The sequence below is a fragment of the Flaviramulus sp. genome (assembly GCF_982512915.1).
Genome location: NZ_CEWOCJ010000006.1, coordinates 115,128 through 164,265 on the forward strand (window position 1 = coordinate 115,128; position 49,138 = coordinate 164,265).

Annotated in this window: 47 protein-coding genes, 1 tRNA gene and 1 pseudogene (1 of these 49 running past the window's edge); 31 read left to right on the forward strand and 18 right to left on the reverse strand. The window is 31.2% G+C overall.

What is annotated here, in order from left to right; all coding sequences use genetic code 11:
• From hemE to hemA, 3 genes are all read right to left on the reverse strand, one after another.
• Positions 1 to 861, reverse strand: partial view of a uroporphyrinogen decarboxylase gene (gene hemE, locus AC1XJX_RS06190; protein WP_482003100.1) — the 5' portion only. 165 nt of this gene lie to the left of the window's left edge; the window shows 861 of its 1,026 coding nt (coding positions 1–861); the start codon lies at positions 859 to 861; its stop codon lies beyond the left edge, outside the window.
• A 69-nt stretch (positions 862 to 930) separates the two neighbouring features.
• Complete coding sequence (gene hemC, locus AC1XJX_RS06195; RefSeq protein ID WP_482003101.1) at positions 931 to 2,508, reverse strand: hydroxymethylbilane synthase; 1,578 nt, start codon at positions 2,506 to 2,508, stop codon at positions 931 to 933.
• Positions 2,501 to 3,763 carry a glutamyl-tRNA reductase gene (gene hemA, locus AC1XJX_RS06200; RefSeq protein WP_482003102.1) on the reverse strand — a complete coding sequence of 421 codons (1,263 nt, stop codon included), beginning with the start codon at positions 3,761 to 3,763 and terminating at the stop codon, positions 2,501 to 2,503. Before hemA ends, hemC begins: the two co-directional genes overlap by 8 nt.
• Before the next feature lie 189 nt (positions 3,764 to 3,952).
• On the opposite strand from hemA, the gene AC1XJX_RS06205 reads away from it, so the two are divergent.
• The 9 genes from AC1XJX_RS06205 (at position 3,953) to AC1XJX_RS06245 (ending at position 14,014) form a co-directional block, all read left to right on the forward strand.
• Positions 3,953 to 4,852, forward strand: a complete 900-nt coding sequence (locus AC1XJX_RS06205) for a helix-turn-helix domain-containing protein (RefSeq protein ID WP_482003103.1) — start codon at positions 3,953 to 3,955, stop codon at positions 4,850 to 4,852.
• A 15-nt stretch (positions 4,853 to 4,867) separates the two neighbouring features.
• The gene (locus tag AC1XJX_RS06210; protein WP_482003104.1) at positions 4,868 to 5,029 is read left to right on the forward strand and encodes a hypothetical protein; all 162 of its coding nucleotides are present in this window, start codon (positions 4,868 to 4,870) and stop codon (positions 5,027 to 5,029) included.
• A 31-nt stretch (positions 5,030 to 5,060) separates the two neighbouring features.
• Positions 5,061 to 6,107, forward strand: a complete 1,047-nt coding sequence (hemH, locus tag AC1XJX_RS06215; RefSeq protein ID WP_482003105.1) for a ferrochelatase — start codon at positions 5,061 to 5,063, stop codon at positions 6,105 to 6,107.
• Complete coding sequence (locus AC1XJX_RS06220; protein WP_482003106.1) at positions 6,107 to 7,459, forward strand: MATE family efflux transporter; 1,353 nt, start codon at positions 6,107 to 6,109, stop codon at positions 7,457 to 7,459. Before hemH ends, AC1XJX_RS06220 begins: the two co-directional genes overlap by 1 nt.
• A gap of 49 nt (positions 7,460 to 7,508) precedes the next feature.
• Positions 7,509 to 10,601, forward strand: coding sequence for a WD40/YVTN/BNR-like repeat-containing protein (locus AC1XJX_RS06225; RefSeq protein WP_482003107.1), 3,093 nt, complete (start codon positions 7,509 to 7,511; stop codon positions 10,599 to 10,601).
• The gene (locus tag AC1XJX_RS06230) at positions 10,601 to 11,149 is read left to right on the forward strand and encodes a CopD family protein (protein ID WP_482003108.1); all 549 of its coding nucleotides are present in this window, start codon (positions 10,601 to 10,603) and stop codon (positions 11,147 to 11,149) included. Before AC1XJX_RS06225 ends, AC1XJX_RS06230 begins: the two co-directional genes overlap by 1 nt.
• Positions 11,150 to 11,332: 183 nt before the next feature.
• Positions 11,333 to 12,796, forward strand: a complete 1,464-nt coding sequence (locus AC1XJX_RS06235; RefSeq protein ID WP_482003109.1) for a sensor histidine kinase — start codon at positions 11,333 to 11,335, stop codon at positions 12,794 to 12,796.
• A gap of 3 nt (positions 12,797 to 12,799) precedes the next feature.
• Complete coding sequence (locus AC1XJX_RS06240) at positions 12,800 to 13,228, forward strand: hypothetical protein (protein ID WP_482003110.1); 429 nt, start codon at positions 12,800 to 12,802, stop codon at positions 13,226 to 13,228.
• 3 nt (positions 13,229 to 13,231) lie between these two features.
• Positions 13,232 to 14,014 (forward strand): enoyl-CoA hydratase/isomerase family protein, encoded by a 783-nt coding sequence (locus AC1XJX_RS06245; RefSeq protein ID WP_482003111.1) that lies wholly within the window; start codon positions 13,232 to 13,234, stop codon positions 14,012 to 14,014.
• 26 nt (positions 14,015 to 14,040) lie between these two features.
• Here the strand turns inward: AC1XJX_RS06245 and AC1XJX_RS06250 are convergent, their stop codons facing one another.
• Both AC1XJX_RS06250 and AC1XJX_RS06255 read right to left on the reverse strand, forming a co-directional pair.
• Positions 14,041 to 15,936: a response regulator gene (locus AC1XJX_RS06250; RefSeq protein ID WP_482003112.1), complete on the reverse strand. Its 1,896-nt coding sequence runs from the start codon at positions 15,934 to 15,936 to the stop codon at positions 14,041 to 14,043.
• A gap of 168 nt (positions 15,937 to 16,104) precedes the next feature.
• Positions 16,105 to 16,704, reverse strand: a complete 600-nt coding sequence (locus AC1XJX_RS06255; RefSeq protein ID WP_482003113.1) for a hypothetical protein — start codon at positions 16,702 to 16,704, stop codon at positions 16,105 to 16,107.
• A gap of 611 nt (positions 16,705 to 17,315) precedes the next feature.
• Between AC1XJX_RS06255 and AC1XJX_RS06260 the strand changes: the two genes are divergently transcribed.
• Together AC1XJX_RS06260 and AC1XJX_RS06265 are read left to right on the forward strand one after the other, a co-directional pair.
• A complete protein-coding gene (locus tag AC1XJX_RS06260; RefSeq protein WP_482003114.1) occupies positions 17,316 to 18,188 on the forward strand; it encodes an AraC family transcriptional regulator in 873 nt (290 codons plus the stop codon).
• Positions 18,189 to 18,193: 5 nt separating this feature from the next.
• Positions 18,194 to 18,370 (forward strand): hypothetical protein, encoded by a 177-nt coding sequence (locus AC1XJX_RS06265; protein WP_482003115.1) that lies wholly within the window; start codon positions 18,194 to 18,196, stop codon positions 18,368 to 18,370.
• A gap of 12 nt (positions 18,371 to 18,382) precedes the next feature.
• On the opposite strand, the gene AC1XJX_RS06270 is transcribed toward AC1XJX_RS06265, so the two are convergent.
• From AC1XJX_RS06270 to AC1XJX_RS06290, 5 genes are all read right to left on the reverse strand, one after another.
• A complete protein-coding gene (locus AC1XJX_RS06270; protein ID WP_482003116.1) occupies positions 18,383 to 19,042 on the reverse strand; it encodes an HD domain-containing protein in 660 nt (219 codons plus the stop codon).
• Between the two features lie 68 nt (positions 19,043 to 19,110).
• On the reverse strand, positions 19,111 to 20,103 hold the full coding sequence (locus AC1XJX_RS06275) for an acyl-ACP desaturase (protein ID WP_482003117.1): 993 nt from the start codon (positions 20,101 to 20,103) through the stop codon (positions 19,111 to 19,113).
• 9 nt (positions 20,104 to 20,112) lie between these two features.
• Complete coding sequence (locus AC1XJX_RS06280) at positions 20,113 to 20,850, reverse strand: lysophospholipid acyltransferase family protein (protein WP_482003118.1); 738 nt, start codon at positions 20,848 to 20,850, stop codon at positions 20,113 to 20,115.
• Positions 20,851 to 20,874: 24 nt separating this feature from the next.
• A complete protein-coding gene (locus AC1XJX_RS06285) occupies positions 20,875 to 21,273 on the reverse strand; it encodes a hypothetical protein (RefSeq protein WP_482003119.1) in 399 nt (132 codons plus the stop codon).
• 112 nt (positions 21,274 to 21,385) lie between these two features.
• Complete coding sequence (locus tag AC1XJX_RS06290; RefSeq protein WP_482003120.1) at positions 21,386 to 21,796, reverse strand: BrxA/BrxB family bacilliredoxin; 411 nt, start codon at positions 21,794 to 21,796, stop codon at positions 21,386 to 21,388.
• A gap of 120 nt (positions 21,797 to 21,916) precedes the next feature.
• On the opposite strand from AC1XJX_RS06290, the gene AC1XJX_RS06295 reads away from it, so the two are divergent.
• A complete protein-coding gene (locus AC1XJX_RS06295) occupies positions 21,917 to 22,693 on the forward strand; it encodes a TerB family tellurite resistance protein (protein WP_482003121.1) in 777 nt (258 codons plus the stop codon).
• Between the two features lie 478 nt (positions 22,694 to 23,171).
• Here the strand turns inward: AC1XJX_RS06295 and AC1XJX_RS06300 are convergent, their stop codons facing one another.
• Positions 23,172 to 24,017, reverse strand: a complete 846-nt coding sequence (locus tag AC1XJX_RS06300) for a helix-turn-helix domain-containing protein (RefSeq protein ID WP_482003122.1) — start codon at positions 24,015 to 24,017, stop codon at positions 23,172 to 23,174.
• 132 nt (positions 24,018 to 24,149) lie between these two features.
• On the opposite strand from AC1XJX_RS06300, the gene AC1XJX_RS06305 reads away from it, so the two are divergent.
• Both AC1XJX_RS06305 and AC1XJX_RS06310 read left to right on the forward strand, forming a co-directional pair.
• Positions 24,150 to 24,725 carry a YceI family protein gene (locus AC1XJX_RS06305; protein WP_482003123.1) on the forward strand — a complete coding sequence of 192 codons (576 nt, stop codon included), beginning with the start codon at positions 24,150 to 24,152 and terminating at the stop codon, positions 24,723 to 24,725.
• 9 nt (positions 24,726 to 24,734) lie between these two features.
• Positions 24,735 to 25,328, forward strand: a complete 594-nt coding sequence (locus AC1XJX_RS06310; protein ID WP_482003124.1) for a hypothetical protein — start codon at positions 24,735 to 24,737, stop codon at positions 25,326 to 25,328.
• Here the strand turns inward: AC1XJX_RS06310 and AC1XJX_RS06315 are convergent.
• On the reverse strand, positions 25,325 to 26,344 hold the full coding sequence (locus AC1XJX_RS06315; RefSeq protein WP_482003125.1) for a S66 peptidase family protein: 1,020 nt from the start codon (positions 26,342 to 26,344) through the stop codon (positions 25,325 to 25,327). The two genes, AC1XJX_RS06310 and AC1XJX_RS06315, sit on opposite strands and share 4 nt — an antisense overlap.
• A gap of 38 nt (positions 26,345 to 26,382) precedes the next feature.
• On the opposite strand from AC1XJX_RS06315, the gene metG reads away from it, so the two are divergent.
• The 6 genes from metG to AC1XJX_RS06345 all read left to right on the forward strand — a co-directional run bounded on the left by metG (position 26,383) and on the right by AC1XJX_RS06345 (position 32,959).
• Entirely contained in the window at positions 26,383 to 28,476 is a 2,094-nt protein-coding gene (gene metG / locus AC1XJX_RS06320; protein ID WP_482003126.1) for a methionine--tRNA ligase, read from the forward strand.
• Positions 28,477 to 28,530: 54 nt separating this feature from the next.
• Entirely contained in the window at positions 28,531 to 29,373 is an 843-nt protein-coding gene (locus AC1XJX_RS06325; RefSeq protein ID WP_482003127.1) for a helix-turn-helix domain-containing protein, read from the forward strand.
• A gap of 91 nt (positions 29,374 to 29,464) precedes the next feature.
• Positions 29,465 to 29,623, forward strand: a complete 159-nt coding sequence (locus AC1XJX_RS06330) for a hypothetical protein (RefSeq protein ID WP_482003128.1) — start codon at positions 29,465 to 29,467, stop codon at positions 29,621 to 29,623.
• A 127-nt stretch (positions 29,624 to 29,750) separates the two neighbouring features.
• Positions 29,751 to 30,299 carry a carboxymuconolactone decarboxylase family protein gene (locus tag AC1XJX_RS06335; protein WP_482003129.1) on the forward strand — a complete coding sequence of 183 codons (549 nt, stop codon included), beginning with the start codon at positions 29,751 to 29,753 and terminating at the stop codon, positions 30,297 to 30,299.
• A 57-nt stretch (positions 30,300 to 30,356) separates the two neighbouring features.
• The gene (locus AC1XJX_RS06340) at positions 30,357 to 30,743 is read left to right on the forward strand and encodes a cupredoxin domain-containing protein (protein WP_482003130.1); all 387 of its coding nucleotides are present in this window, start codon (positions 30,357 to 30,359) and stop codon (positions 30,741 to 30,743) included.
• A 92-nt stretch (positions 30,744 to 30,835) separates the two neighbouring features.
• A complete protein-coding gene (locus tag AC1XJX_RS06345) occupies positions 30,836 to 32,959 on the forward strand; it encodes a Tex family protein (protein WP_482003148.1) in 2,124 nt (707 codons plus the stop codon).
• A gap of 47 nt (positions 32,960 to 33,006) precedes the next feature.
• On the opposite strand, the gene AC1XJX_RS06350 is transcribed toward AC1XJX_RS06345, so the two are convergent.
• Positions 33,007 to 33,438 (reverse strand): tellurite resistance TerB family protein, encoded by a 432-nt coding sequence (locus tag AC1XJX_RS06350; protein WP_482003131.1) that lies wholly within the window; start codon positions 33,436 to 33,438, stop codon positions 33,007 to 33,009.
• A gap of 256 nt (positions 33,439 to 33,694) precedes the next feature.
• Between AC1XJX_RS06350 and mfd the strand changes: the two genes are divergently transcribed.
• Together mfd and AC1XJX_RS06360 are read left to right on the forward strand one after the other, a co-directional pair.
• Entirely contained in the window at positions 33,695 to 37,048 is a 3,354-nt protein-coding gene (gene mfd / locus AC1XJX_RS06355; RefSeq protein WP_482003132.1) for a transcription-repair coupling factor, read from the forward strand.
• A 42-nt stretch (positions 37,049 to 37,090) separates the two neighbouring features.
• On the forward strand, positions 37,091 to 38,419 hold the full coding sequence (locus AC1XJX_RS06360; protein WP_482003133.1) for a TlpA family protein disulfide reductase: 1,329 nt from the start codon (positions 37,091 to 37,093) through the stop codon (positions 38,417 to 38,419).
• Here AC1XJX_RS06360 and AC1XJX_RS06365 read toward each other — a convergent pair.
• A complete protein-coding gene (locus AC1XJX_RS06365; protein WP_482003134.1) occupies positions 38,416 to 38,775 on the reverse strand; it encodes a YraN family protein in 360 nt (119 codons plus the stop codon). The two genes, AC1XJX_RS06360 and AC1XJX_RS06365, sit on opposite strands and share 4 nt — an antisense overlap.
• A gap of 110 nt (positions 38,776 to 38,885) precedes the next feature.
• Here AC1XJX_RS06365 and AC1XJX_RS06370 point away from each other — a divergent pair, with 110 nt between their 5' ends.
• The 7 genes and pseudogenes from AC1XJX_RS06370 to AC1XJX_RS06400 all read left to right on the forward strand — a co-directional run bounded on the left by AC1XJX_RS06370 (position 38,886) and on the right by AC1XJX_RS06400 (position 44,075).
• Positions 38,886 to 39,539, forward strand: a complete 654-nt coding sequence (locus AC1XJX_RS06370) for a metal-dependent transcriptional regulator (protein ID WP_482003135.1) — start codon at positions 38,886 to 38,888, stop codon at positions 39,537 to 39,539.
• 1 nt (position 39,540) lies between these two features.
• Positions 39,541 to 40,578, forward strand: a complete 1,038-nt coding sequence (locus AC1XJX_RS06375; RefSeq protein ID WP_482003136.1) for a metal-dependent transcriptional regulator — start codon at positions 39,541 to 39,543, stop codon at positions 40,576 to 40,578.
• Positions 40,562 to 42,755: pseudogene (feoB, locus tag AC1XJX_RS06380) on the forward strand (ferrous iron transport protein B). The gene AC1XJX_RS06375 and the pseudogene feoB (AC1XJX_RS06380) overlap by 17 nt, the downstream one beginning before the upstream one ends.
• A gap of 13 nt (positions 42,756 to 42,768) precedes the next feature.
• Entirely contained in the window at positions 42,769 to 43,029 is a 261-nt protein-coding gene (locus tag AC1XJX_RS06385; protein ID WP_482003137.1) for a hypothetical protein, read from the forward strand.
• Entirely contained in the window at positions 43,026 to 43,226 is a 201-nt protein-coding gene (locus tag AC1XJX_RS06390; RefSeq protein WP_482003138.1) for a hypothetical protein, read from the forward strand. The genes AC1XJX_RS06385 and AC1XJX_RS06390 overlap by 4 nt, the downstream gene beginning before the upstream one ends.
• Positions 43,216 to 43,482: a hypothetical protein gene (locus AC1XJX_RS06395; RefSeq protein ID WP_482003139.1), complete on the forward strand. Its 267-nt coding sequence runs from the start codon at positions 43,216 to 43,218 to the stop codon at positions 43,480 to 43,482. Before AC1XJX_RS06390 ends, AC1XJX_RS06395 begins: the two co-directional genes overlap by 11 nt.
• 56 nt (positions 43,483 to 43,538) lie before the next feature.
• Positions 43,539 to 44,075: a hypothetical protein gene (locus AC1XJX_RS06400; RefSeq protein ID WP_482003140.1), complete on the forward strand. Its 537-nt coding sequence runs from the start codon at positions 43,539 to 43,541 to the stop codon at positions 44,073 to 44,075.
• Positions 44,076 to 44,078: 3 nt separating this feature from the next.
• Here AC1XJX_RS06400 and AC1XJX_RS06405 read toward each other — a convergent pair whose 3' ends face one another.
• The 4 genes from AC1XJX_RS06405 to AC1XJX_RS06420 all read right to left on the reverse strand — a co-directional run bounded on the left by AC1XJX_RS06405 (position 44,079) and on the right by AC1XJX_RS06420 (position 47,432).
• Complete coding sequence (locus tag AC1XJX_RS06405) at positions 44,079 to 44,216, reverse strand: FeoB-associated Cys-rich membrane protein (RefSeq protein ID WP_482003141.1); 138 nt, start codon at positions 44,214 to 44,216, stop codon at positions 44,079 to 44,081.
• 29 nt (positions 44,217 to 44,245) lie between these two features.
• Positions 44,246 to 46,345, reverse strand: a complete 2,100-nt coding sequence (gene feoB, locus AC1XJX_RS06410; RefSeq protein WP_482003142.1) for a ferrous iron transport protein B — start codon at positions 46,343 to 46,345, stop codon at positions 44,246 to 44,248.
• On the reverse strand, positions 46,338 to 46,574 hold the full coding sequence (locus AC1XJX_RS06415; RefSeq protein WP_482003143.1) for a FeoA family protein: 237 nt from the start codon (positions 46,572 to 46,574) through the stop codon (positions 46,338 to 46,340). Before AC1XJX_RS06415 ends, feoB (AC1XJX_RS06410) begins: the two co-directional genes overlap by 8 nt.
• 189 nt (positions 46,575 to 46,763) lie before the next feature.
• Entirely contained in the window at positions 46,764 to 47,432 is a 669-nt protein-coding gene (locus AC1XJX_RS06420) for an SCO family protein (protein WP_482003144.1), read from the reverse strand.
• Between the two features lie 162 nt (positions 47,433 to 47,594).
• Here AC1XJX_RS06420 and rseP point away from each other — a divergent pair, with 162 nt between their 5' ends.
• Together rseP and AC1XJX_RS06430 are read left to right on the forward strand one after the other, a co-directional pair.
• A complete protein-coding gene (gene rseP, locus AC1XJX_RS06425) occupies positions 47,595 to 48,941 on the forward strand; it encodes an RIP metalloprotease RseP (protein WP_482003145.1) in 1,347 nt (448 codons plus the stop codon).
• Positions 48,942 to 49,015: 74 nt separating this feature from the next.
• A tRNA-Asn gene (locus AC1XJX_RS06430) sits at positions 49,016 to 49,092 on the forward strand.
• Positions 49,093 to 49,138 lie beyond the last annotated feature (46 nt).

Consider the following 49,138-nt stretch of genomic DNA (forward strand, 5'->3'; position numbering starts at 1 on the left):
TGATGGATCAAAATTACCTTGTAGAGTAATATTGCCTCCAGTTAAGTATCTTGCGTTTCTGGCAGAACAAGTCCAGTCTACACCTAAAGCCGAAGCGCCAGATTTTGCCATCTCGCCAAGAGCAAACCAACAACCTTTACCAAATGCAATTACAGGAGCATCATCTTTTAATGCATTGATTATTTGTTGTATGTATTGCCATGAAAATTCTTGATAATCTACAGGCGATAACATACCTCCCCAAGAATCGAAAACTTGAACGGCATTAACGCCTGCTTTTACTTTTTCTTTTAAGTAAGCAATGGTCGTATCTGTTATTTTTTGAAGTAATTGATGAGCAGCAATAGGGTTAGTAAAACAAAATTCTTTGGCCTTATCAAAGTTTTTACTACCTTGACCTTGAACACAGTAGCATAAAATTGTCCAAGGGGATCCTGCAAATCCTATTAAAGGAATTTCATCGTTAAGTTTTTCTTTGGTAACCTTTATAGCTTCGTAAACGTAATTTAAAGCTTCTTTTACATCCGGTACAATAACATTGTCAACGTCTTTTTGAGAGCGAATAGGGTTTGGTAAATAGGGGCCAAAATTTGGTTTCATTTGCACCTCAATATTCATAGCTTGAGGGATAACCAAAATATCACTGAATAATATGGCAGCATCCATACCGTATCGACGGATAGGTTGTATTGTAATTTCACTGGCTAATTCTGGTGTTTGGCAACGCGTAAAGAAATCGTATTTTTCCTTTATTGCCATGAATTCTGGTAAATAACGTCCTGCTTGGCGCATCATCCAAACTGGAGGACGATTAACAGTTTCTCCTTTTAATGCTCTTAAAAATAAATCGTTTTTAATCATTTCTTTGATTATTAGTTACTTGTTAATGGTTTTTAGTTCTATTAACCAATAGCCATTAACAAGTAACCATTATACATAATATTCGTTCACCAATTCAATCACACTTTCTACCGTAGGTACTTTTGCAATTCTTACATCATTAAAGTGTTTTCTAGCTTCGTTAGCTGTTGTTTCCCCAATACAAAAAGCAATAATTTCACCTTTATTTTTTTCAACAAAACTTTCAACAGTTGATGGACTGTAAAACATAACCACTTCTACAGATTCATCAATTTTAAAGCCATCAAATTTTGTTTGGTAGGCTTCAACTTCATTTACTTTTATATTATTCTCAGATAGAATAGTAGGTAAAGCATCTAGTCTGATATCACTGCAAAAGTAAGTAACCTCAGTACCTTCAAGGTATTCAACTAAATATTTAGCTAGTGCTTCAGCATTTTTTTCAAAATGTTTGACCTTCCCAATACGATCTTCTACCAGACGTTTGGTTCTTCTTCCTACACAGTAAATATTTTTGAACTGTAATTCGATTGCTGAATAGTTAGTAATTAACGATTCAACCGCATTTTTACTCGTAATCACTACATTTTGAATTTCGTTTTTTAAGAAACGCGGATGAATACGATTCAAACTTATTTTGATAAAATCACTACTCTCAGGAGCTACTTTTTCATTAAATAATAAACGTTGATCTTCAGTGAAGGATTTTGTTGAAAACACATTCGTTTTCCTGTAACTGTGCTTGATAGCATCCATTAAACGTTTTCCGCCACGCTCAATTATAAAATCAGCACAAAACTGTGCCATATCATGATGTTCTCCTAGTTTTTTAACACGTGTAACATCAATTCTTTTAGAACCATCGGTGCTTAATAAAACCCCTTTAAAATTAATTTCTTCATTTTTGATGTATGCTAATGCGCCAATTGGTGCTGTACAACCACCTTCTAACTTATTTAGAAATTCACGTTCAATAGTGGTGCAGATTTCGGTTTCTTCATGGTTTAATTCAGCACAAGCAGTTCTAACAAAATTATCTTCTTCTAAAGCCGTAATCATGATGGCGCCTTGTGCTGGCGCAGGAATCATCCAATCCAAATTAACTGCTTCTTCTGGTCTTATTCCTATTCTACCAATACCAGCAGCAGCTAAAATAGCACCGTTCCAGTTTTCATTATCTTCTAGTTTTTGTAAACGAGAATTCATATTGCCTCTTAAATCTACAATGGTGTGCGTAGGGAACCTATTTAACCACTGTGCACGACGGCGTAAACTCCCTGTTGCAATAGTGGCATTTTTTGAGCTTAAAAACTCTTCGTTATTTTTAAAAACTAAAGTGTCATTTACATTTCCACGCTTTAAAACTGCAGCCTGTACAATTCCTTTTGGTAAAACAGTTGGAACATCTTTTAAAGAGTGAACTGCTATATCAATATCGTTATTTAACATAGCAATATCAAGAGTACGTGTAAAAATGCCTGTAATTCCTAATTCGTATAGCGGTTTTTCTAAAACTAAATCACCAGTAGATTTTACTGGAACTAATGTGGTTTTATGACCTAAATTTTCGAGTTGACTTTGTACTATTTTGGCTTGCCACAGTGCTAATTCACTATCGCGTGTACCAATTCTTATGACTTTAGACATTTTTTGGTGAAGGTTCTAATTGGAACACTTTTTTAATAAGTTCTAGACTTTCGTCTGTAGAAAAGCTATCATCTTTTAAATGATGTGCGAAATGGTTTGTAATTTTTTGTATGATATTATTTGTAATTAATTCGGCTTGTGCTTCATTAAAATCACTCATTTTTTTACGTTGAGTTTCTAATTCTGCTATTGCAAAATCATTTAATTTATGTTTTAGAGCTTTAATAGTTGGCGCAAATTTTCTGGTTTCGAGCCAGCTATTAAACTCTGTTTTAACTTCTTCAATAATAGCCTCAGCAAGCGGAATATGTTTTTTTCTAGATTCTAAAGTTTGATCCGTTATTTTAGATAAATCATCTAGATGAACTAAGGTTACTTTCTCTAAATTCTCAACATTTTCATTCACGTTTTTAGGAATAGATAAATCTAAGATTAGTAAGTTTTTTTTAGTTTGAATGAGATGCTTATCTATGGTTGGTTGTTGTGCACCAGTAGCTACAATTAAGATATCCGATTTACTGATTTCTTCTTGTAAATTAGAATAATCTTTAACCACTAAATTAAATTTTCCAGCAATTTGTTCTGCTTTATCTTTGGTTCTATTAATTAAAGTGATATGTTTATTTTTGGTATGTTTTACTAGGTTTTCGCAAGTGTTTCTTCCAATTTTTCCTGTGCCAAATAGCAAAATATTTTTGTTTGAAATATCTTCAACAGTGTTGAAAATATATTGCACAGAAGCAAAGGAAACAGAGGTAACTCCGGAAGAAATTTCAGTTTCATTTTTTATGCGTTTACTTGCCTGAATAACGGCATTAATTAAACGTTCGGTGAAATGATTAAGTAAATTGTGTTTTTTTGAAATTCGAGCACTTGTTTTTAACTGACTAATAATTTCAAAATCACCTAGAATTTGACTGTCTAATCCAGAACCCACTCTAAACATATGTGCTATGGCATCGTTGTTTTTATATATGTATGCTACTTTTTGAAATTCTTCAACAGTACCGTGCGTATTATTACAAAGTAAATGAATAAGTTGAAAAGGGTGTTGTGCAAAACCGTATATTTCGGTTCTATTACAAGTTGATGTAACAATTAAGCTTTCAATATTATTTTCTTTAGCTTGGTTAAGTAAAGCTAGTTTAGATGATTCATCCAAACTAAAGCGCCCGCGTATGTCTGCATCGGCTTTTTTGTAACTTAAACCAATGGCATAAAAGTAGCTACTTCTTGAAATATTATACTTTTCCATACTTACACTCGAAAATATGAGGCAAAAATATAGGGATGCTTTCTAAAAAAATAACGCTCAAAGAACTTTTAGTATCGTTTCAAGTTTTTTAAACTCTTTTTGATAAAATAAATAATAAAAGTCATATTTTTGCAGTAAAATCAATAGTTTAGATCATTTCTATTTAGAATCAATCTAAATAAAAGCAAAATGAATAACGTGGAAAGTTCTCGAAAAAATGTCGCTGAAAGTTCGTTTAAAGAAACAAGAGTAGATGATGGTTTTTTAGTCTTAACTTATAAGAATGACCAAAGTGAATCACAACGTGTTGTTAAAGAAATAGATAGCGATTTTATTCAATTTCATTTTTGTGTTAAAGGGTGCTGTAAATTTATTTTTAATGAAGGTAGGTACTCTTTAAATGTTTTAGAAGAGAATTCTTTATTGCTTTACAATCCGCAACGCGATTTACCAATAAATCTTGAGGTAGATCCAAATTCTTGGATAGTTTCTGTTTTAATTTCCATAAAAAAGTTTCATGGATTATTTTCGCAAGAAGCAGGTTATATAACCTTTTTAAGCGATGATAATAAAGATAAAAAATATTATAAAGATGGTGTTATATCTCCATCTATGGCTATTGTTATAAATCAAGTAATAAACTTTAACCTTAACCAATCTATTAAAAACTTGTATTTTAAGGGTAAAGCTTACGAACTTTTAAGTTTATATTTTAATAGAAGTGAAGATGCTAATATTGAGCAATGTCCTTTTTTAATTGATGAAACGAATGTTATTAAAATTAGAAAAGCAAAAGATATTATAATCTCACGTATGGCTGAACCACCAAGTTTACAAGAATTAGCTGATGAAATAGGTTTAACATTAAAAAAACTGAAAGAAGGCTTTAAACAAATTTATGGAGATTCTGTTTTTAGTTTTTTGTTTGATTATAAGATGGAAGTAGCCAGAAAATTACTAGAATCTGGAGAAGATAATGTTAATGAAGTTGGTTTAAAAGTTGGATACAGTACTGCTAGTCATTTTATTGCAGCATTTAAAAAGAAATACGGCACCACACCCAAAAAATATGTTACGTCATTAAATTAAATAAAAATAAAAACGATGAAATATTTAACTCCAGAAATTGAAGCCTTATCAAAAAATTTTGTAACAAAATCTTTAGTGCGTTCGAATGTTTCGTGTGGGATTTTTCAAGATTGTGATTATAATGAAGACCGACCAAAATTATATCATCAACAAAAATCAGAAAATAATAAAGAGTAGTTTTTAAATAAAAAAAAATAAAAATTGAAAAATGAAAAAAGGAATTTTACTTGTTAACCTAGGTTCTCCCGATAGCCCAGAACCTAAAGATGTAAAAAAGTATTTAGGTGAGTTTTTAATGGATGAACGTGTGATTGATGTACCACTTTGGGCAAGAAACTTACTTGTTAAAGGTATTATTTTAAATACACGACCAAAAACTTCCGCAAAAGCGTATAAAAAAATCTGGTGGGATGAAGGCTCACCACTTATTGTAATTTCTGAAAGACTTCAACATAAATTACAAAAACAAGTAGATTGTCCAATTGCTTTAGCGATGCGTTATGGAAGCATGACTATTAAAAAAGGGCTTCAAGAATTGGTTGATAAAGGCGTTGATGAGGTTTTATTATTTCCGTTATATCCGCAGTTTGCTATGGCAACTACAGAAACGATTACAGTTTTAGCTGAAGAAATTCGAGTACTTCATTTTCCAAATTTAAAAATAGAATCAGTTCCTGCGTTCTATAATAAACCAGACTATATAAAAGTACTTTCCAATTCTATAAAAAAATATTTAGAAGGTAAAAATTACGAGCATTTACTATTTTCTTATCACGGTGTTCCGGAACGACATATTCGTAAAAGCGATATCACAAAATCACACTGTAAACCAAGTGATAAAATAGATTGTGTTTGTTGTAAAACTCCAAGTGAGGCACACGAGTTTTGCTATAAACATCAATGCAAGGAAGTAACTCGTTTAGTGGCTGAAAAACTTCAATTTGAGGAAGGAACTTATTCAACCTCGTTTCAATCACGTTTAGGATTCGATCCATGGTTGCAACCTTACACAGATAGAACTATTGAACGTTTAGGAAAACAAGGCGTTAAAACCATGGCTATTGTAACACCCGCATTTGTGAGTGATTGTTTAGAAACTTTGGAAGAAATTGCTATGGAAGGTGAAGAAATTTTTCATGAGGTAGGTGGTAAAGAGTTTACAACCATACCATGTTTAAATGATGATGACGAGTGGGTAGCATTACTATCAAAATGGATAAAGGAATGGGTAACCGTTGAACCGTCTTTTGTTTAATGGCTAAAGTTCCATCACAAGGTTTAGGAACCGAACCTATAAGTACACTTCTTATAAAACAAGCAGTTCCAGCCTCCATAGGGATTTTAGTAATGTCGCTAAATATACTGGTTGATACTATTTTTGTTGGCCAATGGATTGGCTCTATAGCCATTGCAGCCATTAATGTGGTATTACCGGTATCGTTTTTTATTGCAGCATTAGGTATGGCTATTGGTGTTGGAGGATCTTCTATAATTTCTCGAGCTTTGGGTGCTGAAAATAACACAAAAGCACTTAAAACTTTTGGTAATCAAATTACGTTAACATTTTTATTCACTATTACGTTTGCCGTTTTTGGTCTTTATTTTGTTGACACTTTAATTCCCGCTTTTGGTGGTAAAGGCACTATTTTTGAACCTGCAAAAACCTATTACGAAATCATATTATACGGCGTTCCTGTTTTAGGATTTGTGATGATGGGAAATAATGTTATTCGGGCAGAAGGAAACCCTAAATTTGCTATGTATGCGATGCTTATTCCATCTATTGGGAATTTAGTATTCGATTACCTTTTTATCAATGTATTAAACATAGGAATGGCTGGCGCTGCTTGGGCAACTACGGGTTCTTATGTGGTTTCTTTTCTATTCATTTTTTGGTATTTTTTATCTAAAAATTCTGAAATGAAAATCAATTGGTCTCATTTAGGATTGGATAAAAATATCGTCTTAGAAATAAGCGCTTTAGGCTCGGTTACTTTAGTAAGACAAGCTGTAATTAGTGTTACATTTTTGTTAGTTAATAACGCTTTATTCAATTTTGGTGGAGAAACATCTGTAACTGCATATGCCATTGTTGGTAGAATGAGCATGTTTGCCTTGTTTCCTGTTTTTGGTATTACTCAAGGCTTTATACCTATTGCAGGATATAATTATGGTGCAAACCAAAATCAACGTGTTAAAGAAGTAATTTTTACAGCAATAAAGTATGCAACTATTTTGGCTACATTAGTTTTTATTAGTTTAATGCTTTTCCCCGAAATGATAACCAAATGGTTTACTACAGATGAAGCAGTAATTAGCGTAACGCCTAATAATATGCGTTGGGCATTTGCAGCAGTACCAGTTTTAGCTTTACAACTTATTGGTGCAGCTTATTTTCAAGCTATAGGTAAAGCATTACCAGCGTTATTATTAACATTAACAAGGCAAGCCATATTCTTTATTCCACTCATGTATATTTTGCCTATTTTTTTTGGAGAATTAGGTATTTGGATATCGTTCCCAATTTCAGATGTTTTATCAACCATACTTACAGCATTCTTTTTACATCGTGAAGTAAAGTTAAAATTAAATCAAACTTCAGAATAATAATTTTTTATCCTTATTTTTAAAGCAACTAACTTAATAACCATAAATAATGAGACTAATCAGAATCGTTTTGTGCCTTTTTTTATTTGGAAATATAGCACAAATTAATGCCCAATCTTTTGACGAATCACAGTACAATGCTTTAGAATACAGACTTGTTGGTCCTTTTAGAGGAGGAAGAAGTGCTGCTGTTACAGGTGTTCCAAATAATCCTAATCTTTTTTATTTTGGATCTACTGGAGGTGGTGTTTGGAAAACTTTAGATGGTGGACGAAATTGGGACAATATTTCTGATGGTTTTTTTGGAGGAAGTACAGGTGCTATTACGGTTTCAAAAAGTGATCCTAACGTTATATATGTTGGAGGAGGAGAAAAAACAGTTAGAGGAAATGTGTCATCGGGCTATGGTATTTGGAAAAGTGTTGATGCTGGAAAAACTTGGACTTCAGCTGGTTTAACAAATTCAAGACACGTCCCTAGAATAGCAGTGGACCCTAACGATTATAATATTGTTTATGCAGCTGTTTTAGGAAATATTTATAAACCAACCCAAGATAGAGGTGTTTATAAAAGTATGGATGGTGGTAAAACATGGAAAAAGACTTTATTTTCAAACGAAAACTCAGGTGTTGTTGATTTATTAATCGACCCAACAAATCCTAGAATTTTATATGCATCTACATGGCGTGTTCAGCGCACACCATACAGTTTAAGTTCTGGTGGTGATGGTTCAGCACTTTGGAAAAGTACAGATAGAGGCGAAACGTGGACTGAAATTTCAACTAAAAAAGGATTCCCTGAAGGTACTTTAGGTATTATTGGCGTTACAGTTTCACCGGTTAATAACCAACGTGTCTGGGCTATTGTTGAAAACAAAGATAATGGCGGTTTATATAGAAGCGATGATGGTGGAGAAACTTGGACACAAGTAAATAGTGAACGTAAATTACGTCAGCGTGCCTGGTATTATACCAGAGTTTATGCAGATACTAAAGATGTAGATGTTGTTTATGTTTTAAATGTGAATTATCACAAAAGCACAGATGGCGGAAAATCATTTAGTACCTATAATGCACCACATGGAGATCATCATGATTTATGGATAGCACCAGAAGATTCAAACCGAATGATAATTGGAGATGACGGTGGTGCTCAAGTTACCTACGATGGTGGTGAAACTTGGAGTACTTACCATAATCAACCAACGTCTCAGTTTTATAGAGTAACTACAGATAATCATTTTCCATATCGTATTTATGCAGCACAACAGGATAACTCTACAGTAAGAATTTCGCACAGAACTGACGGCAGATCAGTTTCTGAAGATGATTGGGAAAGTACCGCAGGAGGAGAATCTGCGCATATTGCCGTAGATCCAGAAGATAATGATATTGTTTACGGAGGAAGTTACGATGGGTTTTTAACTCGTGTTAATCATAAAAAAGGAACGGTAAGAGCTATCAATGTATGGCCAGATAATCCTATGGGTCATGGAGCAGAAGGAATGAAATACCGTTTCCAATGGAATTTTCCTATTGTATTTTCAAAACACAATCCAAATCGATTATATACATTTTCACAACATGTTCATGTAACAGAAAATGAAGGACAATCGTGGAAAGTTGTGAGTCCAGATTTAACCCGAAATGATCCAGAAAAACTAAAATCATCAGGAGGACCCATTACACAAGATAACACGTCTGTAGAATATTACTGTACTATTTTTGCTGCACAGGAGTCTCCCATTACAGAAGGGTTGCTTTGGGTTGGAAGCGATGATGGGTTAATTCATGTAACTAAAGATGGTGGTGGAAATTGGGAGAATGTAACCCCTAAAGGGATGCCAGAATGGATGATGATTAATAGTATAGAACCTAGCGCTTTTGAAGCAGGAACCTGTTACGTAGCAGGAACAAAATATAAAACAGGTGATTTTAATCCGTACTTATATAAAACAACAGACTACGGTAAAACTTGGAAAAAAATAACCAATGGCATCAACCCAGAACATTTCACAAGAGTTTTAAGAGAAGATCCGAAGCAAAAAGGGTTGTTGTATGCTGGGACAGAAACTGGTATGTATATCTCTTTTGATGATGGAAATAATTGGAAACCTTTTCAATTAAACCTTCCCATAGTACCAATTACAGATTTAGCTATAAAAGATAACAATCTAATCGTGGCAACACAGGGGAGAAGTCTTTGGATTATTGATGATTTAACAGTACTTCATCAATTGTATGCTTCAAACTCAGAAGCAAACAAATTATTTAAACCAAAAGATACTTACCGAATGAGAGGTGGTAGCCGTAAAGGAAGTAAAACGGAAGGCGCTAACCATCCAAATGGCGTTATTACTTACTTCAATTTAGATAGTTTTGATGAGAAAAAAGATGAGGTTTCATTAACTTATTTTGATACCAAAGGTGATAGTATTAAAACCTTTTCAACAAAAAACAAAAAGAAAGACAAACTCACTGTAAAAAAAGGTATGAATCAGTTTGTTTGGGATATGGCTTACGATGGAGCCGAAATGTTAGATGGCATGATTTTATGGTGGGCAAGTTTAGACGGACCAAAAGCCATTCCAGGAACTTATAAAGTTCATTTAAATGTAAATGGAACAGCTATCCCGCAAACATTTAACATTGTAGCTGATCCTAGAGCTGAGAGTACTTTAACAGATATGCAACGTCAATTTGATTTTATAAAAGACGTTAATAAAACAATGGATGATGCCCATAAATCTATCAAAAAAATCAGAAATATTAATGAGCAACTTATAGCTTTTGAAGTACAATATAAAGACAATGAAACTGTAAAAGAGCTAATAGAAAAAGCAAAAATATTAAAAGAAGCTTTCACTAAAATAGAAGAAGCTTTATATCAAACAAAAAATCGTAGTGGTCAAGACCCATTAAACTTCCCAATACGTTTAACAAATAAATTAGGGCATTTAAACTCTTTAGTAGGTATGGGAGATTTTGCACCAACCCAGCAAGATATAGTTGTTAAAGATGAGCTTTCAAGTAAAATTAAAGAACAATTAGATACTTTTAATACCTTGATAAATGATGAGATAACGGCATTTAATGAGGCCTTTAACAATAAACAATTAAATTATTTGTTTGTTAAAGATTAATGGAATATTACAATTATATAAAATCGTTTCATCTAATTTTTGTAATAACCTGGTTTTCAGGGCTGTTTTACATACCGCGTTTATTTGTATATCAAATAGAAGCCTTTCATAAACCATCACCAGATAAAGAAATTTTGGGCAAACAGCTCAAGTTAATGGCAAAACGCCTCTGGTTCATTATTACGTGGCCATCAGCAATTTTAGCAACTATTTTTGCTGTATGGCTACTTATATTACAACCCTATTGGCTGCAACAACCTTGGATGCATGTAAAATTAGGCTTTGTTATTTTGCTTATAATTTATCAGTTAAAAACCCATCAATATTATAAGCAATTACAAAACGATGTAGTAAAAAAAACATCCAATTTTATGCGAATTTGGAACGAAGGCGCTACCTTTATACTATTTGCAGTCGTGTTTTTAGTTATCTTAAAAAGCGCCATCAATTGGGTTTGGGGCGTTATAGGTATTGTGGTTTTAGGTGTATTAATCATGCTAGGGTTTAAGCTTTATAAAAATGTAAGAGATAAAAATCCTGAGGCTTAAAAAAGGTCTCGGTAAGTAGGGCGTTTCCCTATCGGGTCAGGCTATACATTATAATCTTTTTTTTCGTACCTCTAAAAAAGGATTTCCATTGCTATCCTTAACGCAAGCTATCGTAGTAAACTTTTAATAATCATGGGTGTCTTTGGTTCGATTATTGTTATATTTATTCGATTATTATTCTAGATGAACTTAAAAAAACTATCCCTACGTACGCGTATATTTTTAGCCATGATATTTTTAGTATTATTGGCTTCTATACTTATTTCAGCGGTAGCAATCTATCAATACAAAGAACAAAGTGAAGATTATCATAAAGAGCGTTTAGAGCGTAAAGAAGAAAATATTCAAACACATTTTAGACGTGTTTTAAATGGTAGGCAAAATACTTGGGAAGTTAAAACAGAGAATATCTCCATAATTTTTAAAGAAGAAATTTATAACATTGCAGACATCCATAAACTGCAAATTAATCTTTACGATTTAGATGGGAATTTACTAATCTCTTCAAAAGCAGGCTTTCAAAATAATGTAGCAGATAAATGTATATCTGCAGAAATTTTAAACGCTATCACAAACACAGCTATTCATAGATATGTAGATAAACATACAGAAAATGGCGAAACATTTCAATCATCTTACACTATTATTTCAGATCAAAAATCCAAGTCATTAGCTATTTTAAATCTACCTTATTTAGAAAAAGACGATTTTTTAGCAAAAGAACTAGAAGAGTTTTTGAAACGTATTGGTTTTGCATTCATGTTTGTATTATTAATGGCCATTTCTATTGCCTTTTTACTATCTAAATACATTACGCAGTCTTTAAAAACAATTAGTGATAAAATTAATACTACAAGGTTAGAAAAACGCAATCAAAAAATTGAAGTAGATACGACTAGTGAAGAGATTTTGACTTTGGTTCACTCTTATAATAGTATGATTGATGAGTTGGAAGAAAGTGCTGTTCAATTAGCTCGAAGTGAGCGTGAACAAGCATGGAGAGAAATGGCAAAACAAGTAGCCCACGAAATTAAAAATCCATTAACGCCCATGCGATTAACGGTTCAAAATTTTCAACGGAAGTTTAATCCTGAAGATGAAAACATCCATTTAAAAGTGGATGAATATAGTAAAACACTCATCCAGCAAATAGATACCATGAGTTCTATAGCATCTGCATTCTCTAATTTTGCTAAAATGCCAGCACAACAAAATGAAACTTTGGATGTGGTTAAAATTGTAAAATTAGCCCTCGATATTTTTAATGAGGATTATTTAGTTTTTACTGCTGAAAACGATGAGATTATAGCAAAATTTGATAGAACCCAACTTATACGAGTAGTTACTAATTTAGTAAAAAATGGCATCCAGTCTATTCCAGATAATCGTACACCCATACTAAATGTTAATGTTGATAGTGATGCTAAAAATGTTATAATCACCATAGCTGATAATGGTTCTGGTATTTCTGAGGAAAATGTCTCAAAGGTATTCGAGCCCAAGTTTACTACTAAAACAAGTGGTATGGGGCTAGGGTTGGCGATGGTAAAAAATATAGTAGAAACTTATAAAGGCACCATATCTTTTAATTCTCAAAAAGATGTAGGTACTACTTTTAAGGTAAGCTTTCCAAAACAAAATGATTAAGCTATGAAACAACTATTTTTTGTCTTAATTTTTTTTATTTCAAGCCACGTCTTTACACAAGCAGGCGTTTATATAATTGATAATAACCATAAACATTCTGATGGAACAAAATTGAATTGGACGCTTACATTAAATGAGGATGGCACATTTTTGTACCATTTTTTTAGAGATATCTCAGCTATTTCAAAAGCGAATAGTGCTGAAAAATTTTATGGTAAAGGGACTTGGCAAGCGGAAGGAAATCTTGTTTTTTTCTACACGGATAAAAATACAGAAATGGATGACGTTTATAAAATTAATTTCACAAATTCTAAAGCTCGATATATTACCAAATCACCTAGAGATAAAACCGATAAAGTAGTAAACACTGCTTTACGTTTTTATGAATCAGATTTATTTTATATTAAAGGATTAGAATTATTTAAACAATAACTTATGAAATTTAACAACATATTATTTCAAGCAAATAATGGTATTACTACAATTACCATTAATCGTGAAAATAAATTAAATGCTCTAAATAAAGAGACTATTGAGGAGTTGCATGACGCTTTTTACGAAGCTGATAAAGATAAAAGTACAAAAGTAATTATCTTAACAGGTAGTGGTGATAAAGCATTTGTTGCTGGAGCAGATATTAGTGAATTTGCCGATTTTGATATTGAGGAAGCCACAGTATTAGCTGCAAAAGGCCAAGAGATGTTATTTAATTTCATTGAAAATTTATCTACACCTGTAATTGCTGCAGTTAATGGCTTTGCCTTAGGTGGTGGATTAGAATTAGCTATGGCATGCCATTTTAGAGTAGCTAGTGATAACGCAAAACTAGGCTTGCCAGAAGTGTCTTTAGGTGTTATCCCTGGATATGGTGGTACACAACGCTTGCCGCAGTTGGTTGGTAAAGGTCGTGCTATGGAAATGATAATGACAGCAGGCATGATAAATGCAAACCAAGCGTTAACTTATGGCTTGGTAAATCATATTACTGCTCTTGAAGAATTAATTCCACTTTGTGAAAAGATTGCTTCCAAGATTTCTCGAAATTCAAGTGTTGCTATAAGTTCAGTAATTAAGGCAGTAAATGCTAATTTTACAGATGGTATTAATGGCTATGGCGTTGAAATAAATGAATTTGGTAAGTGTTTTGGAACGGATGATTTTAAAGAAGGTACTACAGCCTTTTTACAAAAGAGAAAAGCAGATTTTACTGGTAGTTAATATTATACTAATTATTTAAAAAATTTTTAAAAGTGATTAGAAATTAGCTCCAACAATTTTTCTTTTACTATTGGTTTTGAAATGTAGTTATTACAGCCAGCTTTAAGACTTTTTTCTCTATCTCCAACTTGTGCAAATGCTGTTTGTGAAATAATGTATACATTTTTATTAAAGGCTCGTATTTGTTTAGTAGCCTCATAACCATTCATTTCAGGCATTTTAATATCCATTAAAATTAAATCAATATCTGGGTTTTCTTTACAAATTTTCACAGCTTCTTTTCCTGTATTTGCAATTAAAAGTTCTTTTGCGTGGGTTTTAAGCACCTCTATTAAAAAGGCAACTCCAACCTCATCATCATCAGCTATAAGTATTTTTAATTGCTTTGTTATTGATAATTCTGCTTTAGAAGAAACCTCATCATTTTCTTCATTTATTGAATTCTCCATGTGATAAGGCACTGTGAAATAAAATTTAGAACCAACCCCTTCTTTACTTTCTACCCAAATTTTCCCACCTAACATTTCAACATAAGCTTTTGAAATCGATAAACCTAAGCCAGAACCTTCAAAGGCTTGTACATCTTCGATATCGGCTTTAACAAAATGATTAAAAATGGCTTCTTGTCTTTTTAAAGGAATTCCAATTCCGGTGTCAAATACAAAAAATTCGATTTCTTTTTTTTTGTTATCCTCGTTAATATGATATCCAAAGTCCACATGACCTGATGTACTAAATCTAATCGCGTTCTTGATTAAGTTTGTTAGTATAGAATTTATTTTTTCTTTATCAGATTTAAAAATGGCTCTCTTGTTAGATACTTCCTTTGTATAGGAAATTGACAATTTATTTTTTCTAGCTTCAGGCAAGAAAAAGTCCAGTAGCTCGTCTAATAATTCATTTAAATTAATTTTTGAAATTGAAATTTTAACTTGTCCTGATTCAATTTTAGCAATATCAACAATATTATTAATAGTGTTAAGCATTCTATTGCTGCTTTTTTCAATAATGTCGATAAATTTTAGTTGGTCTTCACCTGAAACTTTCTTTTCTTTTAATAAATCAGTAAATCCAAGAATTCCATTCATTGGAGTTCGAATTTCATGGCTCATATTAGCAAGAAATGCTAATTTTAAACTATCAGATTCTTCAGCTTTTTCTTTAGACTTTATTAATTTATTTTCAAATTCCTTTTGTTCATTAATGTCACTAAAAGCTACAGCTATTAAGCCCTCTTTTACTTTCCACGCATGAATAGTGTAGTATCTATTCATCTCACTGCTAAGGTTTTGGTAGGTTATTGGGTCTCCAGTTTTATTAACTTTTTCAAAAATATCTAACCAATAATCATCAATTTTGAAAAGTTCTTTTCCTCGTTTATTAATTATCTCGTTTCTAAGCTTCCCAACTAATTTCGTAAAAGCTGGGTTAACATCCCGATAATAATGGTCTATTACTTTTCCATTGTCATCAATTATTAACTCATTAAGCATAAAGTTAACCGACATCGTTTTAAAAAGATCCGAATAACTTATGTCGTTTTCATATTTGTTATTTTCAGTTAAACTTTGCTCGGTAATTTCTTTTCCAATACCATAAATAATGCCTTCTTCAATTATGGGTGTTGCTGTCCATTTGATATTTTTTATTGATCCATCTTTACAGATATATCTATTTTCAAATACAAGTGTATTCCTTCCTTTTGATAAATTGAATAAAATTTTTTCAGTTTTTTTTAAATCATTAGGATGAATATGTTCTACAAAATCTTTTGCAAGTAATTCTTCTGTTGAGTAGCCTAAAAATTTTTCTAATGAAGGATTGGCATATCTAAAATACCCGTGAAAATCTGCTATGAAAATTAATTCAAGTGATAGCTCGAAAAAGCGTTTATGAATATAGTTTTGGTTACTATTCTCCATATCTATAGATAAATCTAATTATCATTAAGTAAAATCTATAATACTATAAAGATAACTAATAATAATAGTTTTAACTATAAATATGAGTTTTAATGTAAATTAAAAATTTTTACAATAAAAAAGTGGATTGTAAAAATCCACTTTGCTAATAATGTTGATGTTTTAATATTATATGTTTTTTGTAAAAGTTTTTCCTTCCGTTTCAATAACAATTTTATAATCACCTTTTTTTAATCCAGTTAGTTTATACGTTTTTTCAATATTTTTTGTATTTATTACTTTTTCAGTATAAACAAGCTCGTAATCATAATCGTTTAAAAAGTATATTTCAATTTTTAAAGGGTCATTATTTAAAGCAAGTTTAGAGATGTAAACAAAATCATCTTTTACCCTTGTATATGGTTTAAAGATTGTTTTTTCTTCTTTTTTATTAAAAACAACATTGTTATAGTTTACTGTAAATGGGATAGTTTTAATCTCTAAGTCTTTATCTAACTCAAAAGTGTAAAAGCCATCTGGTAAATAAGTCAAATCAAATCCTTTACTATATATACCTGAATTTTCTATAACTTCTTTGTATAATATGATGCCGTTAATATCTATGATTGATAATATGTTTCCTTTTTTTACATTGTTTAAGGTTAAAGACGTTTTTTTAGTATCATTTTTTATAGAATAAAATGAAGATTCATTTGCGAAACTATAAATGGTAGTTAACATGGTTACCAATAAGATTCCTTTTTTTAAGTGTTTAATTACATTTTTCATGATTTGGTTTTTTTAACGTTCAACACTTCAAATATAGATGCTATTTGCACATTATAAAACATGGATTTTAATATATTTATATGTTATTTTACCTATTATTTAAATACTAAACAATTTTTAAGTTAATAAAGCATATATTATTGTCAAATAATCATAATGTTTAATAACTAAGTTTTATCAATCTAATTGCGCTCTTTTTAAGTTATATGCAAGTAAAAATTTAGCAAAAAAAAAGTGAGCCACCACAGCTCACTTTTACCAACTAAACTAAATAAGACATTAAACTAATTATTAATGAATTTCGTCACTCTATAATTAAGAGTATATTTTTACTTTATTCTTGATACCTAATAAATCTGTGAATACTACTACCACTAAAGTATTTTAAAGATTATTTTAATTAGGTTACTTATAAATTAATTTCATAATGATTAACACTACAAAGATAATTTAGTAATCGAGTGTATAAAACATCAATTTTGACTTATTTATATGCTATTTTAACCGTTAAATTAATGTTAACACTATGTTAAGACAAAATAACATACAATTTGAGCAAAAAAACACAGTTTGTAAGAATAATATATTTTAAATTTGCATAAACCCCAGTTATGATTATTAAGAAACCTACCTTAGAAAAATTAAGTCCTAGTTTTGGTAGTTCCATTTTGGTAAAACAACATGCAGAACAAGTTGATAAAAATAATGCTTTTTGGCATTTTCATCCTGAATTGGAGCTTGTATATGTAAATAAAGGCCAAGGTAAAACTCATATTGGTAATCATTTATCTTATTTTAATAATAGTCAGCTTATTTTAATTGGTGCTAATCTTCCTCACAATGGTTTCACAGATAGATTAACCGCTAACGGAACAGAAACTACTGTTCAATTTAAGTCTGATTTTTTAGGTAATGATTTTATTAATATTCCAGAAATGGCTAATGTGTCTGCTTTATTTGATAGGGCTAAAAAAGGATTAAGATTTGGAATTGATACAAAAGCTATACTAGGTTCTAAAATAAATACCCTTTTACAACATTCAGGTTTAGAAAGGGTGTTAAAATTTTTGGAAATATTAAATTACTTAGCTAATACCGAAGATTACACTTTATTAAACGCAGATGGGATAGCCTTAGAAACCAATCCACAAGATAGTAATAAAATTAATATTATTTACAAATATGTAAATGCTAAATTTCAGCAACATATTACCTTAGACGAAATAGCAGATAAAGTAAGTATGACGGTACCTGCATTTTGTAGATATTTCAAAAAAACTACAGGTAAAACATTTACACAATTGGTAAACGAATACCGAGTAGTTCATGCAACAAAGCTTTTAAATGAAAGCCAGATGAGTATTGCAGATATTTGTTTTGAATGTGGCTTCAATAATTTTTCTCATTTTAATAAACAGTTTAATGAAATTACAGGAAAAAGCGCTTCAAATTACAGAAAAGAAATAAAACATATTATTCAATAATATATATGGACGAAAATAAAATTGATAAAACAATAAATTACTACTCCATTAAGATTAGTGTAATAGTTGATTTTATAAATTCTAATAGTAATTTATCAGTAGATCAAATTATACAAAGCGGTAAAGAACTGGCAGTTTTAGAATATAAGCTTACCGCTTTAGAGGTGGCTAAAGAAAATTAGAGTTTAAAATAATTATTTTTCACCTTTCCACTCTTTATAAAATTGCACAAGATATTTTTCCATAAAAGTATGTCTCTCAAAAGCTATTTGTTTGCCTGTTTTTGTATTCATTTTATCTTTTAGAAGCAGTAATTTTTCGTAAAAATGATTAATTGTAGGAGCTGTTGAATTTTTATATTCAGTTTTGCTCATGTTTAGGTTTGGTTTTATATCTGGATTGTAGAGAGTTCTATTTTTAAAACCACCATAATTAAAACAACGAGCAATACCAATTGCACCAATAGCATCTAATCTATCTGCATCTTGAACAACTTCAAGTTCTTTTGAAGTAAAATTTGAATTTTTTTCTAATGAATTTTTAAATGAAATATGTTTTATAATATTAATAACATGTTCTATAACCTTAGAATCGAGATTAAGTTCAAATAAAAACTCACGAGCTATTTTTGGGCCAATAGTTTCATCGCCATTATAAAATTTACTGTCTGCAATATCATGTAATAAGGCGCCAAGAGATACAATAAATTTATCAACAGGTTCTGTTTTAGCAATTAATAAAGTGTTTCTATAAACACGTTCAATATGAAACCAATCATGACCACCTTCAGCATTTTCAAGTATTTCTTTTACAAAGATAATGGCTTTATCAATTATTTCTTCTGAATTATGCATAGGTTAAAAATAAAAATTCCTTTCGGTTTGGAAAGGAATTAATTTATAAATTGAATAAAAATATGTTTCTATTTGATTATTGCAGGTTCTACCCATTTAAATTGAAAAGAATTTTCTGGGATTTTAATTCGCTCAGATAAACGATACATTCTTTCAGGTAATTTCATCAAATAATCTCTAGCTTTTTCTGCTTCGTCATTTAGATTGGTAATTTTATCAATCTCCCAACGTTTAATAAGCTTATCTAAAATATCTACATAATCGTTTGAGGTATAAACACCTATACGTTGTGCTGTATTAGAAAATTCTTCAAAAGCTGTGCTTATTTGGTTTCCAGATTCTCTTAAAAAGTGAGCTGGCATCGCAATTTTACGTTTCATCATATCATGAAAAGCCATCATCATTTGATTTGGATCTACTTTAAAAATTCGTTCTACAAATTCAGAATAAGCGTTATGGTGTCGCATTTCATCACCAGAAATTATCTGACACATTTTACCTAATTGTTTGTTGCCATGTTTTTTAGCTATTTTAGCAACACGATTGTGAGAAATATAAGTAGCTAGTTCTTGAAAACTTGTGTAAATAAAATTTTTGTAGGGATCTCTATCGGTTCCAATATCAAATCCATCAGCAATTAAATATTGAGTGGTTTTCTCTATTTCGCGCATATTAACACGACCTGATAAATAAAGATACTTGTTAAGCACATCCCCATGTCTATTTTCTTCACCCGTCCAATGACGCACCCATTTTCCCCAACTATTTTCTTTATCAACTTGGTCTATACCTTCAACATCCATCAGCCAAGATTCATAAGTAGGTAGTGCTTCTTCTGTAATCATATCACCAACTAAAACTACCCAAAAATCATAGGGTAATTCTTTTGAAAGTTCTCTAATCTCTCTTACTTCTTCAAAAAAATTATCACCTTCAGAATTTGGTAAAAAATCGGTAGGTTGCCATATTTTTTCTATGGGTATTAGGTATTTTTCAATTAAAGCATCTACATCTTTTTCCAAAAATTGCATTACTTCTAATCTTACATTTTTTAACGACATAAATATGTTTTATGGGTGTATATGTTTTTTAATAGTGGTTTCAATACTACTAATTAAGTTTTCTTTATCTACAAATGTAGCTAATTTTATAGGTTTGTGTACTGTAAATGTAATATGAGTGCCTATTCCCATTGGGAATTTACCATACTGATACATTTTCCATGAATTATTTATTGAAATTGGTACAATTAAAGCAGAAGGTATTTTTTTAAATAAAATTTCTAAACCTTTAGTTTGAAATGGTTTTGGTTCACCATTTTTAGTACGAGTTCCTTCTGGGAAAATAACAGCTGCATATTTGTTTTTCTCAATATATTCCCCAAATTTCATGAGTGCTGGTAAAGATTGTCTGGGGTTTTTTCTATCTATTAATGCTGCTCCGCCATGGCGTAAATTATATGAAACACTAGGAATACCTTTACCTAATTCTATTTTACTAATAAATTTTGGATGCTGTTTTCTAATAAACCAAGTTAAGGGATAAATATCATGTAAACTTTGATGATTAGCAACTACAATTATTGGTTGGTTTCTATCTATTTGATGTGGATTATTAAATGTAAATCGAGTGCCTAAAATATGAGCACATCGCATTAAACAAACTTGCAGAATATCAACACTATTTTTATGAGCTTTATATCCAAAAACATTAAAACAAAACCATTGGATTGGATGAAAAATAAGCAGTGTTATAAAAAAACAAAGGAGATAAATAATGGTTAGAGGGTAAGCTAATAATTTTTGCATGTCGCAAAAATAAAAAATCTCCTTTTAATACACAGCTATACAAGTGTTATTTTCACAAGATATACTTGTTGGTGTATTTGTAGTAGCACAATCTGAAACGATTTCCCATTTTGTGTTGAATTCAGATTCTTTTTGATTGTAAGCATCAACTAAATTTTCTAATTCTTCAAAATTTATTGAGGTAGAGTAAACCAAGTAACTCCTTGGACCACCGCAAGGTTTACTACCTAAGCCAATAAATTTACATTCAAAAGTATCACCACAAATTGAAGCACTAGCTAGATTTTCAATTTCAGTTTTCAAAATAGTCAATTCTTGTTGTTCATCATCAATTGTTAGCGGTACTATATCTTCTTCACATTGTGTAGAAAATAATAATAAACAAATAGGAACTAAAAGAATTTTAAAAATTGGCTTTTTCATTTTTACTGGTTTTTTTATGAGATGTAAAAAATTTAAATAGGTTGCGTAAGACCATAAAAAAACCACGAATATATCGTGGTTTTTATTTTAATTTTTTAATTTGAAGCGTGGCTTAACAATGCTCATTATAAGCATCTACTAAGTTTTCAGCAATTAACTCCGCAGGTCTACCTTCAATATGATGACGCTCAAGCATATGTACTAATTCACCGTTTTTAAATAATGCCATACTTGGAGAGCTTGGAGGAAACGGAATCATGTAACTACGAGCAGCATCAACTGCTTCTCTATCAACACCTGCAAAAACAGTTACGATATGGTCAGGTTTTTTTGCGTTTTGCAAACTCATTTTAGCACCTGGTCTCGCATTAGCTGCAGCACATCCACAAACTGAATTTACAACTACTAGCGTAGTACCTTCTTTAGCTATAGCAGCATCCACTGCTTCTTCTGTATGTAATTCTAAAAAACCAACTTTGGTTAAATCTTCGCGCATTGGTTTCACTAATTCTGCTGGATACATATCTTTAAATTTTAATAATTAACAATTTTTATTGTTGCAAAGATACCAATTGTGTAACAAATTCGTGATGCAATCAACTAACAAATATTATATTTACCCATAATTAAAATTTATTAAAGTATGAGTTTCTCAAAATGGATTGGTGGCGCTTTAGGATGGTCGTTTGGCGGTCCAATTGGCGCCATAATTGGTCTAGCTATTGGAAGTTTAATTGACTCTGTATCAGAGGGGGAAAATAGTCCATTTCTTGGTGAAGGTCAACGTACACAAAGTAGAAGAAGTACAAGTTATAGAAAGCAAGAACGCCCACAAACACAATCAGGAGATTTTGAGGTAAGTCTCCTGATTCTAGCATCCATTGTAATAAAAGCAGATGGTAAGCAAGACCAACTAGAGCTTGATTTTGTGCGACAACAATTTGTAAATATGTATGGAAAAGAGCGTGCTAATCATGCTTTTAAATTGTTTAAAGGCATTAATAATCAAAATAATATTTCTATACGACAAGTTTGTTTACAGATTAAGCAAATGATGGATCATCCGTCACGTTTACAACTAATACATTTTTTATTTGGTATCGCTAAAGCAGATGGTACTGTTACCGAAGATGAAGAACGCCAAATTTATACGATGGCTGGTTATTTGGGGATTAGTTCTCGTGATTACGAAAGTATCAAAGCTATGTTTTATAATAGTTCTTATAATGCACACAAAATATTAGAAATTGAAAAAAGTGCATCAGTTGATGATATCAAAAAGGCTTACCGAACTATGGCAAAAAAATATCATCCAGATAAAGTTATTCATTTAGGAAAGGAACATCAGGAGGGTGCTGAAGAAAAATTTAGACAAGTACAAGCTGCTTATGAGCAATTACAGAAAGAAAGAGGATTTTAATTTGTATTTTGTTGTTTCAAAAAATAGGAAATATGAGGAATATTTAGATTTAAGTGAAACAAATGCTATTATCGACAGATTAATAAACTAGATGCTTATGCAAAACCTCAATGGAGTAAAATGAGTGTTGACCAGATGTTGGTACATTGTAATGTGACCTATGAGATGATTTACGGAACCAAGCACAAAAGACCTAATGCTTTTATTTTTTTTTGCTAAAAGCTATTGTAAAACCTTTTGTAGTAAGCGAAAAACCTCATAAGAAAAATGGCAGAACTGCACCAGAATTTATTAGTTCGGATTCTAAAAACTTTATAGAAGAAAAAGCAAGATAGATAGATTTTATAACTAAAACCCAAAATTTGGTAGCATCATATTTTGATAACAACCCGTCACATTCTTTCGGAAAATTATCATTAAAAATAATGTAATCATTTTTTTACAAGCATTTAGATCATCATTTGTATCAGCTTGGAGTTTAGTTAACCTCTAATTTATAACCCACACCATGAATATTTATGATATTTATAGTGGGATCGTTTTTAAATTTTTTACGAAGCTTTGAAATAAAAGTATCTAAACTTCTATCTACAAAAACGCCATTATCTTCCCAAATCTCTTTCACAATAAGTTCTCGTTTTATAACCTTATTTTGATTTGAGCTAAACATAGCCATAAGTTCGCATTCTTTAGCAGAAAGCTTTATTTCTATAGTATCTTTTATGAGTTTATTTTGATCTTTATAAAATTTGTATGTGCCAATTTTAGAGAATGTTAAGTCTTCAGTTTCTATTTTTTTCTTCTTTTGATATTTATATAGAAATACAAAACCTAATATTATAATGGCTAATAAGGTTAAATAATTTTTTGAAAAGATAGACTCCTGATTAATAAATATCACTCTAATGAAATAACAATTAAAAGGCAATACTCTTCCAGAGCAAGGGATAATGCTTTTTTCTTCATCATTATTAATTTCATAGCTGTAAGCTACTTCGCTATCATCACATTTAATAACTTCAACTCGATAGTTTGTTGGTAAATTTACTTTTTTAAAACTTTCTTTTATGATTAAAACCAAGGTGTTTGGTTCAAACGTTAATTGGTTTTTAAAGCTTAAGAGGTATTCGTTTTTTTCAATTTCAGAAATGGGTAATATTAAAGAAATAGAATCATTATTTGATAGCAATAGTTTATTTCCAGAATCTCTGAGCGCTATTTTAGAAACTTGAGAAAATGAATCATCTTTTGCACAAGTTAATAACGAGTTGATAATTAAAATTATAAATAGGGTTAATAAGTTAGATTTAATTCGGTTTTTCATAATACTAGTAAATAAACTATAAATAAGTGAATTTTTACATCTGTTGACACTTCTTTCACATTTTTTTGACATAATATTTTTCCTCTCAACCTAGTTTTACCAAATAAAAAAACCACTAAAATCAAAAAAATTATGAAGAAAAGTATTTTATTACTTGCAGTTACTATGTGTTCTCTAATGTCTTTTTCTCAAGAACAACTAGAAATTAATATATTAAAAAGTGACATTAAATGGACTGCAGATTATGCCTTCTATTTTAATGGACATAATGGCATTGTAACATTTAAAGAAGGTTATTTTATTAAAACTAATGAAGTTATAACTGGAGGTGAATTTATTATAGATATGGATACCATTAAAAATTTAGATATTGAGAATGAAGAAGGTAAAGAGGGGTTAGTTGATCATTTAAAAAATGAAGACTTTTTTGATGTTAAAAAATTTCCAATAGCAAAACTAGTGATTTCTCACGTTAAGTATCATGATAATAAACACATGAAAATATATGCAAATCTTACCATAAAAGGCGTAACAAACCCTGTTGATTTTCAAGCTGAGGTTGATTATGAAAAAGCACAAATGATAACAAAATTTAAAATAGACCGCACACGTTGGAACATCAATTACAATTCCAAAGAAATTGAAGGAAAGTTAAAAGATGGTATTATCTCTGATGCCATTGGGTTTGAAGTTAAACTAAGTTTATAAATATATATTATGAAAAACATTATACTATCATTACTCGTAACCTTTTCAATATTTGGTTTTACTCAAGAAACAGAAATCTCATCTATTTTAAATTCAGAAAACACTTGGTCAAAAGAAATTATAAAATTCCCTTTGCGTTTTGCTCCAGAGATTATTTATGAAGGTTTTGAAGATTTACGTTTTCCACGAGGTTGGGCAAAACAAGCTAGTCCAGAATTTTGGTCATACGTTTGGGTTTGGAGCGTAAATGAAAAAAAAGAAATAACAGAAAAAGAATTGGAAAGCGATTTACAATTTTATTTTGATGGTTTAATGGGACTTGATTATTTTAAAATTAATGAAGAAAAAGTACAAAAATCACAAGCTGTATTTATTAAAAATGAAGTGTCAAATGACACTTTGTATTTTAAAGGGAAGGTAAAAACTTTTGATACCCGTTTCACCAAAGAACCCATTACATTGCATGTACTTGTAGAAAGTTTTTATTGTGAAAAAGAAAATAAGGCATTAATTGTTTTTAGATTTTCACCTAAAAAATTTATGGATGATGTCTGGGAAACTTTAAAATCAGTAAAACTTATTGAAACGGCTTGTTATAATTAATTTTTAAAAACAACTGAAGACTGCCCACTGGTTACTTTTAACTCAATAGTTCTCCCTAAAATTAAAGCGCGATTATCTTTTTCATGTCCTGCCGGCATATTAAAAGCAATTGGGAAATCATAATCAGATAAAGCATCTAAAATGAGTTGCTCAATGGAAGTACCCCAAAGGGTTGTATTTTTTCTAAGTTTAGACATATCACCAACAATCACACCTTTACAATTATCAAAATATCCGGCACGTTTTAAGCTCTGTAACATCCTGTCAATATGATATTTATATTCACCAATTTCTTCAATGAAAAGTACTTTCCCAAAAGTATCAATAGATGTTTTAGAGCCTAACATAGTATGAAGCATCGTTAAATTACCACCAACAAGCTGGCCTTCAGCAACTCCAGTTTTGTTGTAATTCGAACCTTTTAAAGTATAACTTAACGAGTTCCCAAAAATAGCATCTTTAAATGTTGAAACCGTTTCTTCAATACTACTTAAATCATCCTGTAAACTTGTACACATCATAGCATGAATACTTTCTACACCTTCATTATGAATTTGGTTGTGAAGTGCGGTAATATCTGAATAACCAATAATCCATTTAGGGTTTTTTATGAATTTTGAATAATCTAATTTATCTAAAATCCTAACGGTACCGTAGCCGCCTCTGGAAGACCAAATGGCACTAATTTTAGGATCGTCTAAAGCCTTTTGAAAATCTTCACATCGCTCAGCATCCGTTCCTGCAAAATGATTAGCTTGGTTAAAAACATGCTTTCCAAATACAACTTCTAAGCCCCAACTATTTAGTAATTTTTTGGCTTGCTCAACTTCATTAGTTCGGTTTTTTAAAACACCAGATGGTGCTACAATAGCAACGGTATCTCCAGTTTTTAGATATGGTGGTTTTTTTAAAGTCATATTTTCATTTTCGGTTAGGGTAGCTTGCGCTGAAATAGGTTTTATTCCAAAGAAAAAAACAACATAAATAAGGCTTAATGTAAGTAGGTGTTTAGACATGATGTAAATGTACATTTTTTTTCTAAATCGTACTCAAAATGTGTACTTTTACGCCTTTAAAAGAAACCAAAATGCCAAAAAGATATACAATTACCACTGCGCTTCCTTATACAAACGGGCCCATACACATTGGGCATTTAGCCGGTGTTTATGTTCCAGCAGATATTTATGCACGTTATTTACGTTTAATTGGTAAAGATGTGATTCTTATTGGTGGTAGTGATGAGCACGGAGTTCCTATCACAATCAAAGCAAAAAATGAAGGTGTTTCACCTCAAGATGTTGTTGATAAATATCATGCTATCATTAAAAATTCATTTGAAGATTTTGGAATTTCTTTTGATAATTATTCCCGTACTTCAGCACCAATTCATCATGAAACAGCTTCAGAATTCTTTAAAATTTTAAATGAAAAAGGGGAGTTTGTTGAGGAAATAACAGCACAATTGTATGATGAAGAAGCTAATCAGTTTTTAGCAGACCGTTTTGTTACAGGAACTTGCCCTAAATGTGGCAATGAAGAAGCTTATGGTGACCAATGTGAAAAGTGTGGTACGAGTTTAAACGCAACTGATTTAATAAACCCAAAATCGGCATTAACAGGTAATGTGCCAACTTTAAAAGAAACAAAACACTGGTTTTTACCACTAGATAGATATGAAGTCTTTTTAAAAGAATGGATTTTAGAAGGGCACAAAAAAGATTGGAAACCTAACGTTTATGGACAAGTTAAATCTTGGATTGACGATGGATTACGCCCTCGAGCAGTAACAAGAGATTTAGATTGGGGAATTCCTGTACCTGCCAATGGCGCAGATGGTAAAGTGCTTTACGTTTGGTTTGATGCTCCAATTGGTTACATTTCATCAACCAAAGAATGGGCCAAACGCGAAGGTAAAGATTGGGAGCCTTATTGGAAAGATGAAGACACTAAATTGGTTCATTTCATAGGAAAAGATAATATTGTATTTCACTGTATCATTTTTCCGGCGATGCTTAAAGCAGAAGGCAGTTATATCATGCCAGATAATGTGCCTGCAAATGAGTTTTTAAATTTAGAAGGGAATAAACTTTCTACTTCAAAAAATTGGGCAGTTTGGTTGCCTGAATATTTAAAAGAGTTTCCAGGGCAACAAGATGTCTTGCGTTATGTGTTAACAGCAAATGCGCCAGAAACTAAGGATAACGATTTTACTTGGAAAGATTTTCAAGCAAGAAACAACAATGAGTTGGTAGCTATTTTTGGGAATTTCATCAATCGTGTTGTGGTATTAACTAATAAATATTATCAAGGAGAAGTTCCAAAACCAGCTACTTTTTTAGAAGTAGATAAAGAAACTTTAGCAGCTGTAAAAGCGTATCCTGATGTGATAGCGAGTTCTATTGAGCGTTACCGTTTTAGAGAAGCGGGTCAAGAACTTATGAATTTAGCGCGTTTAGGAAATAAATACCTAGCAGATGCGGAGCCTTGGAAAGTGATTAAAGTAGATGAAGAACGCCCAAAGACCATTATGTATGTGGCGTTACAACTAGCTTCAGCTTTAGCTACATTGAGTGAACCATTTTTACCATTTACTTCTATTAAGCTTAAAAACATTCTGAATATTTCATTAAGTGCAGACCAAACATCTTGGAACGAAGTTAGTACTAAAGACGTATTACTTACATCTGGTCATCAAATAGCAGAAGCAGAATTATTGTTTGCTAAAATTGAAGATGAAACCATCCAGTTTCAATTGGATAAGTTAGAAGCGAGTAAAAAAGCTAATGAAGCTGCAAATAAAAAAGCAGAACCTCAAAAAGAGACTATTTCTTTTGAAGATTTTTCTAAATTAGATATCCGAGTGGGTACGATTTTGGAGGCCGAAAAAATGCCAAAAGCCAAAAAACTGTTGGTTTTAAAAGTAGATACAGGCATAGATGTGCGAACTATAGTTTCAGGAATTGCAGAGAGTTTTACGCCAGAAGAAGTAATTGGAAAAAGGGTAACCGTTTTGGTAAATCTTGCTCCTAGAGCATTACGTGGTGTGGAAAGTCAGGGGATGATTTTGATGACTGAGACTCCTGAAGGAAAATTGGTTTTTGTAAATCCAGACGATTCTAAAGTTGCAAACGGATTGTATGTAAGTTAAGATTAATAAAATCATGTTCTGTAATGTTTTAAAAAAGATTCAGACAAAGATTCTATGCAAAAAACATTTACTGAGTTTTCTACAAATGCTATTCTTAAAATAGGAGATGAAGAAATCCTACAACCCTACAAATTGGCAAAACAACCTGATTTATATACTTTTATACAGACAGGTAATTTTAAAGCTGAAATTATGGTTGATAATATACCCTATTATATTCAGCCTAATAGTATTTTGGTATTAACTACTGTACAGTATTTTCAGTTTATTTCTGGTGAAGATTTATTAGTATATCAATTCAATAGAGAGTTTTATTGCATAAAAGATCATGATCAAGAAGTAAGTTGTGCGGGTTTATTATTTTTTGGAAACGTACATATTCCAATTATAAATCTTAATATAGAAGAGCAACGAAAATTTAATATGTTGTTTGAAGTTTTTGTTGACGAGTTAAAAACTAAAGATAATATTCAAGCAGAAATGTTGCGTATGTTAATGGCGCGTTTTATCATAATATGTACACGTTTATTAAAAGCTAAAGAAGGGTATAAAGAAACCCAAAAAAGCTCAAAAATCGATATGTTGCGCGAGTTTAATATGTTAGTAGAAACACATTTTAAAATGGAGCATAGTGTGTCTTTCTATGCAGATAAATTATTTAAATCGCCTAAAACCTTATCTAATACTTTTGCTAAGTTAAATACTAGTCCATTACAAATTATTCATGAGCGCATTATCCTTGAAGCTAAACGGTTATTAATTTATACTGATAAAACCGCTAAAGAAATTGCATACGAAGTTGGTTTTGAAGACGCTTCACATTTAAGTAGATTATTCAAAAAATATACTGCATTATCTCCTTCAGACTTCAAGAAACAACTCCAAAAAGCATTTTAGGGAAAAATTGACAAGTACTAAGGCGATTCCACCATTTTATCACCTTCTATTTTAATTCATCTTTGTACCGAACAATTAAAAAAACAAAGTCATGAATTTAAAACACATATCCATTTTCAATCTAATTGAAATATATAGAGGAAAAAGAAAAGAAATATTAAATACTATTACTCCAAAAACACATTGCGATCAAAATCATATTTCAGATTTTTATTGTGATGCTGAAAGACCTCATATTGCTTCTAACTAAATAGGTATAAGTAATAAGGGAAAAATTGACAAGCTAAAAGGAATAAACTACATGGTGTAAATTTTATAACAGTTGCACTTTTGTATCACTAATAACAAACAGTAAAATCATATTAAAAATAAAAATTATGAGCACATTTAATGTACCAACAAGAGACCAAGTAAGCGAAAACAACCAAGTTATTTTCGATAATTTAAATAAAGCTTTAGGATTTGTACCAAATTTATTTGCAACTTATGCTAATAGTGATACTGCTTTAGAAAACTATTTAAATTTCGCAAATGCAAAAACTTCTTTAACTTCTAAAGAAAAAGAAGTTGTAAACTTGGCAGTAAGTGAAGTGAATAACTGTATTTATTGTTTATCTGCACACACCGCAATAGGTAAAATGAATGGTTTTTCAGACGATCAAATTTTGGAACTAAGAGCAGGACAAGCATCTTTCGATAATAAATTAGATGCTTTAGCAAGATTAGCTAGAAATATTACAGAAAATAGAGGTAGAACAGATGCAGAGGTCTTAAAAAACTTTTTCAATGCAGGATATTCTAAAGGAAATTTAATCGATACCATTTCTTTAGTAGGAGATAAAACAATTTCAAACTACGTTCACAGTACCACACAAGTACCTGTAGACTTTCCACTAGCTCAACCACTACAAACATTATTAGTATAAAAATAAAAATTAATAAAAATTAATAAACAGAGCATTAAGCTCATAAAATTTAAAACTATGAAAAGAGTTATTTCAATTTTAGTAATCACACTAGCATTTACATTAAATTCAAATGCACAAGACAAAATGATGAATAAGGCAGTAAAAACCATTTCTTTAGAGCAAACTAAAGGTGAATTTGTTCAAAAAGCGTTAACAGTAAGTGAAGGCACTTATGTATTTGAAGTATCAAACAATCATGCTGCAAAAGAAGTAGGTTTAGTTTTAGTAAAAAAAGGGGATGACGCTAGCAAACCAGAAAACCATATTAAAACAGCCTACGTAATTGCTGTTGCTAAAGATGGTGAAACTCAAAAAACAAATGCTACAAAATTAGCAAAAGGCGAATATATATATTTCTGCCCGCTAAATCCAACACCTCAATACACACTTACAGTTAAGTAGTTTTCTAATTGATTAATAGTAATTAAGGTTATTCTTGTTAGGATAACCTTTTTTGTTTTTATTACATTCGTTTATTATTTTATTTAATTATGATGCAACTGGTAGCCTATATTTTTTCTCAAACAAATATTAAAGATCAATCAATAAAAAACACTATTGCTTTATTAAACGAAGATTGCACCATACCTTTTATTTCTCGTTACCGTAAAGAAGCAACAGATAACTTAGATGAGGTTCAAATAGGCCAGATTGTTAAATATAAAGAACTTTTTGAAGCCATAGAAAAACGTAAAGTAGGCATTTTAAAAGCTATTGATGAACAAAATGCGTTAACAACTGAGCTGAAACAAAAAATTGAAGCTACACAAGATTTAACAACTCTTGAAGATTTATACTTACCCTTCAAAAAAAGCAAAAAAACTAAAGCCGAAACTGCAAGACTAAACGGTTTAGAGTCTTTGGCAAAAAGCATCATGTCTCAAAATGTTAACAATCTGGAATCTTTAGTATTTAAGTATATAAAGGGAAATATAGCTTCAATAGATGATGCTTTGGAAGGTGCACGACATATTATTGCTGAATGGATTAATGAGCGCACAGACGTTCGAAATAACATTCGAAACCAGTTAGATCGTTTTGCTATGATTTCCACTAAAGTGGTAAAGACAAAAGTAGAAGATGAAAACGCTCAAAAATTTAGAGATTATTTTGATTGGGAAGAAAGTTTAAGCAGAATCCCTTCTCACCGATTATTAGCCATCTTAAGGGCAGAAAAGGAAGGTTTTGTTAGAGTCAAAATTGCAATTGATGATGAACGTGCTATAGATTATTTAGAGAATAAAATTATTAAAAGTAATAATACGTGTTCAGTACAGATTCAAATAGCTATTAAAGACGCCTATAAACGTTTATTATTACCATCATTAAGTAACGAAGCTTTACAACTAGCTAAAGATAAAGCCGATGAATCTGCAATAACGGTATTTGCTAAAAACTTAAAACAGCTTTTATTAGGTTCTCCTTTGGGAGAAAAACGAATTTTAGCCATCGACCCAGGTTTTAGAACAGGTTGTAAAGTGGTTTGTTTAGATGCACAAGGTGGATTATTATATAATGAAACTATTTATCCTCATCCGCCAAAAAACGATAGTTTAGGTGCGATGAAAAAAATTAGTTCGCTATCCGAAGCTTATAAAATTGATGCGATTGCCATTGGAAATGGCACTGCGTCTCGCGAAACGGAGGCGTTTATAAGGAAAATCCATTTTAAACACGACATTAAAGTATTTGTGGTTAGTGAAGCAGGTGCAAGTATTTATTCTGCCTCTAAAATTGCTCGAGAAGAGTTTCCAAATTATGATGTTACTGTTCGGGGTAGTGTTTCAATTGGGAGACGTCTTCAAGATCCTTTAGCGGAATTGGTTAAGATTGACGCTAAATCAATTGGCGTTGGCCAATACCAACATGATGTCGATCAAACAAAACTCCAAAAACAATTAGATATTGTTGTGGAAAGTTGTGTAAACGCCGTTGGTGTAAATATCAATACAGCAAGCACAAGTTTGTTGAGTTACGTATCAGGCATTGGACCAAAACTTGCAGAAAACATTGTAAATTATCGTGATGAATATGGGGCTTTTGCTTCAAGAAATGACATTAAAAAAGTACCTCGTCTGGGCAGTAAAGCTTTCGAGCAAGGTGCAGGATTTTTAAGAATTAGATCTGCTAAAAATCCATTAGATGATTCTGCTGTACATCCAGAAAGTTATACGCTTATTGAGAAAATGGCTAAAGATTTAGGTAAATCTGTAGAAGACTTAATTGGTGATAAAACCATACTTGGAGGTATTGAGTTAACAAAATACATCACAAAATCTGTTGGTTTGCCTACGCTTCAAGATATTATTAGCGAACTAGAAAAACCAGGACTAGATATTAGAGAGCAAGCCAAAGTGTTTACTTTTAATCAAAATATTAAAACAATTAATGATTTACACGAAGGGCAATTGCTGCCTGGAATTGTAAATAATATTACTAATTTTGGTTGTTTTGTTGATATCGGAATAAAAGAAAGTGGCTTAATACACGTTTCTAATTTATCGGATAGTTTTGTAAAAGAAGTGAATGAACATGTGAGTTTGCATCAACAAATAATAGTTAAAGTTTTAGAGGTTGATATTCCGCGAAAGCGGATTCAATTAAAATTGCATAAATAAAAAAAGCGAACTCAAGGGTTCGCTTTTCTGTGAATACAATAATAGTTTTACTGATTCATATGTTTAATTTCGTAAATAAAAGTATCTAAGTCTGCACCAGAACTTACAATGCTTAATGCTTTGTCAACAATATATCTTACATTAATTGCATGAAAGCCAAGACCAACACCTATTTTATTTAAAAGCTTGTGCTCAGAATCTCCTTTTATTTGATCGACGTGTACCATTCGAACTAAATCATATAATCGTTCTAAGCGTTTGTCATATTCAACTGGAGGGTTGATAGGATGTGACTTGTAATTTTTAGAAATTATATCATAATCATCATCACTAATATCTAAATTTCGTGCTAATCTCTTTAAAAACGCTTTTTCTTCTTCACTAATAACACCATCATCCATGGCAACACGTACAATAGCAGCAAAATGATCTTCATTACGCTTTTTAAAACCACTATCAAACAAATCTGAAAACGACATATATCCTTTTTTTAGAGATACAAACCTACATATTTTTTTACAATAACTTAAATGAAAATTTATTTTTTTAGTCATTTCCGTGCTTAAAGATTGTAGGGCTTTTCGTTTCAATCTTTTGCAGAATCATAAGGATTTTCACTTCCACCCCTAATGCTAATAACTTGTGTAAATCAAATTATAAAAAAAGTATGAATTTAAATTAAAACATTAAAAAAAGAATATCAAACCTTATATTTGCAACTCAAAACAAAATTAGGTGAGTAAAACTTCACTCTCTCAAACCTACGCCAAGGCTTTGCAAGTGCAAAATCTTCAAAAAGCTGTTGCCCAAACTCAAAATAAAATATACTTAAAAGGACTTGTTGGCTCTTCATTTTCATTTGTAATTTCAACCATATTTAAAGAAACAGATAAGCCTTTTTTAATTGTATTTAATGATAAAGAAGAGGCTGCTTTTTATTTAAACGATTTAGAGCTATTGTGTGGAGACAAAGATGTTTTGTTTTATCCAGGCAGTTACCGGAGGCCATACGAAATTGAAGAAACTGATAATGCTAACGTGTTATTGCGAGCCGAAGTTTTAAATCGTCTCAATTCTCAAAAAAAACCAGCTATTATTGTTACTTATCCAGATGCTCTTTTTGAGCAGGTTGTTACTAGAAAAGAGTTGGAACGCAATACTTTAAAAGTTTCTGTTAACGATAACTTATCTATCGATTTTATAAATGAAGTATTATTTGAATATCAATTTAGACGTGTTGATTTTGTTACTGAACCAGGGGAGTTTTCAGTTCGTGGTGGGATAGTAGATGTGTTTTCTTTTTCTAATGACCAACCATATCGTATTGAGTTTTTTGGAGAAGAGGTAGATAGTATAAGAACCTTTGATGTGGAAACACAACTATCTGTAGAGCAAATTAAAAAAATAAATATCATTCCCAATGTTGCGAACAAAATGTTGCAAGAAAGCAGACAAAGTTTTTTAAAGTATATAGCTCAAAAAACAGTTATTTGTTTAAAGAATGCCGATTTGCTTTTTGCAAGAATTGATGATTTTTATGGCAAAGCAGAAGATGCTTTTAAAACGCTTTCTTCCGAAATTAAACATGCACAACCTAATGAATTATTTTGCGATTCAGAATTATTGAAAAAACAATTTTTAGATTTTTCAATTGTAGAGTTTGGTAATTCGTCTGCCATGTTGAGCGCAGTCGAAACATCCAAATCAATAGCATTTAACACCACACCTCAACCATCATTCAATAAGCAATTCAATTTATTAATTGAAGATTTAAACACCAATCATGATAGAGGGTACACCAATTATATAGCTTGTGTAAGTGAGCAACAAGCCAAACGTTTTCATGATATTTTTGACGATTCTCATCTGGAAGTTAAACCATATAACACTGTTATACGCTCTTTACATCAAGGTTTTATAGATCACGACAATAAAATTGTATGTTATACAGACCATCAAATTTTTGAGCGCTATCACAAGTTTCATGTTAAAAATGGTTACGCTAAAAAGCAAGCTATTACTTTAAAAGAACTAACCAATTTAGATGTAGGGGATTATGTAACACACATCGATCATGGTATTGGGCGTTTTGGAGGTTTACAAAAAATAGATGTAGAAGGTAAAAAACAAGAAGCCATAAAACTAGTTTATGGCGAGCGCGATGTGTTGTATTTAAGTATACATTCATTACATAAAATCACTAAGTTTAATGGTAAAGATGGTAAACCACCTAAAATTTACAAACTAGGGAGTAATGCTTGGAAAACCTTAAAAGAGAAAACCAAAGCACGTGTTAAACACGTTGCTTTCAATCTCATAAAATTATATGCAAAACGTAAAACGGAAAAAGGCTATCAATACAATCCAGATAGTTACATGCAACATGAATTGGAAGCCTCTTTTATTTATGAAGACACACCAGACCAAAGTACAGCGACTGCAGATATAAAAGCAGATATGGAAAGCGATCGCCCAATGGATAGATTGGTTTGTGGCGACGTTGGTTTTGGTAAAACTGAAGTCGCAATTCGGGCTGCTTTTAAAGCCGTTGATAACGGAAAGCAAGTAGCCGTTTTAGTGCCAACAACTATTTTAGCATATCAGCATTCTAGAACATTTTCTCAACGATTAAAGGAGTTTCCTGTAACGGTTGATTATTTAAACCGTTTTAGAACCTCCAAAGAAAAACGCGAAACGCTAGAAGGTTTGGAACAAGGTAAGGTTGATATTATTATCGGGACTCACCAATTGGTTAATAAAAATGTAAAGTTTAAAGATTTAGGACTTTTAATTGTTGATGAAGAGCAAAAATTTGGAGTTGCAGTAAAAGAAAAGTTAAAAACTCTAAAAGATAATGTGGATGTGTTAACCTTAACTGCTACTCCAATACCACGAACGCTACAGTTTAGTTTAATGGCAGCTAGGGATTTATCGGTAATTACCACACCCCCACCTAACAGATATCCTATTGAAAGTCATGTTATTCGTTTTAACGAAGAAGCTATTCGTGATGCGGTGAGTTATGAAATTGAACGTGGAGGTCAAATTTTCTTTATTCATAATCGAATTGAAAATATTAAAGAAGTTGCAGGCATGATTCAGCGTTTAGTGCCGGATGCTAAAATTGGTATTGGCCATGGACAAATGGATGGAAAAAAATTAGAACAGCTCATGTTGGCATTTATGGATGGCGCTTTTGATGTTTTAGTAAGTACAACTATTGTAGAAAGCGGATTGGATGTGCCGAATGCTAACACGATTTTTATAAATAATGCTAATAATTTTGGACTGAGCGATTTGCATCAAATGCGAGGGCGAGTTGGTAGAAGTAATAAAAAGGCATTTTGTTATTTTATTACACCAGAATATTCAGCAATGACAGATGATGCTAGAAAACGCATTACAGCCTTAGAACAGTTTACAGAACTTGGTAGTGGTTTTAATATTGCCATGAAAGACTTAGAAATTAGAGGTGCGGGCGATTTATTAGGTGGTGAACAAAGTGGTTTTATAAATGAGATTGGTTTTGATACCTATCAGAAAATATTAAATGAAGCTATAGAAGAACTCAAAGAAAATGAGTTTAAAGATTTGTATAATGAAGATCAGGCTGATAAAGTATATGTTAAAGATGTTACTATTGATAGCGATTTTGAATTATTGTTTCCAGACAGTTACGTAAATAATATTGCTGAACGTTTGAATTTGTACACACAATTAAATAATTTAAAAACAGAGGTAGAATTGCATACCTTTGAAACAGAATTAATTGACCGTTTTGGGGAATTGCCAAAAGAAGTGACTGATTTACTTAATAGTGTCCATATAAAGTGGTTAGCCACTAAAATTGGATTTGAAAAAATTATAATGAAGCAAGGCAAACTTATTGGTTATTTTATAAACGACCAAAAGAGTAATTTTTATCTAAGTGCTAATTTCACAAAAGTCTTACAATATGTGCAATCTCATCCGAACGAATGTAAGATGAAAGAAAAGCAAACACGAAATGGATTAAGATTAATGTTAAGTTTTGACAATATTAAATCTGTAAAAAAAGCATTAAATACTTTGCAGCCTATTTTGGCTTAATTATTAGTTAATATATAATAAGGTTAAAATGAATTAACACAAATGAAACGTATCCTTTTTCTCTCTCTTTTAGTACCAAGTTTTCTATTTGCACAACATACTATAAAAGGTAATTTTTATCCAGCAAAAGATTACAACTTAGCTTTGCTTTATAAAGTAACACCAACAGTTTCAACATACATTGCTAACTCAGAAATAAAAAAGGATGGCAGTTTTCAGTTTAATTTAGATTCTACAAATAAAAAAGGCATCTATCGTTTGGTTTATGCCATACCCCAAGAGGATTACAATTTTGATATTATTTACAATGGGAAAGAAGATATTGAGCTTTCTTTTAATTCTGAAACTGGCGTAAAATTTAAAACATCAATAGAAAATAAATTATTGGCATCCTACACTAACAGTATGTCTATGGTTACTCAAAGTTTAGCAAATTATTATAGTCAAAAAATAAAGGACACTATGGCCTTAAAAGCCATTTTTAAAACACAAAGAGAAACGCAATTAAACTTTGAAAAAGCTGCAAAAGAAACGATAGCACTTCAATTTATAAAAGCAAACAAATCCTACACTCCAAAAAAACCTGAGGATGTAAAATTGTATACTGAAAACTTAAAAAATCATTATTTTGATAATATCGATTTTAATAACCAAACTTTACAAAGTTCTAGTTTTTTAGAAGAAAAAATATTGAGTTATGTCTTTGGGATGACGACAGATTCACATGACGACATCAAAAACTATAAAAAAAATATTGATGTTATTTGCTCAAAAATTAAAGGTGTTCCTCAAAAAGTAAAGCGTATTTTGTTGCTAGATTTATGGCAACAAATGGTAGATTTAGAGATAGAACCTGTTGCAAATTATATAGCTGAAACCTTTTTAATGGATATTGCTGTTTCGTTAAACGATCAAGAATTATTAAATGCGTTGATTGTTTACAGTGAAACTTCTATAGGAAGTAAAGCGCCAGATTTTTCTTTTGAAGTAAAAAAAGATAACATCACAAGTACTAAAAAATTAAGTGAGCTTAATATTTCAGAAAACTACATTATTTTATTTTGGAGTAGTACATGTTCGCACTGCTTAGATGAGGTTCCACAATTAAATACTTTTTTAAATTCTTTTGAAAAAGGATTTGTTAAAGTAATAGCTATTGCTTTGGAAGATGAACCAAAAGGTTGGCAAAATATTAAAAAAAATTACCCTAAATTTATTCATGTTTATGGAAAAGGCAAATGGGATAATGAAATAGGAGATGCTTATGGTGTAATTGCTACACCAACCTATTTTATTTTAAACAAAGACAAAGAAATTATTGCTAAACCAGTAAATTTTGAAGCATTAAAACCTTTTTTTAAGGCAGATTAAAAATGATAAAATGCATTTTCTAAATGCTCAATTTTAAACAACTTTTCTTCTTTTACAATTGCAATAATATCAAAACGAACTTCAACGTCTAAATCATTAACGTTTACATATTCATCAACTGCTTTTACTAAACGTTGTATTTGTTTCGGTTTTACAAAATCTTGGGGATTACCAAAATCTGTTGAGGAACGGGTTTTTACTTCAATAATGGCAAGAGTGTCTTTTTTTTGAGCAATAATATCAACTTCAGCATTATCAAATCTATAATTGCGATCAATGATATCGTAACCTTTTTTTAATAGAAAATCTACTGCTAATTGTTCGCCTTTTTTACCAAGTTCAATATGTTGTGCCATGTAGCTAAGTTATAAATATTTTATCATTTTATTTTAAATTTTTAGTCTTACCTAAAAATATTTTTACTCAAAGGTAAATTTTTGATTATATTTGTTGTGATTTACAAGTTATGGTCACATTATCAGAAGAAAATTATTTAAAAGCTATTTATCATTTAGGAAAGCAGGGTACGCTTTCTGTTAGTACAAACGCTATTGCAGAAAAAGTTTCATCAAAGGCTTCTTCAGTTACCGATATGATAAAAAAACTAGCCGATAAAAATTTGGCTAACTACACAAGGTATCAAGGTGTTAGTTTAACTAATGAAGGGCGCTTAGCTGCAGCATTAGTTATAAGGAAACACAGGCTTTGGGAGGTCTTTTTAGTTAACAAGCTTAATTTTTCTTGGGATGAGGTACATGAAGTTGCCGAACAACTAGAGCATGTAAAATCGTTAAAATTAGTAAATGAACTAGATGCCTTTTTAGAGTTTCCAACCCATGACCCCCATGGCGATCCAATCCCTGATAAAAACGGTAACCACTCTCCAATAAAAAGTATAAGTATCTTTGATATTGATACAGGAAATCAAGGTATTTTGTCCTTTGTGAAAGATTCAACCGACGTTTTTTTAAAATATTTAAACAAAAACAAATTAGCATTAGGGGATACCATAAAGGTTTTAGATTTCGAGCCTTTTGACAATTCCTTAACTATTGAAACCAAATCTCAAAAGATGATTATATCTAAAGAGGTAGCTCAAAATTTATATTTAAGTATTTAAAATGAATAACTACAATCCCATATCGGCACTCCTCATATTTTTTGTATTGGTGGTTTTGCTTTTTATATTTTTTCGTCCTGTAAAAGGTTGGTTTTGGATACTTAGAAAGCATTTTAAAAACAATGAAAAAACAATTATAGAGGATGTTTTAAAACAACTGTACCATTTCGAATATTCCAGTAATAAAGTGGATATGAAAACGCTGGTACAGGTATTAGACTATAAAAATGCTAGTATTGTTGAAGCCATTAATAAAATGACTATTAATAATTTAATTTATTTTGAATCGGATATTTTAAAATTATCAGAAGCTGGAAGAAATTATGCCTTACGTATTGTGCGTGTACACAGATTATGGGAACGCTATTTAGCTGAAAAAACAGGTTTTAGTAAAACCGAATGGCATGATAGAGCTGAAATGATGGAACATAAACTTAGTCATGACGAAACCAACACTCTTGCTGCACGTTTAGGAAATCCAAAATTTGATCCACACGGAGATCCCATTCCAACAAAAACAGGTAAAATGGCTGATGTTATTGGTGTTGAATTACCGCTTTTACCTATTAACACCATTGGAAGAATCACTCATATTGAAGACGAACCTGAAATTATTTACAAGCAAATTTTAGCCGAAAACATCCATATTGGATCTCTTTTAAGAGTTGTTGAAAATAATAGTACGCGTATTGTTTTTCAGTCGGAAGGTGAAGAGTTTAAATTGGCACCAATTGTTGCTGCTAACCTTACTGTGGCTGCTATTGAAAAAGAAGTTGTTATAGAAGATAATATTGCTAGATTATCAAGTTTAAATGAAAATGAAATGGCTAGAATTATAGGTATTTCTAAAGAAAGTAGAGGCGAAAGCAGAAGACGGCTATTAGATTTAGGATTCGTAAAAGGCGCCAAAATCAGCATTGATATGATGAATCCTTTAGGCGAACCTCACGCTTATTTAATTAAAGGAACTTCCATTGCTTTACGTAAAGATCAAGCAGCTAAAATTCTAATAAAAAAAAGCTATGAATACAAAAGTTAAAAGTGCTTGTGAAATGTGTGCACATTTTAATGCTGACGGTTTAAAAAAATTAGGTATTCACACAGATAATTTCGATTTTGTAGTGGCATTAGCAGGAAATCCAAATACAGGAAAAAGCACGGTTTTTAATGCCCTTACAGGATTAAGGCAACATACTGGGAATTGGCCAGGTAAAACAGTTACACGAGCAGAAGGCGGTTTTGAATATAATACTCAAAAATTCAAATTGGTTGATTTACCTGGGACTTACTCATTACTTTCAACATCAGAAGATGAAGAAGCTGCTAGAGATTTTATCCTTTTTGGAAAACCTAACGTAACAGTTATTGTAGTTGATGCTAATCGATTAGAGCGTAATCTCAATCTGGTACTTCAAATATTAGAAATTACAGATAGAGTGGTTTTATGTTTAAATTTAATGGATGAAGCTAAGCGTAATCACATTTCTATAGATGTACGTACGTTGTCACGAGATTTAGGTATACCTGTTGTACCTACAAGTGCGAGATTTAGCGAAGGCATCCCAGAACTCATTCAAACTATTAGCGAAATTGCTAACGGTAACATTGTTTGTAAACCACATAAAATAAAAAGTGTTCCTAATAACATTGAAAAAGCGGTTAAAACACTTGCAAATGAGATTGAAAAAGAGTTTCCTAATATTCCTAATAGTAGATGGATAGCTTTTAGATTGTTAGAAGGTGATACCCAAATAATTAATGCTTTAAAAGCAGGACAACTTGTTTAAACTAACGTAAATGAATCAGAAAAATATTGATTATATTATTGAATTATCAAATGAATTACGATGGCAAATTGGCGATGATTTTCATGATAATTTAACTGAAAGTATTTACGCTGATGCCGCTAATATTGTAAAAGACACGGTACAGGTTGATAATTCTAAAAAACGCTTTCGTTTAGATTCTAAAATAGATAAAATTGTAACGAGTAAAACCTTCGGTTTTCCTATCATGTTTTTAATTTTAGGATTGGTATTGTGGTTAACCATAGTAGGAGCAAACTATCCATCATCTTTATTAGCAAGTTTATTATTAGATAACATGCACCCTATTTTAAAAAGTGGTGCAGCAAGCATAGGGACACCTTGGTGGCTAGATGGCTTTTTAATTGATGGTGTTTATCTTGCAGTAGCTTGGGTAATAGCTGTTATGTTACCTCCTATGGCTATATTTTTTCCAATGTTTACGCTTCTTGAAGATTTTGGTTATTTACCACGTGTTGCTTTTAATTTAGACTCTTTATTTAAAAAATCTGGAGCACATGGCAAGCAAGCTTTAACTATGAGTATGGGTTTTGGTTGTAATGCTGCAGGCGTTGTGGCTACCAGAATTATTGATAGCCCAAGAGAGCGTTTAATAGCTATTATTACTAATAATTTCTCCTTGTGTAATGGGCGCTGGCCAACACAAATATTAATAGCAACTATTTTTATTGGAGCTGTGGTTCCAGAGTCGTTTTCTAGTTTAGTGTCCCTGTTAGCTGTAATAGGAGTTGCTGTTTTAGGGATGGCATTTATGTTTACTGTTTCATGGGCATTATCTAAAACGGTTTTAAAAGGAGAAGTATCAACCTTTAACTTGGAGTTACCACCTTACAGGCCACCGCGTTTTTGGAAAACTATTTATACATCATTAATCGATAGAACTTTAATTGTTTTATGGCGTGCTATCGTATTTGCGGCGCCAGCAGGTGCTGTAATTTGGTTAATTTCTAACATTTATATTGGCAATGAAAGTATAGCATCATGGGCTATAAACGGGATGAGTGGTTTTGGATTTTTGTTAGGATTAAACGGCGTTATATTATTAGCATATATTGTAGCAATTCCAGCAAATGAAATTGTAATTCCTACTATTTTAATGCTTACCGTTATGGTTACAGGAATTTCAGGTGGTGCTGGTGCTGGTGTGATGTTTGAGCTAGATTCTATGGACGCTACTGCTGATATTTTAAGAGCAGGTGGATGGACATTACTTACTGCAATCAATTTGATGTTATTTAGTTTATTACATAACCCTTGTAGTACCACAATTTATACCATCTACAAAGAAACAAAAAGTGTAAAATGGACGGTTTTTGCCTCAGTGATGCCTATTTTTTTAGGTTTTATAGTTACGTTTCTGGTGGCTCAATTTTGGAGAATTATTTTTTAGTTACATACAGAGTATGAATAAATTCTTTACCATGCTGTTGTTAGTATTCACAATCAATTCCATTTTTTCTCAAACAATTATAACAGATAGATCAGATCAAACCGAAAGTTCTTCAACAGTAAAAAGGGGTAGTTTGCAAATTGAAACAGGGATTATAGTTGGCTTTATAGAAGATGATTTTAATTCTGAAAAGCAACTATTAACACCAAAACGTTATTTAGATACGGTATTTGTAGCGGTATTGAAATTATACTGCAAGAATTTGTTGGCATGAGCGATTTACAGTTAGGAACAAAAATTCAGTTATTAAAAAAAGAGCATATAAATACCGAAATTGCTTTTATAACGCATGTATTGTTTCCAACTGGCTCTAAAAGTTTTACAAACGATAAATTAGGAACAATAAATAAACTCTCCATTTCTCATAGTTTAAGTAATCATCTTAATTGTAGGGTACAATGTGGGTTATGATTATTTTGGTGAAGGCTACCGTAATTTAACCTTTTCTAACTCACTAGCAAAAGTAATTAATGATTCATTTGGTTTTTATATTGAACCATTTGGTTACTTTTTAAATTTTGATGATTACCAATATAGTTTTGATGCAGGAATTACTTATTTGGTAAACAAGAAAAGCCAAATTGACTTTTCATTTGGAACAGGAATTAATCATATCATGAATTATATTTCAATAGGATATAATATCAATATTGAAAAAAATAATTGAGTTCGCAATTCAAATGCTGTTATAAAAATTGATATGTTTGCCGAAAAGGTTTTCATATGAAACGACTACTAATTTTAATACCATTATTATATTTTTCATGTATTCCAATTAGAATTGCTCCAACTATCCAAACAGATAAAGTTATGGTAGCAAGTAAATTTAAAAGAAAACTTCCTAAAAAACATGCTTTTATTTTTGAGGACCCTAAAGATGTTAATGAGTTTTATAGTTATATAAACATTAAATATGAGTTGAATGATCAAGAAGTTGGATGGGATATCCCTTTTGAAATTAATGAAACCGTCTATTATTTTTCGTTTTACGAAGTTGATATCCCAGATAAGACTTTAAACATTTTGCCAATTTTAGTTGACAGTGCTTTGGAAGCCAATAATAATGAATCCATTTTTGAGGATTCTTATGTTTCTAGAATGGGTAATTGGTTCTTAGTGATAACCGTAACAGATAAAGACAACAAGGATTGTTTGCATCCAGATTATATCCAAAAAGAGGTCATTTTAGAGTATTTAAGAAAAATGAGAGTCGAGTATTTAAATACAAGTAATTATTTAGATGCTTTATTAAAAAAATAAAGATTAGTGACAGCCACAACCGTCATCTCCACCACAAGCTTTTTTTGAAGCCGTTTTTTTCGAAAAAAACTTTCTTACCAAAAAGCTTATGGCTAAAGCCATGGAAGCAAAAACTAATATGTTTTGTATTAATGTATTCATAAAAACTTTTAGTCGTAATTAAATGCTTTTCATTTCAAAAATTGAAAAGCAATTAATGCCACAATATATGCAAAGGCACTCATAATTATCAATTGTAAAACGGGCCATTTCCAAGTATTGGTTTCGCGTTTAACTACCGCCAAAGTGCTCATACACTGCATGGCAAAAGCATAAAAAAGAAGTAAAGAAATACCAGATGCAAAAGTAAATAAAGGACCTCCTAAAATAGGATTTATTTCTCCTGCCATCCTGTTTTTTATAGTTTCTTCTTCATCGCTTCCTACACTGTAAATTGTAGCTAGTGTACCTACAAATACTTCTCTTGCAGCAAAAGAGCTAACGATCGCTATACCTATTTTCCAATCGTAACCTAAGGGTCTAATGGCAGGCTCTATAGCACGACCAGTTATACCAATAAAAGAATGTTCTAATTTATGAGACGCTATTTTTTGCTGTAAATCTTCTTCGCTCAAATTATCAGAAGCGAAAGTTGTTTCCACAATATTTTCCGCATCATTAAATTGTTCTCCTGGACCATAAGACGCTAAAAACCACAAAACAATAGAAATGGCTAAAATGATTTTTCCTGCTCCAAAAACAAATGATTTTGTTTTTTCAATTACGGTTAAACCTACGTTTTTAAAAAGAGGTAATTTATAATTAGGCATTTCAACAACAAAAAACGTTTTACTTTTAATTTTTAATATTTTATTTAAAATATATGCCGAAATAATAGCAGCGCCAAACCCAATTAAATACAATAACATTAAGGTTAATGCTTGATATCCCAATCCAAATATTCGTCCTTCGGGTATTACTAAAGCTATAATAATTAAATAAACTGGAAGTCTCGCAGAACAAGTTGTAAAAGGTGTTACTAAAATAGTAATTAAACGTTCTTTCCAACTTTCAATATTTCTAGTAGCCATAATAGCAGGAATGGCGCAGGCAGTTCCAGAAATTAGCGGTACTACACTTTTGCCGCTTAACCCAAATCGACGCATAATTCTATCCATTAAAAACACCACGCGACTCATATAACCGCTTTCTTCAAGAACAGCAATAAATAAAAACAAAAAGGCAATTTGCGGAATAAAAATTACAATACCTCCAAGTCCAGGGATGATGCCTTCAGCAAGTAAATTCGTAAAAGCTCCCGATGGTAATACGTTTTTAGTCCATTCGCTTAAAGAAGCAAATGCACTATCAATAAAATCCATGGGTACGCTAGACCAATCATAAATAGCTTGAAAAATGGTAAGTAAAATAATAATGAAAATAACGTAACCCCAAACCTTATGCGTTAAAACACTATCGAGTTTACTTCGCAAATCTTTTGCCTGAGAGGCATCAATAGTTTGCCCAACCTTTAAAACATTATTTATAAATTGGTAGCGTTTTATGGTTTCTTTTTGTTGTAAACGTTTTAAATCACTTTTGCTTTTTGTTTTAAAATTAGCTACTGCATCAATTTCGTTTCTGTCTGTTTTTCCAAAGTTTACATCTTGCGTGATTACTAACCAAAGTTTATAAAGTAGTTGATTAGGGAATGCTTTTTGTAAATTCTCAAAATAATCTTTATCAATCTCAGAGGCATTTAAACAAGGAGAAATAGGAATATCTTTATAATTAGTAATAAGGTTTTTTAAACTTTCAATACCTTCATTTCTACGCGTACTAATTAAAGCAATTTTAGTCTTAAGATGTTCTTCTAAATAATCAATATCTAGAGAAATACCCTTGTAATTCATACGATCTGCCATATTAATAACCAGAATTGTAGGAATTTCTAAATCTTTAATTTGAGTAAACAATAATAGGTTTCGCTTTAAATTTTCAACATCACTAATAACAACAGCAATATCTGGGAAGTCCTTATCATTTTTATTTAGAAGTAACTCAATAACCACATTCTCATCAAGCGATGAGGCATTTAAACTGTATGTTCCCGGTAAATCAATAATATGGGCTTTAACACCACGTGGGAGTTTACAAATACCTTCTTTCTTTTCAACTGTAATACCGGGGTAATTACCAACTTTTTGATTTAAACCTGTTAAAGCATTAAATACAGATGTTTTTCCTGTATTTGGATTCCCTATTAAAGCGACATTAATTTGCTTACTCATGAGGTATTTTTTCTATAATTATATGAGAAGCCGTCTCTTTTCTAATAGCTAAATGGGTACCATTAATGTTTAAATACATCGGATCTTGAAAAGGCGCAAGCTGAACAAGCTCTACAGAATTACCAGGCAAACAACCCATTTCCAATAGTTTTAAAGGAATATGAATAGATGAAACATCCTTAATAATTGCATGTTCACCGCGTTTCAAATGTGCTAAAGTATCCTCCAAGCTTATTTAGATTGATTTTAAAGAAGCAAAAGTACATTAAAAAATTTAAAGTTAAAAGTGCTTCAATATTTTATAAAAGCTTTTTGGCGTTACCCAAGGGTCGCGCTTTCGCAAGTCGCTCTCATTAAGGAGCTCCAACAATTGCTCAATCCCTAACGCAAAACAAAATAAGTAACAAAGTAGGTTGTTTTATTCCTCTTTTTTCAGTGTTGCCATATCATCTATTAATCTATCCATTTCCTCGGGGTTTGTGCCATCGTAAAACCCACGAATTTGTTTTTTTTTATCTATAAGCATAAAATTTTCGGTATGAATCATATCAAATTCTCCACTATACGGATTGTCCTTAACAGCCAAATAACTTTTTCTAGCTAGATCATAAATTTGTTTCTTATCACCAGTAACTAAATTCCATTTTTTGTCTATCACACCTTTTTCTATGGCATATTGTTTTAATTGTGCAACCGAATCAATTTCAGGGGTAACGGAATGGGATAACAACATAACATCATTGTCGTTTATAATTTTCTCCTGAATTTTAGCCATATGATTTGTCATTATTGGGCAAATAGTTTTGCAGGTTGTAAAAAAGAAATCAGCTATATAAATTTTGTTTTTATAATCATCTTGGGTTATGGTTTTTCCATTTTGATTAATAAGGCTAAAAGTTCCAACCTTATGATACTTTTTTTGATATTGAATGGTGCTATCAACAAGCTCTTCACTTACCATAGCTGGCTGATAAATAGGTAAGGGTTTATAAACATTAAGTGTATTGAAAATAAGTGCGATTATAATGATTGAAATGATTACAAAAACAATGGCAAATTTCTTGTAATCCTTAAAAAACGTAAGCATATATATTATTGATTTATGCAAAAATACGATGAAAATTAGAGGTGTAAAATGTTATAGGAACTTAAATTCATGTTAAAACGAATACCATTAATTAATTAGCTTTTTAAAGTTGGTTTAAAAGCTTACTTTTGTGCGATTATTAAAAATAGATTTTAAGAAACTATGGAGTTTGTTATAAAAATATCTCAGTTTTTACTGAGCCTTTCCTTACTAATTATTTTACACGAATTAGGTCATTTTATCCCTGCAAAAGCATTTAAAACACGAGTAGAAAAATTTTATTTGTTTTTTGATGTTAAGTTTTCACTTTTTAAAAAGAAGATTGGCGAAACAGTTTATGGTATAGGTTGGTTGCCTTTAGGGGGTTACGTAAAAATATCTGGAATGATTGATGAAAGCATGGATACCGAGCAAATGGCGCAGGAGCCACAACCATGGGAATTTCGTTCAAAACCTGCATGGCAACGCTTAATTATTATGCTTGGTGGTGTAACTGTTAACTTTCTATTAGCTATCCTTATATACATTGGTATGAGTTATTATTATGGTGATAGATTTTTACCTATTGAAAATATTAAAGACGGCCTTTTAATAGAAAACAAAGTAGCTAATCAAGCAGGGCTTTTAACAGGAGATAAAATTATTGCTGTCGATGGAGACAAAATTGAAAATTTCTCTCAAATATCAGAAAAGGTTTTATTTGGAAAAAGAATAACCATTGAAAGAAACGGCAAAGAATCAACGGTTATTTTTCCTGAAGATTTTTTATCACAACTTATAGATTCTAAAGAAAGAGGTTTTATCAATCTAAGAGAACCTTTCATTGTTGTTCAAGTTCCAGATACCTCTTTCAATAAAAATAGCGGACTAAGAAAAGGTGATATTGTTATTGGATTAAATGATTTTAATACAAAATATGCCGATGAGGTTAAACTAGGATTAGAGAAATTTAAAGGTCAAGAGGTTACTGCTAAAGTTTTAAGAGATAAATCTGAAATTAATATCTCCTTGAAAATTTCTGATAATGCAAAATTAGGGTTAGTATATGCTTCAGGTTCTACTCCAGAAACACTAGAAGCATTAGGTTATTACCAATTTGAAACAAAAGATTATGGTTTTTTTGAGTCTTTTTCTGTTGGTTTAAATAAGGCAAAAGATAAAATGGTTTCTTATTGGGATCAATTAGGAGCTATTTTCACACCTAGTACAGGCGCTTATAAAGGTGTTGGAGGTTTTAAAGCAATTTATGATATCTTCCCAAGCTTTTGGAGCTGGCAAGTTTTTTGGACCATAACAGCTTTCCTATCTATTATGTTAGGGGTTTTAAACTTATTGCCTATACCTGCATTAGATGGTGGTCATGTGATGTTTTTATTATATGAAATGATTTCAGGCAGAAAACCAGGAGATAAGTTTATGGAGTATGCCCAAATGGTTGGTTTCTTTATACTTATTGCTTTAGTTTTATTTGCAAACGGTAATGATATTTTTAAAGCAATTTTTGATTAAAATTTTTAAAAATAATATTTGCAGTAAATAAAAATATATATATATTTGCGCTCGCTTAGGCGAAAAATTAACACTCCTCCTTAGCTCAGTTGGTTAGAGCATTTGACTGTTAATCAAAGGGTCCTTGGTTCGAGCCCAAGAGGGGGAGCCACACTGGACAAGCCATCAGAAATGATGGCTTTTTCTTTGTCTATCAG

Coding starts and splice junctions, on each gene's coding strand:
- hemC (WP_482003101.1), bottom strand. CDS start 2,508: ATGTCTAAAGTCATAAGAATTGGTACACGCGATAGTGAATTAGCACTG.
- hemA (WP_482003102.1), bottom strand. CDS start 3,763: ATGGAAAAGTATAATATTTCAAGAAGTAGCTACTTTTATGCCATTGGT.
- AC1XJX_RS06205 (WP_482003103.1), top strand. CDS start 3,953: ATGAATAACGTGGAAAGTTCTCGAAAAAATGTCGCTGAAAGTTCGTTT.
- AC1XJX_RS06210 (WP_482003104.1), top strand. CDS start 4,868: ATGAAATATTTAACTCCAGAAATTGAAGCCTTATCAAAAAATTTTGTA.
- hemH (WP_482003105.1), top strand. CDS start 5,061: ATGAAAAAAGGAATTTTACTTGTTAACCTAGGTTCTCCCGATAGCCCA.
- AC1XJX_RS06220 (WP_482003106.1), top strand. CDS start 6,107: ATGGCTAAAGTTCCATCACAAGGTTTAGGAACCGAACCTATAAGTACA.
- AC1XJX_RS06225 (WP_482003107.1), top strand. CDS start 7,509: ATGAGACTAATCAGAATCGTTTTGTGCCTTTTTTTATTTGGAAATATA.
- AC1XJX_RS06230 (WP_482003108.1), top strand. CDS start 10,601: ATGGAATATTACAATTATATAAAATCGTTTCATCTAATTTTTGTAATA.
- AC1XJX_RS06235 (WP_482003109.1), top strand. CDS start 11,333: ATGAACTTAAAAAAACTATCCCTACGTACGCGTATATTTTTAGCCATG.
- AC1XJX_RS06240 (WP_482003110.1), top strand. CDS start 12,800: ATGAAACAACTATTTTTTGTCTTAATTTTTTTTATTTCAAGCCACGTC.
- AC1XJX_RS06245 (WP_482003111.1), top strand. CDS start 13,232: ATGAAATTTAACAACATATTATTTCAAGCAAATAATGGTATTACTACA.
- AC1XJX_RS06250 (WP_482003112.1), bottom strand. CDS start 15,936: ATGGAGAATAGTAACCAAAACTATATTCATAAACGCTTTTTCGAGCTA.
- AC1XJX_RS06255 (WP_482003113.1), bottom strand. CDS start 16,704: ATGAAAAATGTAATTAAACACTTAAAAAAAGGAATCTTATTGGTAACC.
- AC1XJX_RS06260 (WP_482003114.1), top strand. CDS start 17,316: ATGATTATTAAGAAACCTACCTTAGAAAAATTAAGTCCTAGTTTTGGT.
- AC1XJX_RS06265 (WP_482003115.1), top strand. CDS start 18,194: ATGGACGAAAATAAAATTGATAAAACAATAAATTACTACTCCATTAAG.
- AC1XJX_RS06270 (WP_482003116.1), bottom strand. CDS start 19,042: ATGCATAATTCAGAAGAAATAATTGATAAAGCCATTATCTTTGTAAAA.
- AC1XJX_RS06275 (WP_482003117.1), bottom strand. CDS start 20,103: ATGTCGTTAAAAAATGTAAGATTAGAAGTAATGCAATTTTTGGAAAAA.
- AC1XJX_RS06280 (WP_482003118.1), bottom strand. CDS start 20,850: ATGCAAAAATTATTAGCTTACCCTCTAACCATTATTTATCTCCTTTGT.
- AC1XJX_RS06285 (WP_482003119.1), bottom strand. CDS start 21,273: ATGAAAAAGCCAATTTTTAAAATTCTTTTAGTTCCTATTTGTTTATTA.
- AC1XJX_RS06290 (WP_482003120.1), bottom strand. CDS start 21,796: ATGTATCCAGCAGAATTAGTGAAACCAATGCGCGAAGATTTAACCAAA.
- AC1XJX_RS06295 (WP_482003121.1), top strand. CDS start 21,917: ATGAGTTTCTCAAAATGGATTGGTGGCGCTTTAGGATGGTCGTTTGGC.
- AC1XJX_RS06300 (WP_482003122.1), bottom strand. CDS start 24,017: ATGAAAAACCGAATTAAATCTAACTTATTAACCCTATTTATAATTTTA.
- AC1XJX_RS06305 (WP_482003123.1), top strand. CDS start 24,150: ATGAAGAAAAGTATTTTATTACTTGCAGTTACTATGTGTTCTCTAATG.
- AC1XJX_RS06310 (WP_482003124.1), top strand. CDS start 24,735: ATGAAAAACATTATACTATCATTACTCGTAACCTTTTCAATATTTGGT.
- AC1XJX_RS06315 (WP_482003125.1), bottom strand. CDS start 26,344: ATGTCTAAACACCTACTTACATTAAGCCTTATTTATGTTGTTTTTTTC.
- metG (WP_482003126.1), top strand. CDS start 26,383: ATGTGTACTTTTACGCCTTTAAAAGAAACCAAAATGCCAAAAAGATAT.
- AC1XJX_RS06325 (WP_482003127.1), top strand. CDS start 28,531: ATGCAAAAAACATTTACTGAGTTTTCTACAAATGCTATTCTTAAAATA.
- AC1XJX_RS06330 (WP_482003128.1), top strand. CDS start 29,465: ATGAATTTAAAACACATATCCATTTTCAATCTAATTGAAATATATAGA.
- AC1XJX_RS06335 (WP_482003129.1), top strand. CDS start 29,751: ATGAGCACATTTAATGTACCAACAAGAGACCAAGTAAGCGAAAACAAC.
- AC1XJX_RS06340 (WP_482003130.1), top strand. CDS start 30,357: ATGAAAAGAGTTATTTCAATTTTAGTAATCACACTAGCATTTACATTA.
- AC1XJX_RS06345 (WP_482003148.1), top strand. CDS start 30,836: ATGCAACTGGTAGCCTATATTTTTTCTCAAACAAATATTAAAGATCAA.
- AC1XJX_RS06350 (WP_482003131.1), bottom strand. CDS start 33,438: ATGTCGTTTTCAGATTTGTTTGATAGTGGTTTTAAAAAGCGTAATGAA.
- AC1XJX_RS06360 (WP_482003133.1), top strand. CDS start 37,091: ATGAAACGTATCCTTTTTCTCTCTCTTTTAGTACCAAGTTTTCTATTT.
- AC1XJX_RS06365 (WP_482003134.1), bottom strand. CDS start 38,775: ATGGCACAACATATTGAACTTGGTAAAAAAGGCGAACAATTAGCAGTA.
- AC1XJX_RS06370 (WP_482003135.1), top strand. CDS start 38,886: ATGGTCACATTATCAGAAGAAAATTATTTAAAAGCTATTTATCATTTA.
- AC1XJX_RS06375 (WP_482003136.1), top strand. CDS start 39,541: ATGAATAACTACAATCCCATATCGGCACTCCTCATATTTTTTGTATTG.
- AC1XJX_RS06385 (WP_482003137.1), top strand. CDS start 42,769: ATGAATAAATTCTTTACCATGCTGTTGTTAGTATTCACAATCAATTCC.
- AC1XJX_RS06390 (WP_482003138.1), top strand. CDS start 43,026: ATGAGCGATTTACAGTTAGGAACAAAAATTCAGTTATTAAAAAAAGAG.
- AC1XJX_RS06400 (WP_482003140.1), top strand. CDS start 43,539: ATGAAACGACTACTAATTTTAATACCATTATTATATTTTTCATGTATT.
- AC1XJX_RS06405 (WP_482003141.1), bottom strand. CDS start 44,216: ATGAATACATTAATACAAAACATATTAGTTTTTGCTTCCATGGCTTTA.
- feoB (WP_482003142.1), bottom strand. CDS start 46,345: ATGAGTAAGCAAATTAATGTCGCTTTAATAGGGAATCCAAATACAGGA.
- AC1XJX_RS06420 (WP_482003144.1), bottom strand. CDS start 47,432: ATGCTTACGTTTTTTAAGGATTACAAGAAATTTGCCATTGTTTTTGTA.
- rseP (WP_482003145.1), top strand. CDS start 47,595: ATGGAGTTTGTTATAAAAATATCTCAGTTTTTACTGAGCCTTTCCTTA.